This is a genomic window from Campylobacter sp. RM19072 (genome assembly GCF_024723485.1).
GTDB lineage: Bacteria > Campylobacterota > Campylobacteria > Campylobacterales > Campylobacteraceae > Campylobacter > Campylobacter porcelli.
In genome coordinates, this window is record NZ_JANQCU010000008.1 from 1 (window position 1) to 57,671 (window position 57,671).

Below are 57,671 nucleotides of genomic sequence, written 5' to 3' on the forward strand. Positions count from 1 at the left end.
AGTTTCCCCTATCCATTTTTAACTTCGCAGGTCAGCAAAGCCGACCTTTGCGACAAGGAGCTACACTCCCTTGACTCACCTAAAGCCCCCCACAAGTGGGGTACCCCATTTATGGGGACTTTAGTATTTGCTACTTTAGCACGGACTTTGTTCGTGCGTTAAAAGTAGGTAAAAATGGGTTCCCCTATCCCTTAAAAATCAGAGCCCCTTCCCAGTTTGGCTTTTTTATTTTATAAAAGCTGAGCGTTAGCTCAGATTTTAATAGGGTCACCCTACGGAGTAGGGACTTTAGGGGTTTCCAAAGGCTCCCCTTTGGTCGAAAAGACTAGCTTGGCTAGTCTGCGAAGTTAAAAATAGGGACTTTCTCAAAGAGAGTGCAAAGCACAAGAATGAAGGGTCAATGGTTGCATTTTAAATTTTCGCCAATGGATTAGTAAAAATTCCGTGTAAGAAGTGGAGCGAAATTTTATTATGAAATTATGATTATTCAATTTAACCGTAAGCCAAAAAATATGGTGAATTATAATAAAGCGAAGTGGCTAAAAAGAAAAATAGTAAAATTTAGCCTTGTTTAGCCAAATTTTATATACAAAGCTAGTATTTATATATATCTTATATATCTGTATAAAAAGCGTAAATAAATTTCTTATTATGATATTAAAACTCTATGCTTTCGGCTACTGGAATTTTATCTGCTGTGAGATTTTTCTTGCTGCGATGGTAATTTTTGATTATGGCTGGCTCTTTTATGCTTTCATAGCCTTGGATTAAAATAGCAAAATAATCAAATTTAGCTCCATTTAATCTCGCATAAACTAAATCCCCTACATTGCAAGGTTTCGTGCTAAATCCTTGTGCTGATGAGAGCTTACCATTGCTTGTATAAGTTGATGTGATGGTATAGACATAGCCACCATTTACCTTACTAATGGAGGTTATAGTGCCTTTTATATAGTTATTTTTAACTAATTCTTGTGTGCTTTTAGTAGCTACGCACCCAGCCACTAAAAGCGTAAAAATAATCAAAAATACACTACGCAGTAACATTGATAGCATTACCGCTAAGCTCCATAATAGCTTGATTTAATCTATCTAGCGTTTTTTCCATTGTTTGTTGCGATATATCTGGCAAGGATTGTCCCCATAGGGCTTCAGCTTGAGAAAAGCCATTTTTGACCCCTTCTAGACCGCTTCTTAGCTTCTCTACATCGCCACCAGCTCCATTTATGACAAAATCAGCTATGCGATTTGCGGTATTATTAATACCAAAGTATCCATTATCACTTATTAGATTACTTGCTTCTTGCGAGCTTAGATCGCCAATTGGTTTGCCATTGTAGCCAGTGATATTTATATTTTGGTTTAATAGATCTTTTAATCCTTGAGTGAAATCGCTTGCGCTACTATCCTGATTAGTAAAGCTAAGGCTAGTAAGACCTATTTGCATATTAAAATTGCCATTTGAATAATCAAGAGTTTGCTGCATAAACTGCATATAATAGCCTCTTGTTAGCTCGTTTGCATTTACTTTGCTTGCAGACTCTTTGATTTTGTCGATATTGGTTTGGGAATTTGGATTGATACTTAGAAAATCTAAGCTATTTGTGTTATTTACTTGCATTTTATCTCCTTTATCCATATATCGGATTTTTTAAAAAAATATTTTGACCTTATGAGTGTAAAATATGCTAAGCAAATTTGGCTATAAATAGCCAAATTCATATTATTATTTTTTCATACTTAAATAGCTATTTAACGCACTTACATATGCTTTTGCACTTGCCATCATAGTATCTATATCAAGCCCATGCCCGATAAATGGAGGCTCACCAGAGCCAAATGCCACTTTAACCGTAACTTTCGCAAGAGCGTCTTTGCCCTGTGATACTGCTGAGACCTTATAATCTTTTAACTCACCAGCAACCTTGCTAATTCTATCTATCACTTTAAATATCGCATCGGCTGTGCCATTGCCAAGAGCTGCATCACTGATAATATCATCATTAAATTTAATACTAATTGCCGCACTTGCGTGGCCTAAATTACAAGAGTTGGTGCTTAAGGCCTCAATAGTATAAATTTCAGGAATTTTAATAATCTCATCGCTTACAAGCGCTCTAATATCATCATCAAAAATCTCTTTTTTCTTATCGCAAAGTATTTTAAATTTACCAAAAGCTTCATTAATCTCATCATCATCAAGATCAAAACCCAAATTTATAAGCTTATCTTTAAAAGCGTGTCTGCCACTATGCTTACCTAAAACTAGAGTATTTCTCTTAGCACCTATATCTTCAGCTTTGATTATTTCATATGTTTGAGCACATTTTAACATACCATCTTGATGAATGCCACTTTCGTGAGCAAAGGCGTTTTTACCTACAATTGCCTTATTTGGCTGAGGCTCAATACCAGTGATACTAGCTACTAGGCGACTTGTAGGGTAGATCTCTTTTGTAACAATATCAGTATATAATCCACTAAATTCATCGCTTCTTGTTTTAATCGCCATAACGATCTCTTCTAAAGCAGCATTACCTGCTCTCTCTCCAAGTCCATTTATGGTGCATTCCACCTGTCTAGCTCCAGCTTTTATACTTGCTAAAGTATTTGCTACAGCTAGGCCAAGATCGTTGTGATTATGAACTGAGATAATAGCTCTATTGCCGATATATTCACTCATGATTCTAACCATATCAGCTATCTCATAAGGCAATCTAAAACCCACCGTATCAGGTAAATTTAAGGTTCTAGCTCCAGCATTTACCACCGCATCGCAAATCTCTTTTAAGAATGATATATCGCTTCTTCCAGCATCTTCACAGCTAAATTCAACATCATCTACAAAGCTTTTAGCGTATTTAACCGCTTCAACTGCTCTTTTGATAACTTCATCTGGCTTCATTTTAAGCTTGTGTTCCATATGGATTGGGCTAGTGGCTATAAATGTGTGAATTCTTTTATTTTTAGCCGGTGCAATGGCATCTGCAGCCGCCTTAATATCGCGCTCAAGAGCTCTTGAAAGGCTAGCTACCTTAATATTTTCTACCTGTTTAGCAATCTGATTAATCGCATCAAAATCCCCAGGACTAGCAGCGGCAAATCCAGCCTCCATAACATTAACCCCAAGACGCTCCAACTGAAGTGCTATTTGAATTTTCTCTTCAGTATTCATAGATGCACCAGGGCTTTGCTCACCATCTCTTAAAGTCGTATCAAAAATTATAATCTTATCCATTTTATTATCCTTAAATTTAAAATATTTTATAGCGTATTACGCATGAATTTGAATTAAAAAGAGCTACAGAGCAGATTTAACAAAGAGAGTTTATAAATAAATATATAAATTTTTTTACCATTTGCTATCATTTTTGCTCCTTTATCTTTATATTTTTGGCAAAAAACATTGCCCAAATAGCGCGAATTATACCATATATAGTATAAATAGAAATCAAAGCAGTGGCTGATTCTAATGGGTATAAATATAAAAAAGAGAATATAATTACTAATATAACAAGAGCTTTAATGTAATTTGAGCGGCTAAAATCCACTTTTTTAAAGCTTGGATACCTCACATTAGAAACCATCAATATAGAAAGCAGACACATTAAAATAAGAAATGCAAACTCATATCCTTGCATAATCTCATATTTATTATAAATTCCAATCCAAAATCCAGCCACTATAGCAGCAGTTGGAATAGGCAAACCGATAAATATATTTGGCTCATTTTCATTGGTTGTAATATTAAATCTAGCTAGTCTAATCGCACCAAATACCACAAACATCGCCGTAATAAGCGAGCCAAATCTACCAAATTCATCTGCAATACTAAAATAAAATAGCATAGCAGGAGCCACTCCAAAAGCCACTAAATCAGCCAAACTATCAAATTCTACCCCAAATTTAGAAGTAGTTTTTGTAAGTCTTGCCACTCTACCATCTAAACCATCAAGCACAAGTGAGACTACAATATAAAAAATAGCCTTACCAAACTCACCATTTGCACTTGCTAAAATACTAATAATACCAGTAAATGCACTACCGGCTGTAAATAAATTTGGAAGTATGTATATAAATTTATTATTATTCATCTATATAACCTATAACATTACAAGCTTTAATTTTATCCCCTTTGGAATAAGATATTCTCGTATTTAACGGCATTAAAACTGCGACTTTGCCATCTTTTAAAAAACCAATTCTACGACCAGATTTCATATGAGTGAAATTTTCTAAATATATTTTAGAGCTAAACGCTGAAGTGCTAATACGGATTATAATATCCTCTTTTTTTGACATTATAGTAACTCGGTTACTAAGTAAATTTAGATTTGAATCGCTACTATGTATATTAAGACCGCTTCGTTTTTTGATAATCAACTCATCAACATCGCAAACGGCACGCAAAACCCCAGAATCAAAAATTCTATTGCGAATCACAATTTGGCTATAGCTTTGTCCATTATAATTGCACTTTGTTATACTCTCTACAATCCCATCAATTGGTGATAAAATAGCCTTTGCTTCTTCACTTTGTGGTAGTCTCTCAGAGTTTCTATATACCCATAAAGTAGCAATAAATAAAGCAGCAAAAAGCCAAAACCAAATATCAAAAATCCAAGATAGTATAAAAATTAATCCCGATATTAAAACGCATTTATAGCCATATTTGCTTATAATTCCTAGATTATCCATCTATTTTAATTCTCTTTTGCCTTTTTAATATCTGAATTCTCATCTTCGATATCAACCAAACGAGTAGGCAATCCATTAGCCTCTTCAAACTCCCTAATAATCGCTCTTACCTTAGCTCCTTCTATGGTCTCTTCTTCATATAAAGACTCTACCATCTTCTCTATAGCACCACGATATAGCTCAAGTGTAGCTACAACTGCTTCAAATCTCTCATTTAAGAAATTTTTTACAAATTCATCTAATTTTTTTGCCATATCATCACTATAATCTTTTAAGGTTTGACCACCATTTAAGAATACATTTCTTTGCTTTTCAAGCACCATAAGCCCTGCTACATCAGTCATTCCATACATTGAAACCATAGCTTTAATAATATCAGTAGCACGCTCAAGGTCGTTACTAGCACCTGTGCTAATCTCTTTGATAAATACTTGCTCTGCTGCCCTACCACCTAAGAGAACATCAACTTTTGCTATAAGCTCATGCTTTTGCATTAAGAATTTATTCTCTTCTGGGGCATTTAGAGTATAGCCCAAAGCTGCTATCCCCCTTGGGATAACTGAAACCTTAGTAACCTTATCAGCACCTTTAGTAGTTTCAGCTATAAGGGCATGTCCGCACTCGTGATATGTAACTATCTTTTTCTCTTTTGGATTTATTCGGCGAGATTTTTTCTCAAGCCCTGCAATAGCTCTCTCAACCGCTTCAACTAAATCTTGTTGGTCAATCTTAGCCTTATTAGATCGACCAGCCAAAAGAGCGGCTTCATTTATAATATTAGCTAAATCCGCCCCAGCAAGCCCAGCAGTCAAACGACCAATCTCATCCATATTGACATCATTTGAGAGTTTAACCTCTTTACTATGCACCTTTAATATATCCACACGACCTTTAAAATCAGGTTTATCAACCAAAACTTGGCGATCAAATCTACCTGGTCTTAAAAGTGCCGCATCTAAAACCTCTGGGCGGTTAGTCGCTGCTAGGACAATTACCGGACTTTTATCACTATCAAAGCCATCCATTTCAGCCAAAAGCTGATTTAAAGTCTGCTCTCTCTCATCATTGCCGCCCATCATAGATCCAGCGGCTCTACTTTTACCAATGGCGTCAATCTCATCGATAAAGACAATAGCTGGGGCTTCTTTTTTAGCATTTTCAAAAAGATCTCTAACCCTACTTGCACCAACGCCAACAAACATCTCTATAAAGCTAGATCCTGAAACTGAAAAAAATGGCACTTCAGCTTCACCGGCCACAGCTTTAGCAAGTAAGGTTTTACCAGTTCCTGGAGGCCCTACTAATAATACCCCTTTTGGTATCTTAGCCCCAAGGCGGATATATCGCTCAGGATTTTTAAGAAAATCTACAATCTCCTTAACCTCATCTTTAGCCTCTTCAACTCCAGCAACATCATCAAATTTAACCTTTGGCTTTTCGCTATTAATTAGCTTTTTACTGCTTCCCATACCCAAAATTCCGCTACCCATATTTTTTTGCATTCTACTAGCAAGAAACATCCAAATAGCAAAAAATATAAACACAGGAATAACCCAAGAAAATAGCATATCGCTTAGCCAATTACTCTCGCTATATGCACCATAACTGATATTATTCTCTTCTAAAAGTGGAACTAAAGTCTGGTCGTTTGCAACCTTTTTAACCACATATGTTTGAGAATTTCCACTTGCTTTGATTGTGGTTTGACCAATCACAACTTCATTTATCTGCTTTGATTTAATGAGTGATTTTAACTCTGAGTAGCTGATATTTTTAGAATTTCCACTAGAAATCCCCATCTCATCAGGGCTTATACTGCGAAATATAAGCACCATCACCACAGCAAAAATCGCAAATACTAAAATAGGATTTTTGTTAAAAAAACTATTATTATTTCCATTTGATTGATTTTTATTTTCCATTATTTTCCTTGATTTTTAAATACAAAGCTCTCCCACTCATTTTGAGTTAAATTTTCCACTAACTCAAATTCACTAAAGGCGTTGATAACTCTGCTTTTATATTTTGTTAGAATTCCAGATAGTATGATAATACCACTATTTTTGACTTTAGATTTTAGGTCATTTGCAAGAAATAGTATAACATCAGCGATAATATTAGCCACCACTAAATCGTAGCATTGGTCGCTATTTATCACTGAGCCAGTCCAGACCTTGTGTATATTTATGCTATTTTTTTGAGCGTTATCAATCGTGCTTTTAACTGCCAATTCATCTGTATCACAGCTATCCACGCTCAAACCTAGCTTTGCCATAGCTATGCTTAAAATACCGCTACCACAGCCTACATCTAAGGCTTCATTATAATCTTTAGCATATTTTGAGATTAGCTTTAGGCATGAATTTGTGCTCTCATGATGCCCTGATCCAAAGGCAAGAGCTGGGTCAATGATAATGTCTATCAACCCATCTTTTGGCTGCTCCCAACTAGGTCTAATATAAAAATCACCAGCCACGATAGGGGCTACACCCTTTTTATACTCATCAATCCAATCTTTATTATCTTTAAGCTGCAAATCGCTCTTTATATCATACTCAAGGCGATTAGCAAACTCTTCAAGTCCCCATTTAATATCATTTAAATTATCTTCATCTCTAATGATAAAGCCATTATCGATCTCTTCTATACAGGTAAATCCAAATTCAAATACAAGATCTTTTAATAGCTCTATTTGCGAAGATAAGACTTTTAATTCGTAATATTTATCTTTCATTACCCAAGGACATCTTCAAGCTTCTCTTTAAGAACTTGAGGGGTGAATGGCTTGACTATATAGTTATTTACGCCAGCTTTTAACGCTGTGATAACCTCAGCTTTACCACCTTCTGTAGTTACCATTATAATAGGCATATTTTCATATTTTGACTCTGCTCTTACCTTTTTGACAAGCTCCAAACCATTCATTTCAGGCATATTCCAATCAGTAATCAAAACACCAATATCTGGATTTTGGCAAAGTAAATCCCAAGCTTCCACGCCGTGCTCTGCTTGTAATACATCTTTGTGACCAAGTCTTTCTAATGTATTTTTTATAATTCTTCTCATAGTAGAGCTATCATCAACAACTAATAACTTCAATAACTATCCTTTCACAACTTTGGCGGTATTTTATCTAAAATTACTTTTAAAATAACTTTAATAACTAAAAATTATTTCCAAAAATATCATTAAGCCCTATTTTGCCTTCATAATACGCCTTTCCGATTATAACTCCAGATACCCCTTTAGCCTTGCTTGCAGCCTCTAAATCAGATAAATTTGCTACTCCTCCACTTGCGATTGTGGCAATGCCACTAGCCTTTGCGATAGAAGTGGTAAAATCTAAATTTAACCCACAAAGCATACCATCATTATTAATATCAGTAGCTATTATCGCCTCTACTCCAGCATCTGCGTATAATTTAGCTAAATGAGTGGCCTCCATCTTGCTAACTTCAGCCCAGCCTTCAACCGCTACAAAGCCATCTTTAGCATCAATGCCTACAACTATTCTATACTTTTTTGCCATCTCTTTTACAAATTCAGGATTTTTAAGTGCCACTGAGCCTAAGATCAATCTAGTTACACCTGAGCTTAAATAGCTCTTTATACGCTCTTCATTACGAACTCCACCGCCAATTTGTATATTTAAATTCGTCGCACTCACTATCTTTTCTATGGTTTTTAAATTTAACGCATCTCCAGCAAAAGCCCCATCTAAATCTACAATATGTAGCCACTTTGCCCCAGCATCGCTAAATCTCTTAGCTAGCTCCCAAGGCTCATTAGAGTAAATTTTCGCACTATCCATAACCCCCTTTGATAGCCTTACTGCCTTGCCATCTTTTAAATCTATTGCCATATATTTTTCCATTATAGCTCCATAAAATTCTTAATAATTCTTAGCCCATTATCGTGAGATTTCTCAGGATGAGGCTGAAAGCCATAGACATTTTCATACTCTACAGCACTGACAAATTCATATCCATAATCTGTATAAGCTAGTGCAAATTTGCTATCACAAATAGCATGATATGAATGCACAAAATATAGATAAGCACTATCTTTAAGACCTTTTATAATCTTGCTTTGTTTTGTAAATTTAGCCATATTCCAACCCATATGCGGAACTTTTAATGGCTCTTTAAATTTAGTTTTGTCAAACTCTACAATGCTTCCTTTAATCACACCCAAACCGCTATGCTCGCCAAATTCATAGCTTTTATCAAACAAAAGTTGCATTCCAAGGCATATCCCAAGAAATGGCCTACCACTAGATATAAACTCTAAAATCGCACTATCTAAGCCACGAGATTTTAGCTCTTCCATCGCCTTGCCAAAAGCACCAACTCCAGGTAAAAGAAGTCTATCATACTCCTTTAAACGATCAGCATCGCTAACTAGCTCACTCTTAGCACCTACAAACTCAAGCGCATTTTGCACACTTCTAATATTCCCAGCACCATAATCAATAATCCCTATCAATACTACTCCTTCTTAAAACAAACAAATAGCAACTAAGCGCAATCATCAAAAATCCAACCCCGCCAATAAGATAGATAGCATAAAATATCTGGCTTGGATCGGTAATAGCAAATTTAAAAACAAGCATTAATGACTCAATAGCTAAGGCTATAATGATACTGCCTATAAATCTTACCATCGTTCTGCTTCCGCCATTTTGATGATGATTTGGTCTGCCTAAAACTTCAGATTCAAAAATAGCCTTAACAAGATCAAATATCGCAAGTGCTAAAGTCAGCACAATAGTGGATTCAAAAACCTCGCTAATATTAATCTCATTAAAGCTCTTTAGCACAAAGCCCTTTATCCCATAAATAAATAAAACAAGCGAAATCACAAAGAGTGCAAGGGAGAAAACCGAGTATATAAGCTTTGTAAATTTACCAAATATACCATCAACCGACCCAGGGCTAACAATAGCTAAAAGCTCACTTAAGCCAATATCCATACAAGCTACATAAACTAGCTCTTTATTCTCATTATAAATAGGCATAGATGCTGTAACGCAAAGACGATTAGTAAGGCTTGAAGGGTATGGATCTGTTAATACACAACGCCTCTCACGCACACTCCTATAATAATAAGCCTTATTACTTCTATTAGCACCTTTGCCAATTATATTTTTAGGATCTAAGCTTATGGTGTCTTCTAGCTGAATTCCATTTTTATCTAGTATATAAAAAGCATCAAATCCATCAACTTCATGAGCGATCTTATCAAAACCATCTTTGATATTTTGAGCACTAACTCCTGGTAGATTATTTGGGATATTTCTATTAAATAGATAACATAGATAGGCTCTAGCTTTATAGCGTATTTGGCTAAATTCTTCAATCTCTTTAAATGTCACATTAATTCCTATTTTTATTATGGTTAAATTCTGTAACTATAGCTTTTAGATTATCCTCTATATCTTGCTGGCTTTGACTATTTAATAAATTTGAAATTTGTAAATTTAATTTATCAATATCATATGGCTTACTCTTAGTTACAAATATACTCTCAAATTTAGTCGCTACATCGCTTGGGTCAATTAGTAGCTCCTCATATAGCTTCTCACCTGGTCGAAGACCTACAAATTTAATACCCAAATGCTCTTTGGAGCTTAATTTTAACATTCTTTGTGCCATATCAGCTATTTTGACTGGCTTGCCCATATTTAAAACAAAAAGCTCCCCGCCCTTAGCTATACTAGCTGCTTGAAGTACTAGCTGACAAGCCTCGCTAACTAGCATAAAATACCTTGTGATCTCAGGGTGAGTTACACTTAATGGCTCATTGGCTGCGATTTGGGCTTTGAATTTAGGGATTACGCTACCGCTACTACCAAGCACATTACCAAATCTTACTGCCACTATCTCAGTGGAGCTGGTATTTGAATTTAACGCATATAGCTCGCATACTCTTTTAGTAGCGCCCATAATGTTAGTTGGTCTAACGGCCTTATCTGTAGAGATCAATACTACTTTTTGGGTATTATATTTTTTAGCTAAATCTACCACATTTTTAGTCCCTAAGATATTATTTTGCACTGCAACTAAGGGGTTAAACTCGCATAGTGGCACATGCTTATACGCCGCGGCGTGAATGACAATATATGGCTTAAACTTAGCAAATACGCTCTCAAATTCGCTTTTATGCGTGATATTTAACATCACTAAGCGGTTACGATTATCAGCGTTTGTAGCTTCATTTATTTGGTAGAGATTATACTCGCTGTGATCTACCATTATTATCTCTTTCGCACCAAATTTCAAACACTGCTTACATATCTCACTACCTATAGTTCCACCAGCACCAGTAACCATAACGCTCTTACCACCGATAAAACTCTCAACCACGCTACTATCAAGGTCTTTTGGCTTTCTAGCTAGTAAGTCTTCAATGCTAATATCAGTAATTCCTTGATTATTTTGCCCAATTAGAGAAAATATCTTAATATCCTTAAAGCCTAAAGCATCTAGCTCATCATATAGCTCTTTAAGCTCATTTGGCATAAGTTTTAAAGCGATTATAGCACTCTTTACGCCATCATCTACATAGCTTTTTAACTCATCTTTATGACCTACTTTATACCCATCGCAATATGTCCCTACTAAATCCTTCCTACCATCTACGACCCCAACTGCATAGTAGTTAGCATAACCGCTTTTTAATCCTTTTAAAATTTGTAAAGTCTTAGAAGTAGAGCCAATAATCACGCACGGATTGCCATTTTTGCTCTTTTTAAAATCTAGTAAAACTCGCTTTGAAATCCTTAAGCTACCAACCATTATAGCTGATAGAAGTGCATCTATGATAATAACACTTCTTGGAAATGGAGCAAAAATCTCCTCATAAGATAAAAATATACAAAAAAATATCCCAGCACAAAGCAGACAAGCCAAAGTAATCTTCCTAGACTCATTTAAACCAAAAAATCTCCACGGAACGCGGTAAATTCGAAATGCCCACAATAATGCGATTTTTATAATAGCTAAAATAATCCCACTATATATCATTCCAGGGATAAAAATCTCTGGAATATCCCCGCTAAATCTAAGCAAAAAAGCAAAATATATGCTAAGGGTAAATATAAAAATATCGCATAAGAGAAAAAAGGCTACTCTACGCCTTTTAGTCGCCCTAATCACAACGCACTCCTAACGATACTAGCAATTTTTTCAACCAGCTCATCACTCATATCAGCCCCGCTAGGAAGGCAAATTCCCCTTGAAAAATACTCTTCACTCGTGCCATCAATAAAGCATTTAGCACCTTTAAACACAGGTTGAATATGCATAGGCTTCCATAATGGTCTGCTCTCTATATCATTTTTATTTAAGGCTTCTATAACTTTCAAGTGGCTATTTTTCTCTTTAAATAAAAGCGTAGTTAGCCAGCGATTTCCTTTTGAATTTGGAATTTCAGGCATAAATTCAGCCACATCACCAAGTAAATTTGAGTATATTTTAAATATCTGCCTTTTTCGCTCTACTCTACTTTGTAAGACCTCCATCTGCCCTACACCAATAGCACCTAAGACATTGCTTAATCTATAATTATACCCATAATCTAAATGCTCATAATGAAGTAGCGGCTCCCTTGCTTGAGTGCTATAATACCTTGCTTTTGCGATAAAATCAGCATCGCTACTTACTAGCATTCCCCCGCCACTTGTAGTTATTATTTTATTACCATTAAAGCTATAAACTCCAGCATCGCCAAATGTCCCAAGAGCCTTATCATTATAAAATCCACCAAGAGCTTCGGCCGCATCTTCTATAACTTTTATATTCTCATTTTTGCAAATTTCTAAAATTTCATCTATCTTAGCAGCTTGTCCATAAAGATGGGTTAAGATAAGGGCTTTTGGCTTTTTATCACTTTTATTAATAGCTTCTTTTAATAATCTTGGGCTTAAATTCCAGCTCTCATCGCTATCTATAAAGACTGGCTGGCATCTTTCATACATTATAGGATTTACGCTTGCTGCAAATGTAAAGGTAGAGGCTAGCACTATATCGCCATCTTTAATCCCAAATGTGCGAAGTGCTAGATGAAGTCCTGCTGTGGCTGAATTTAACGCTAGAGCATTTGAAACCTTACAATACTCTTTAATGCTATTTTCAAATCTATCTACAAACTCTCCAAGTGGAGCTATATAATTGCTCTTAAACACTTCTTTAACATACTTCTGCTCATTACCACCCATATATGGTGCGCTTAAAAAGACTCTAGCCATAATCTTTCCCTTGATAATTAGTAGCGATATTTTATCAAAGTTAGAATAAACTTAGTATTAATATCTCAAATAAAGTTAAATTTAATTTATAAGCCTACTACTTGTTTTGTGGCTTCTATCTTTTTTTGGCTCCATATCACAAGATCTTTTATAATTAGCTTTTGAATGGCTTTGATAAAATTCTCCATAAAATCAAAATCTATTTCGCCACTAGCGGTTATGGGTAGCTTCATTGTAAAATCTAAACTTTGAGAGCTTCTTAATTTTTTACCAAAATCAAATTTTCCATAAACAGATTTAGCCATAGAAGTAGTAAAAAATAGCATTACAAGCTTTGAATAATCTTTCATATCGTTCCAGTAAATACCTGTGTCATCACCAGCACCATAAACATAATTTCTATAAAAAGTATTACCAAAAATATCTATTGTTATTGAATTTTTAGGATAAATTTCAATAGGATTAGAAATATTTTTTACAAAACCTGTATTTGTTATGCCAGACATTATAAAAGGTATATCGCCATCTATTTGATCATCTTTTTTAACTCTTCTGCCTTGTTTGATATTGTTAAATATATCTTTAAATTTAAACTCTTGCCAAATTCTAGAATTCCAAGTATTTAAAGCGCTCTTTTCATCAGGGCTTAAAGTAGTATCACTTAGACCAGAGGCTTTTAGATAGGCTTCTAGCTCACGCACACGCTCAGCTTCTAGCTCCGCTATAAAGCTCTCCATAAAATCAAAATCTATTTCGCCACTAGCGGTTATGGGTAGTTTTATTTTATGATTTTTAATTTTTTCCCAAGAACACATATTTTCATATCCAAATAAAAAACGCAAAAAATTTAACGAACAAGATAAAAACATTCCTTGTTTATCTGTGATTTCAAATGATGGTTTTAGAGAAAAAACTCGCGCGTGAGTTACCATTTTATACTGAAATTGTCTATAAAAAGCACAACCAAACATATCAATAGTAATTGTTTTTGGCTCAAAAATTTTTGCTTTAATGTCAGTCTTTCCTAAAATTCCATTGTTGCTTAAACCAGCGGTAATTACATATTCGCCATTACCATTTATATGCTCTTTTTTAATATCAAAATTTCCATTTGAACTTTCAAACAAATCCCCAATCCTAAACTCTTGCCACTTTATTTTTTCTAGCTCTTTGCTAAAGTAACTCCTTTTGGTTTAAATTTTGTGTTGTTTCATTTTTTATGATTTGAGCTACTTCCCAGGCTAGATAGTCGCTTACGCATTTTTTAAAGTCGTTTAAAGTAGGCGTTGTATCAATAGGTGCACATTTGTTCCAGTCAGAGCCACTATTTGGGTCTATTGTCTCTTCGTGGTATTCTTTGTCTGTAAAAATATTTAGCTTAGATTTGCCAAAGCGCACGAGATTTACTAATTCATCATATCTAGCTTTTGCGTCGCCTGTATCACGAAGATTTAGACTAGCTTTTGCCTTTTTGCGATTTGCTCTAGTGTAGCCATCATTTGAAAAATCTATAAATTTAACCATCTCATCTTTATTATGCTTTTCACCTATGCGAAATACATAAATGTAGGTTTGGACGCTTGATTTGCCGATAAAAAGGTCTATAGGCATTTTTATACTTGCTATTAGTGTGTTTTGCTCTAAGATTTTTTTATTATATTCGCTTGCTTTGCCAGAGCCGGCTGAGCCTTGTATGATTATAGCGGCGTAGCCGTTTTTCATCATTTTTAGAGCTTTTTGGACAAAAACCATACCACAGCCAGCAGCTGAGTAAGGGGGATTTAGGATAAAGGCAGTGGCGGGGAATTCTACTCCATCATTTACGCCAAAGCCGTAATTTCCGCTAAAATCAGTTAAACTATCTTTATTTAAGATATTTGAGCTACCATCACCCATTAAAATCATATTTAAAATTGCTAACATATAAACGCTAGGCAAAATTTCAAGCCCTAGAAGTTGCTTTGCTTTGATATTAGCGATTTTTATTCTTAGCTCATCTGATGATTTTATCTCATTTTTGGCATCTTTTATCATCTCATTCATAGCAGCCACCAAAAGCCCAGCCGAACCAGTAGCGAAGTCCCAAACGAAGCTATCTTTATTTACTCTAGCGAGTTTAGCTAAAAGTGTAGCTACATAAGATGGCGTTAGCACGACATCATTTAGCTTATCTTGACTAAATCCTAGCCAAGAATACATCTCATTAAAGAGCTTGCCAGTAAAATCTGTGCTTAAATCAGTTTTATAATAAATCCCAAGGTCATCTACAATCTTGCTAAAAACTCTTTTTAGTTGGGTTTCGCCATTTATCACTCTATTTAAATTTTCGCTTAAAATGGTATTTTCTAGTGTGCGAGTGATGAGGGTTTTTTTGTCATCTGGGATAGCTTTTTTGTTTAAAAACGCCTTTACTTTTCGCATTAAGATATCGCCATCTCTATTACCATCTTCATCTAGGCTTTTTAGTTCGGCTTTTTCTAGTGGTTTTACAGCTTTTGGAATTCCAATTGTAGCGATGATAGAAGCCGTTACTAGATAGACTCTATCATTTTCTCCAAGTCCGCTTTCGTTTTTGTAAATATCATTATTTAGTTTTGTTAAGCTTGTGGCTATTTCTAGGTCTAATTTTTCTTTGATTTGTGCTTTTTCTTCATCGCTTAGGCTTAGCTCTTTTACTTTGTCTATAAAATCATTAAAATTTTCTTTTTTTAAAAATGAAAAATCACTAAATTTGCCTACTTCTTGACCTATGCCAAAATTACTTTTTGAGACTAGATAAACGGCGATTTCGTGCTGTAAAGTGCCAAAATCATCTTTATAGCCAGTCATACCGATTGAAATAATATCTTCGTAATTTGTATAGTGTAAAATCGCATTTGCGTAATGGACTGCGCCATTTAGCGCATAAGAGTTGATATTTTTAAAATCAGGTTCGTTTTTATCAGTTTTATTTGCTACTTGATTTTTATCATCTAATTTTATTAATTTATCTTTATAACCTTTATACTCTATAAGGATAGGATATACCCCCCACTTATCTTCTAATAAGAGTTTAGCATCAGGGCGATTGCCACCTTGTCCGCCATTTTTTGAGTAATATTCATTTAATGCGTTGTCAATTTGGCTATTGCCAGTTGATTCTTGTTCTAGTTTGTAGTCTAGTCCATATGATTTTAGCCAACCATTTGCTAAGTCTGCGATTTGTGGTTCTACTGATTGAAGTTTTGCCATTTATATTCCTTTAATGCTTTGAAAAATGGATTATAACTAAATTTAAAAAATAATTAATCTAATAATTGAAATTTAATTTTGATTTTAAGCTTCAATTTAGTCAAAATAAAAAGGTTTGTGGGTTTGGCAAGGCACCAAAATAGCTAAATTCTAAAATTTACGGCTAAAATATACCATCAAATCGCTCTTTTTATATATCTCAAATCCAAATTTTTGGTATAAATTAATAGCCTTTGGATTATTAGCATAAGCTTTAGCTAAAATCTCTTTAACCTTTAAACTATTAAAAGCATAATCAACTATACTACTCATCAAAATATCCCCCATTTTGCGTAAATTTGGGTTAGCATAAAGACCAAATTCACATTTTTGACTATCTATATTTATAAATGAGATAACCCCGATTGGCTCATTATCTTGATATACTAAAAAATATAGTTTATCGCTACTATTTTTTAATGAATTTATGAAATTTAGATGCTCGTCCCATTTTATGCTTTTATTTATCATATATTGTGCGATTTTAGGATCATTTCTCCACTTATATACTAGCTCTATTTGAGAGTTATTAAAATCTTTGAAATTTAATAAATCTACTTTATTAATCACGCTCTTTTCTAGCATCTATCTCCTCGCTTTTATCGATCCAGCCATACTCGCACCACTCAAATTTAATATCATCGATATTTTTAAATTTATTACACTCCCATTTTTCCATGCCCAGCATTCGCATTGTCTTGCCATATCTATAGCCCTCTTTTTGCTCTTTTGTCTTTGGTTTGTGAAAAATTATCGCATTTAATGCTACTGATATTAGGCATAATATCGCTATTTTTCTCATCTATTCGCCCCTTTTAACCCTTAGAAATATTGGAAATCTTGGTTTATTATTTTTAGTTAAATTTTGAAATTTATATGTGATTATGGTGCCTATCTTTGGCGGATTTGTTCTTATTTCATCGCTAAATCCAGAGCCGATTTTAAACGCAACCTTGCTAAATATATCCACGCATTCAAGAGATCCCATCTTGCCTTCTAATCTCCCTTTTCCACCATTTATAGCTACTATTTCGCACTCGCTATCACGCCATTTTTTTATCTTTAGAATTGATGAGCTACGACCGCTAGTATATTTAGTATTTGGATCACGCACCACTATACCCTCTCCACCATTTGCTACTACCATATCCAAAAAGGCAAAAGCGTGATTATTATCCTTAATTTCAATCTGCTTAATAGCGCTTATAAACTCACTTGGATTTGAGCTTAAAAAGCTATTTAAATAATCCATTTTTTGATACAAATTTCCATCAAATCTAGGCAGATCAAATACCATATATTTAATTCTCTCCCACGCCTTATCATCTGGGATTTCATCTAATACAGTTGAGGTGATAAACTCAAATTCACCCACCTCACTCCACAGCTCTCCATCAAGGGCAAAATCTGGTAGAGCTTTTATAAAATTTTCTGGAGCATTGATAGTGTTGCCATTACGGCTTTTTAGCTCTTTGCCATTCCAAATAGCACGCACACCATCATACTTTTGGCTCATTACCCAACCACTTAAATTCTCATCTTTATACTCTTTAAGTAGCATAACCTCCCCAAAAGAGATAGCACAAAATAGCCAAAATAGTATTAAAAATCTAATCAACTCTACCTCATTTTATTAAGTTCATTTTCTATATATTCACAAAATACAGGAGTATAGCTCATATCTAGTTTTTGCGTGTTTAGATAGTTGCTCATTATGCTTAAATAATCCATATAATCATCTATATTTAGCTTTCCTCGGAGTAATTCATATTTTAAAAACAGCCAATATGTATTTAGCGTATCAGACTCACAATACTCATCAATCTTATCTTGCTTCTTGCCATAATACAAGCTCATCACCTCATCGCCACAAACATCATATTTACCGGGCAAATTTAAACTAGCACAAAGCAGATCAAGCTTTAGCCCACTTACAGCCTTAAAATCACTAATGTGATCAAGTAAATCTAGGTGAAAAACCCCATCATAACGACTTCTATAATTACACCACTTATCCTTGCCACTAACTCTATCATTAGTGCTAAAATACTCGCTAGCATCGATATTATACCGCATAGCCCTAATCATCAGCATAGGTAGGTCAAATCCCCTGCCATTATAGCTAATCAATCTTGGATTATGCTCGTTGATAAATTTGATAAATTCAGATATTTTCTCTTTTTCGCTACTACCTGCAATTGTAGATACTCGCTTAAATCTACCAAATTCATCAGCAATTACCGCACTAATTGTAACAACTTTATGAAAGCAAACAGGTAAAAACTCATTCCCACTTTGCTCTTTTTGCGCTTTTAGTGCTATCTTTGCCACGCTCTCATCATCGCCTTCATAGCCATAAGCTGCCCTTAAAGAGTCGCTATCTGGCACAGTTTCACAATCAAAAACACAGATATATCCGCTCATAGATTACCAACTTTTAATCAAATTTGGATAGAATAATAGCAAAAAATCTTGGAAAATTAGTTGAAAATAGCAATTATTAGATTATCAGCCCTTGGGGATATAATTCATACTAGCATCGTGATACAATTCATTAAAAAGCATTTTAAAAACGCAGATATTACTTGGTTCGTCGATGATAAATTTAGCTCAATTTTAGAGCTTATTAGCGATATTAATGTCGTTGCCTTGCCTTTAAAGAGTAAAAAATTTTATAAAAGTTATAAAATTCTTAGGCAATTTAGCGGTAAATTTGATATTATCATTGACTTTCAGGGGCTTATAAAATCAGCAATTATAGCTAGAATTTTAGGCAAAAATATCGCTGGATTTGATAAAAATAGCATAAAAGAGCCACTAGCTTCAATATTTTATAAAAGCAAATTTAGTATTGATTATAATGAAAATATTATAAGAAGAAATCTAACTCTTGCTAGCAAGGCTTTAGGCTTTAATTTTAGCGATGATGAGATTACCCACAAATCTGCTTGTTTTAGCTCAACTAAAGAGCCAAAACCATCACAAACCATCTTAATAGCACCATTTGCAAGCGAACCAAGCAAGTGCTATAATAAATTTAAAGATCTTATAAATTTGCTAAAAGATTATGAGATAAATATAATTTCTGGCAACCAAAAAGAGCTACAACAAGCAAGATTAATCGCACAAAATACCCACGCTAAGATTTTAGAGCCTATGAGCTTAGAGATGGTGGTGAGTTTGCTTTGTGATACTGGATTAGTCATCGGCAATGATAGTGGTATAACTCACCTAGCTTGGGCGCAAAATAGAGCCTCTATCACTCTATTTGGCAACCGACCAAGTCATAGAAATAGCTATCAAACACGCATTAATCGCACCATCAATACAGGCAAGAAAATTGATGCTAAAAATATAGATAAGAGTGATTATTGTATCAATGATATACCGGCAATTAGCGTGGCGAATTTAGCAAGGGAGATTTTGAATTTGGAGAATTTGTATGATTGATTTTGTATATTTTTTGCTTTATAAAATATTTAAATTTATCGCAAACTACACGCCTATGAAGTTTCAAAATCTGCTTTTAGACGCACTTGCTAGGCTGTTTTATAAATTTGATAAGAAGCATACAAATATAATGAGAATTAACCTTAAAATGTGTAAATTTGATAATATAGAAAAGATTATTTTAGATACTTATCGCAATTTTGCCTACTTTGGTATGGAGTTTTTGCGTAATCAAAATAGCTCAAAAGAGCAGATTTTATCCAAAGTGGAATTTAAAAATGAAGAAATTTTGGATAAATTTAAAGATCGCCCCATCATCATCACAACCGCACATTATGGTAATTGGGAGCTTTTTAGCCTTGCGATGGCGGCGAAATTTGGCGCTGTTAGTATCGTAGGTAGAAATCTTGATAGCCCTTTAATGGATAAGATTTTAAGCCAAAAAAGAGCTAAATTCGATATAGAGGTAATACCTAAAAGCGGTGGCGCAAAGATGATTATCAAAGCACTACAAGAAAGACGTCTTCTTGGGATTTTAGTCGATCAAAATATCGATATTAGAGATGGGTTAGCGTGTGAGTTTTTCTCTAATAAAATAGCTCACACACATGCTGCTAGTATCTTTGCGTCTAAGCTAAATGCGGTGATAATCCCAGCTTTTATTCAAAGATATGGCGATAAAAATTTAATCATATTTTATGATCCAATCGATATTAATGCCCTAAATGGGGACAAAATTCAACTCGCCACGCAATACCAAAGCGACGCTACGCAGATGGTTATAAGCTCCAAACCAGATGAGTATTTTTGGATGCATAAGAAATTTAAGCACTTCTACCCAGAGATATATAAATGAAAATATTAATTATAAAATTTAGATTTATCGGCGATGTATTACTAACTACACCGCTAATCTCAAATCTTAAGGCTCACTATCCTAATGCCTCTATACATTATGCGGTAAATAGCGGCACACAAGCACCACTACAAAATAATCCGCAAATTGAGAAAATTCACATTTATGAGCGTGGGATAATCAAAAAAGCAAATATATTTAAAAAAATTTATCTAGAGCTAAGGTATGCCTTGGGATTAAAAAAAGAGAAATTTGATATTGTGATAAATACAGAAATGAGCGATAGGGGGCTATTTTTAGCCAAATTTATCGGAGCTAAAACCATAGTATCACCTAAAGGGAAAAATGGAATTTTAAATAAATTTATAACCCATATCTCAAAACCAAGCGGCCATATAGTAATGCAGAATTTATCTGCTATAAACGCCCTAAATAAGGAGATTAAAAGCACGAAAGTTAGCCTATATTTTAATGAGTATAATCTAAATTTGCCAAATAATTTTATCCATATTCACCCAATGGCTAGATTTAATTATAAATGTGTAAGCGATGAGATAATGGCTAAAATAATTGACTTTTGCGAGATTGAGCTTGATAAAAAAGTGGTTCTAACCTGTGATAAGAGTCAAAATGAGATTGATAAAATGAAAAATATCCTATCTCTTTGTAAATCTAAGCCAATGGTATTTATGGGGAATTTAACTCTAGACCAAGTGGCATTTTTAAGCTCAAAATCACAACTCTACATAGGCACAGACACAGCCATAATGCACATAGCAGCAGCAAATGATGTGCCTTGTATAGCGTTATTTGGCCCTAGCTATACTAGTGCTTGGGGGCCGTGGGATAACTCCAAATCCAAAAGCTACTATAAAGATACAAATGGAATTCAAAAAATGGGTAAGCACACAGTCATTCAAAGCACTCTAAAGTGCGTCCCATGCGGAAATGAAGGGTGTAATGGCTCACAAATTAGCGATTGCTTAAACACTCTTGATATAAACTGGATTAAAAATGAGATAAAAAATAGCTTTATAATACAAATTCAAACTAATTAAACCAATTTATAAGCCTAAATATGATAAAATGAAAATATGAAAAATATAACAATCCTAGAAATAAACTCTACAAATAAAAACCAAAGATTTTTAGAGAGGTTAAAATCAGCTTTAAGCTCAAAAGGCTTTAATCCCACAAGTAGAAATTATGATAATATAAAGGGTAAAAATCCCATCATAAAACTATTAAAAATAAACAAACTTGCCAAAAAGCAAAAGAGTGATGAGCTATATGTATGCTTAGATAGATTTGATAGTGCTGATATATATCTAGCTAGTGATGGAGTACAAAAGATATATAAAAGACTAGATAAATTTTGGTTTTTCAATCCATTAAGTCTTATTAGAAGTAAAATTGAGAAAAACTGCATAAACAACTCCGCAAAAATCATAACAAACTCAAACCTAACACGCTATCAATTAGAGACAATTTATGATATAAAACCAAATAAAATTAGCACAATCTACCCTGGAATTAACCTACCAACCCAGGTGCAAAAAGGCAGTGCTAAAATGCAACTATGCAAAGAGCTTAGCCTGGATATGGAGTTCTCAATTATCCTATTTATATCTAATAATTTAAAAAACGATGGAGTGGCTGAGTTTATCAAGCTATTAAGCCAAATTCAAAACAAGATAAATGCTATAATCATAAGTAGCGATAAATCCGCTCCAAAATATAGAAAAATGGCTAAAAAGCTTGGAGTTAGAGCGATCTTCAAGCAACCACCAAAAACGCTAAATCGATACTACGAAGCAGCTGATATATTTGTTTTACCATCGCTTTATAACCCATTTAGCACCCAAATTTTAGAAGCGTTAAGCTATGGCTCCATATGCTTTACTACTGCTAATAACGGAGCTAGTGAGATATTAGGCGATGAGTTTATCATAAAATCTACTGATGATACAGCAAAATATATTGATGAGCTTTTAAATAATCACGATTTAATGGTTGAAATATCAGCTAAAAATATTGAATTAGCCAAAGATTTTACAACAGATAAAAGCCTAAATCAAATAATAAAGGTCATTAGTGAAAATATTCATTGAGTTGCCTACTTGGCTTGGCGATGGAGTGATGAGTAGTGCAGCCATCGCAAATATAAAGGCAAATTTCAAAAATGCGGATTTAACTTTTTTTGGCTCATACGCCTCAACTGCTCTTTTTGAAAAAAGCGGAAATATCATAGTAGATAACTCTAAAAAATCCAAATTTCGCCTACTTTATCTATATAAATTAGCCAAATCACTACCCAAATTTGATATATTTATCAGCTTTAGAAGCCACCTTGCCTCTAAGGCTTTGGCGTTTTTCATAGGAGCGGCAAAAAGCGGAGTTTATAAACCAATTGATAAAAATAGCCATCTTGTTGTTGATTATCTAAATTTTAGCTCAAAACTACTAAATATCGATATTCTAACAGATCAACTAGAGTTAAATTTCACCCCCATTAAATACTCAAAGCCAACTCTAGGCATCAATCCTGGCGCTACATATGGAAGTGCTAAGAGATGGTATCCAAGCTACTTTGCTGATGTTGCAACTAAATTGAGCGATAAATTTGATATATTGATATTTGGCGGCGATAAAGAGAGCGATATATGTGATGAGATTAGCCAAATTCTAAACCAAAATAGCATAACCCACCAAAATCTCTGTGGTAAAACGACAATCAGCCAGCTAGCTAGCCATATAGCTGGGCTTAAGCTATTTATAACCAACGATAGTGGCCCAATGCATATAGCAGCAGCTTTCAAAACCCCTACCATAGCACTATTTGGACCAACGAATTTTACTCGTACAAGCCCATATAATAACCCAAATGCTAGATTGGCTCACTTAAATTTAGATTGTATGCCATGTATGAAAAGAGTATGTCCCATCGGCACTCATGAGTGTATGAAAGCACTCAAACCTAGTGCCGTTTTAAATTTAATTGATGAGCTTAGCTAAAAGCACAATCTACCACTTGACAAATCGTATGAATTATCAAAATATGCATCTCTTGAATTCTAGCCGTATCATCAGATGGAACTACGATATTTATATCACACATATCATTCATAGCTCCGCCACCCTTGCCGCTTAATCCAACGCTTTTTATCCCATTTTCTCTAGCTACTTGAGTAGCGTTTAATACATTTTTACTATTTCCGCTCGTGCTAATAGCAACTAGCAAATCCCCAGCCCTACCTACTCCGCTAAGTTGCCTTGAAAATACCATATCATACCCATAGTCATTACCAATCGCTGTAAGTGCAGAGGTATCAGTAGTTAGCGCTATAGCACCAAGTGAAGCTCTCTCGCTTTTGTATCTACCTGTAAGTTCAGCCGCAAAATGCTGAGCATCAGCTGCACTTCCGCCATTACCACAAATTATTATTTTATTGCCATTTTTAAGCGTATCTATAATGATATTTGCTACTTTCATCACATATTCATCAATAGACAAAATCGAATTTGCCACCTCTAAATGTGATTTTAACTCATCGCTAAATATACTCATAATTATCCTTTAATTTCTTATTTTTTCTATTATTTTTGTAGTGCTCTTGCCCTCTACAAACTCAATTAGCTCAACTCTTTTAGCAAACTGACTACCCACAACCACCTTGCCTTCATAATCAGCACCCTTTACAAGCACATCAGGGCTAATGGCCTTAATAAGCTCATAAGGCGTATCATCATCAAATATCACGACAAAATCCACAAATTCCATCGCACACAGCATAGCTGCCCTATCAAGCTCTATATTTACCGGCCTATCATCGCCCTTTAAAGCTCGAACTGAGCTATCTGAATTTAACCCAATAACCAAAATATCTCCAAGCATTTTCGCCTTTTGTAAGTAGCTGATATGACCAAAATGCAAAATATCAAAGCACCCATTTGTAAATACCAAGCTCTTACCACTTCTATCAATCTTTAAAAGCTCATCAAGCTTGACTATTTTTCTCTCAAAGCCTATTTTTTTACTCTTTAAGCTCTCTATCTCTTTCCAGCTTGCATCAGCACTGCCTACCTTGCCTACTACCACAGCTGCGGCTAAATTCGCATTAGCTATAGCCTCTTCGATACTCATCTTACTAGCTAAGCAATATCCCAAAGTAGCCAAAACGCTATCCCCAGCACCAGTTACATCAAAGACCTCTTTTGCTAATGCGGGGAATTTCTTCACCTCATCATCTAAAAGCCCTATTCCATCTTCGCTTAAAGTGATTAAAGAGTATTTTAGCTCATAATTCATCTTCATACTTTTTAAGGCCAACTCTAACTTCTCATCGCTATCAATCACAAAGCCCAAAGCCTCACTTGCTTCTTTTTTATTTGGCGTAAGAAGCGTTGCGCCTTTATATTTACTATAATCCTTGCCTTTTGGATCTACTAAGACCATTTTGGAGGTTTTTTTAGCAATTGTGATTATCTGCTTTGTTAGATAATCATTCAAAACGCCCTTACCATAATCACTAAGCAAGACAATATCATAATTTTCTAATATACTTTGAAATTTACCTATGATCTCATCAGCACAATCTATATCGCTAACGCTCTCAGTATCTAGTCTTAAAACTTGCTGATGAGATACCATTATACGGCTTTTTTGGCTAGATTTGCGTCCTTTTTGTGCGATCACTAGCTCGATTTTAGCACCACGATCTTTTAAAAGCTTTAAAATTTCACTACCTAATTCATCATCGCCAACCACGCTCACCACGCCAACATCAGCTCCAAGAGCGATTAAATTTGAAACCACATTGCCACAACCGCCTAATCTTTTGGTCTCATTTTTTATATTTACTACTTGGACTGGTGCTTCTGGGCTTATACGATCACAACTTCCCCATATATAGTGATCAATCATCAAATCCCCAACTACTAAAACTCTAGCCATCACTTAAACTCACTATTATAAATTCGTTTTATAGCTGGTAAATAATCCCTTATGCCATCTTCAAGGCTATATTTTGGCTCATATTTTAAGCTAGTTTTAGTAGGCGATATATCAGCTTGAGTGAAGTATTGATACTGCGATGCAAATGGATTTTTGATATACTCATTGCCTAAGCTTACACCAATTTCTTTCTGTAAAATATCAGCAATATCTTGAAAACTTCTAGCATTGCCAGTTCCGACATTATAGACCCCACTATCTCCATTTATGGCTAATTCATTGGCTAAGATTATATCTTTTATATATACAAAATCCCTTTTTATCTTATCACTTTCTTCAAAGAGTCTTGGGGCATTGCCGCTTAGAATTTGTAATCCAAATTGTAATACCATAGATGCGGTTTTGTTTTTAAAAAACTCCCCATCTCCATATACATTAAAATATCTAAGCCCAACTATATGAAGTCCCGTTTTAGCGTGATACTCTCGCCCCATCTCATCCATCATAAGCTTACTAAATCCATAGACATTACCAGGATTTTCGCCCACGCCTACGCTTTGTGGGCTTGGAGCATTTCCATATGTCGCACCGCTACTAGCGTATATCACTTTAGAGCCATTTTCATATGCTATATCAAGAATGCTTTTAAATGAGTTTAAATTCACTCTCATAATCTCATCTTGTTCAGCCACTGTAGTATCAGAGATAGCAGCCTGATGATATATCACATCTGGAGCAAAATCTCGCATTTTTTTAATTGTATCAATATCGCAAATATCACCGCAATAAATCTCGCCTTTAAAGCCAATTAAATTTTTATAATGTCCAAAGCTTTTTAAATTTCCATTACTAAAGGTCTCATTAGAGCGAAATTTATCCACTACCAAAACCTCATTCTCACTCATAAAATGCTTAGCCAAATTCGAGCCTATAAATCCCGCTCCGCCAGTTATCAATACTCTCATTCATATCCCTTTACACACTCTAAAATATCTAAAACACTACTAAATTTATCCCCATCAATCAAAAAGCTTCTACCCACACCAGCACTATTAGCAGCCTCTATATCGCTTTTTTTATCCCCTATCATAATTGAGCTTTTCATATCTATATCAAACTCACTCAAAGCTTGTAAAAACATACCAGATTTTGGCTTTCTACAACTACAATTATCATCTGGAGTGTGAGGGCAATAATATATCTTTTTGATACTTACGCCTCTTTTTTTAAACTCACTAATCATATAGTAACTAAGATTATCAAAATCAGCTTGGGTATAGTATTTACGACCTATTCCTGACTGATTTGTAACTACAAAAATTTCAAATCCAAGTGCCATAAAACCACTTAAAGCCTCAAAAATTCCAGGCATAAACTCAAAATCCTCTATGCGATAAACATATCCTGGGTCTTTATTTATCACCCCATCACGATCTAAAAATAGTGCTTTAATCTTTTCCATAGGCTGATTTTATCTATATTTTAGTTTAAATTCACTTAATAATCATAAATTTTTGGATAATTAATATCTCTAAATTAAAATTTAATTATAATATTTAATCTAAATTTCAGAATATTGGCACTATAATACTCATATTAAATCTTTCAAAAGGATAAAAAATGAAAAAAATAGTTCTATTGGTTGCATTAGCCTGTGTTGGTGCATTCGCTGCTGATGGTGCTGCAATATACAAAAAATGTGCAGTTTGTCATGGTGCTAAAGCTGAAAAAAAATATTTAAATAAAGTTCCAGCTCTAGTTGATACAGATCCAGTTCAAAGATTAGCTGATATGAAAGCTTACAAAGCTGGTACATTAAATGATGGTAAAGGTAAAATCAATATGGGTGCTATCATGAAAGGTCAAATGGCTGCTTTAAGCGATGCTGATATGGAAGCTGTAAACAACTACATTTCAACTCTTAAATAACTCTATCTAGCTAGGTTTATCCTAGCTAGTTCTTTTAAATATCTTTAATTCTTATCTTAATCTGGCGGTCTATAACCCTTATTTTTCATAAGCTCTTTTTTACGATTTTCTAAATTTACAGCATCATTTAACGCATCTTCACTATCAAATTTTGTCCCATCTAAAAATTTAGAATAGTCATCAAATTGCTTGGTTTTTACACCCCATAAAAGCCCAAAAAGCGCCAACGCACCAAGCAAAGTAGATATCCCAAGCATTATAGCTATCACAGCGCCCATTTTTATCCTTTTAATCTTATTTTAGTTGAGTTTAAAACCACAATTATAGAGCTTAAAGACATAGAAATTGCCGCAAATAGCGGTATTATATAACCCATCATAGCAAGAGGGATTGTAAGAGCATTATAAATCAAGGTAAAAATCAAATTCTCCTTAATAGTTCTAAAAGTTAGCTTAGATAGCTTCAAAGCCCTTAAAAGCGAATTTAAATTATCATCTAGCAAGACTACATCACTCTTTTCTATACTAATTTGCGCTCCACTTCCCATACATATCCCCACACTTGCCATACTTAACGCCACTGCGTCATTAATGCCATCGCCTACCATCACAACTGGGGTTTTTGAGTTTAGCCTCTGTATTATTTGTGATTTTTCAATAGGATTTTGACTAGCATAAAATTCGCTAATTCCAAGAGTGTTAGCGATTTTAGAGGCCGTGAGTTCATTATCGCCTGTTAGCATTACTACCTTATATCCATCTTTTTTTAAGCTATTTATAACGGCTTTTGACTCATCTCTTAGCTCATCTTCAAGCTCAAATTTCGCCACAACTTCTTTTCCTACAGCAAAATGATATTCTAGTCCACTCGCTTCAAATTCCCCAAATCCCATTTGAGCCATAAACTTCGCACTACCGCCATAAATATCCAAATCCCCATATTTCGCACTCATACCTAAGCCATTATGGTTAGTTATATCGCTTAAATTAAGCTCTTTAGCAAGGATAAAATCCCTTATAGCCACACTCACAGGATGAGTAGATGAAAGAGCCAAAGAGTATAATAAATCTTGATTATACTCTTTAAATTTTGTCGCTTTAATAACTTTAAGCTTGGATTTTGATAGTGTGCCAGTTTTGTCAAATACCACACAACTACACTTAGCCAAGCTCTCAATTATCCTAGCTTCTTTAAATATTATCCCACCACGCATCGCACTACCTAAGGCTATTAGCGTAGCCACCGGAGTAGCAAGACTTAAAGCGCACGGACAAGCGATTATAATCACGCTTACAGCTACTATCACTCCTTTACTAATCTCTCCGCTATTAAAAAGCCAAATCGCAAATGTCAAAATCCCTAGCAAAAGGATAGTTAGAGAGAATTTAGCTGAAATTTGATTAGCTAAAAGCTCAATTTTTGGCTTCTTAAAACTTGCTTTATTTAATAGATCAATTATTTTACTAAGAATAGAGCTTTTAAATAGCTCACTAGCCCTATACTCTACGCTCCCATCTACGCACACAGCTCCGCTTATAATCTTTTGGCCTTCGCTTATAACCACCGGCAAACTCTCGCCATTAATACTAGATAGATCAAAGCTCCCAGCCCCACTAGCCACGACCCCATCTATCATCACTCGCTCACCACTACGCACCTTGATAATCTCTCCTGGCTTAATATCATTTACATCTTTTAGCTCAAATTTATCTTTGGATTTTACATAAATTTGATTTACCAAAAGAGTTCCAAGAGAGTCAATAGTATCAATGGATTTTTTCTTGCTAATTACTTCAAGAAATTTACCTATAAATACAAATGTAATTATCATAGCCACAGAGTCAAAATATACTTCGCCATTTCTACTAAGCATAGCATAAACTGAGTAAAAATAGGCTATATTAGCCCCAGCACAAATGCTTAAATCCATATTAGCTTGGCGATTTTTAATGGCAAGATACGCCCCTTTGTAAAACTCACTTCCTGTATAAAACAGCACAGGAGAGGCCAAAACAAACTCAGCAAAATGTAAAATATCCTTGATATCATCGCTCATTCCGCTGAAATACCCACCATACAAAGCCACCGCCACCCACATAATATTCATAGTACAAAAGAGCCCAACAAGCATCTTAGAGTAAAATTCTCGCCGTTTTTGACTCGCTCTTAAATCTGCTTTTTTAGGATCGTATGGGATTGGTATGTAGCCTATGGAGTTAATTTTGCGTAGGATTTCATCTAATTTTATTACGCTATCATCCCACTTTATATAGGCCTTATGTGTAGCTGAATTTAAGCTAAAATCAACAACCCCATCGCTTGATATAAGCACCTTTTCATTTAGCCATACGCAAGCTGAGCAGTGAATTCCATCAATTATAAGATAAATTTCGCAAAATCCATCGCTATTTCTAACATAATTTTTATAAAATGCCTCGCTATCAATTTTGGCCAAATTTGGTGCTTTGAAGTGTTTTTGATTGCCTAATTTATCATAAAATTCGCCTAAATTATGGGAATTTAAAAAATTATATACGCTCTTACACCCATTACAGCAAAACTCATGTCCGCTCTCATCAGTGATTATCGCACTTTTGTCAAACTCGCCCTTGCAGTGCAAACAGATAAAATTTCCCATACCAACCCTAAATTTTTATAGGATTTTATAATAAATTTGCTTACATATGGCTCAGAAACTTAAATTTATTTTGCGATTAATATTTAAATTTTTAAGCAAATTTAGGATAGAATTAAATTTTTTAACTATTTTAAGGGATAAAAATGCGTGGATATAAGATTTTTTCTGGGACAGCAAATGTGGAATTTTCTAAAATGGTAGCAAAATATTTGGGAATTCCATTAAGTGAAGCAAGTATAAAGCGTTTTAGCGATGGTGAGATTAGTGTCCAAATCGGTGAGAGCGTGCGTGGTAAAGATGTCTTTATCATTCAGCCAACCTGTGCGCCAGCTAATATAAATTTGATGGAGCTTTTAATCTTAACAGACGCTCTAAAACGCTCAAGCGCTAGCTCTATAACTGCGGTTGTGCCATACTTTGGCTATGCTAGACAAGATAGAAAAGCCGCTCCAAGAGTGCCAATCACAGCCAAACTAGTAGCAAATATGATGCAAACTGCTGGGATCGATAGGGTTGTTACTATGGATCTTCACGCTGGGCAAATTCAAGGCTTTTTTGATATTCCAGTTGATAATCTATATGGAACGATCGTATTTTTAGACTATGTAAAAAGTAAAAATCTTAAAAATCCTATTGTCGCAAGCCCTGATGTAGGTGGCGTAGCTCGTGCTAGAAGTCTTGCTAAGAGCTTAAATTTAGATATGGTAATAGTAGATAAACGCCGAGAAAAGGCCAATGAAAGCGAAGTTATGAATATAATAGGCGATGTAAATGGCAAGGATGTGATTTTAATAGATGATATGATAGATACAGCTGGAACTATAGTAAAGGCTGCTGAGGTATTTAAGAAAAATGGCGCCACAAGCGTAATGGCATTTTGTACTCATCCTGTTTTAAGTGGCCCAGCATATGATAGGATAAATAGCGGGGCATTAGATGAGCTAGTAACGACTGATACCATCCCACTTAAAGAGCAAAGCCCGTATATCAAGGTTTTAAGCACTGCCCCACTATTTGGCGAAGTAATCCGTAGAGTATATCACGATGAGAGCGTAAATAGCTTGTTTTATTAATATATTAAAGTGTTGCTATAATTTAGTAACACTTTAAGCCCAACTCATCTATAATTAGCCACTGCTAGAGTGATCTAATCTTCATTAATATCATACGCCTTACTAAAGCCAAATAACGCCTTAGTAAATTCAAGCTTAAAATTACGCTATAAATCTCATTTTTAGCCTTAAAAGCTTTAAAAATATCTTGATAAATTTTAGGGATATGAACCGCATTTGCTCTAAATATAACTCTTTTTCTAGCTAATAAATTTTAACTATCTTACTCATCTTCTATAAACATAACTTCAATATTATTTGGATTTGTTTTAATGGGGATAGTGCTGGGCTACTTGGCTTATACAGATGAAATTATCTAGCTAATTTTGTAGTATTGAGAGTATGAGCAAACTGCCTCTTTTAAATCATTCATACTAGCTTATAACTACACTGCTAAATTTAGCCCTAAAATCAGCTATTTATTTGCTTATATCATTCACTAATCTTACTGATTATACTCATTTTTTATCTTTTTAATATCAAAATATAGCTTAAACAATCCTCTCTTATACCAAGTTTTTTTAAACTCATCAATGTTATTTTAAGTTTTCTTGTATTTTTTCTACTAAAATGTTTATATCATCACTAGCAAAGATGATTTTAGCAAATTCTAAGTTTTGCTGATTTGAATTTAGTATTCTTTTGATTAGCTCTTTTTGATATTCAGCACTTGATGAGCCTTTGCCAAGAGCTCTATGGCAAGTAGGGCAGAGTTTTACAAGATTTTCAAGCACATCAAGCTCTTTATCTTTACCCACAGAGATACAATGGTGAATTTCAGTATAATAGCGATTTTGCCGTGTCAGAAAACTTCTGTCTTTAATATTGTAAATATCATTACAGCCAGCGCAAATATCAGGTGCATAAATACGCATAAATTTCACTATATTTACATCACGCTTAAATTTATCATTTTTCTCTTCTTCAAACTCTAAATCTTTGCGAATTTTATCAATTTCATAATTGCTTAGATTTTTACCATAAATTGTATTTAAATAAAAACCCAGTCTTTCATTTATCATTGCTTTTGTAAAACTTGGTTCTTCACACTCAAAATAAAATATTTCATCAATATTTCTTTTATAGTTAATTCCATAAACTTCTTTGATTATTTTTGCCTTATATTCATTTATCAAACCTATATTTTTAATATACCAAAATAAATTTATGCGAAATTGTGTATTGCGCCTATTTTCTCCACTTACAAATTGTGATTGTAATTCTCTAAAATTTATATTAAAAGCTTCTTCTGGAATATTAAAATTATCTATTAAAAGTCTTAATCTTTTTAGCTCAAGCTCTGAGTTATAAAAATAATCTTGACTTAAATATGGTCTGCTTGTATCCACACTACCACGAATTTCAAAAAATCCTCTTATGAATTCCTTTTTATCATCATCTAAAATTTCGCCTATAAAAAATGGACTTAACATAATTTTGCGAAGTAATAGTTTGTAAAATCTATCATTATTTAAATCCAAATCATTTTCTAATACAATTTGAAATGAAGTTTTACTTTTATATTCCCAAATTCTATCACTACTTTGATAATTTAGCGCATCCAAATATAGAGGTAAACTACTCTTATAAATGCTATCATCTAGAAATTTTGTAGATTTATATTGAGATATAGTTTGTATAAATCCTTTTTCTATCACATATCTAGAAAAAAATGCTCCCAAAACAAAAGGGCTTTGAGTATTGTTTAAAAACTCGCTAACTTTCATTTTATGTTCCTATAAATTGAATTTTTGTATTATAACAAAAAAGATAAAGGACTTGCGTGTTTAAAATTCTAGATTTATTTTGTGGTGCCGGCGGTTTTTCGCTTGGTTTTGACAAAAATCCGCATTTTAAAACCCTGCTTGCGCTTGATTTTGAAAATTCAGCCATAGAAACTTTTAAACTCAACTTCAAATGTGCGCAAACTATTTGTGGAGATATCACAGACAAAAGTACAAAAAAACAAATCATAAATTTAGCACAAGAGCTTAAAGTCAATATGATAATAGGCGGCCCTCCTTGTCAGGGATTTAGTCTGAAAGGTAAAAAATTAGGATTAAATGACTCTAGAAATTTTTTATTTTTAGAGTATTTGGAGCTTGTAAAAGAATTACAACCAGAAGTTTTTGTAATAGAAAATGTAAAAAATCTTTTAGCTTGTTCAAATGGATATTTTAAAAATGAAATTTTATCAAAAATTCAAGAACTAGGCTATCAAGTAAATTGTGATATCCTAAATGCAAAAGACTATGGAGTGCCACAAAATAGACAAAGAGCATTTTTTTTAGCTGCAAAGAATAAAAAACTAAAATTTCCTAAAAAACAAGAAATTTACGTAAATGTAAAAGACGCAATTAGCGATCTTTCTTATTTAGAAAGTGGAGAGGGGCAAATAACAAGCCAGTATCAAAATCAAGCCCAAAGCCAATATCAAAAAATGCTTAGAGGCGAATTTTTACAATATCATAAAGCCAGCAATCACTCTAAAACAGCACTTGAAAAACTAAAAATGATACCTTGCGAGAGCGGTAAAGAGCATTTGCCAAAAGAACTTCATGGAAAACAAAAATTTAACACTACTTGGGGGAGATTAAAATGGGATGAGCCAAGCCCCACTATTGATACTAGATTTGACACACCAAGCAACGGCACAAACTCACATCCTTTTTTAAATAGAGCTATTACACCAAGGGAGGCTGCTAGAATTCAAAGCTTTGATGATAATTTTATATTTTGTGGCTCAAAAACACAAGTTTGTAAGCAAATTGGCAATGCTGTCCCACCGCTACTAGCAAAAGCTCTAGCAGATGAAATAGCAAAAGAGTTTTATTATGAATAGATATGAAATATTTAACACTGATGCGTTTTGTTGGATAGAAAATGCATTAGAAAAAGAGATTAAAGTAAATCACATAATCACAGACCCACCCTATAATATCTCAAAAAAAAACAATTTTTCAACTATGAAAAATCCTCGTCAAGGTGTGGATTTTGGATTATGGGATAATAATTTTGCCTTGCTTGAATGGATAGAAAAATTTTCTAAAATTTTAGATCAAAATGGTTCTTTTATTGTATTTTGCTCTTATAAATTTATTAGTGATATTTGCAAAGTTTGCAAAAGCTCAAACCTTGAAATAAAAGATATTTTAGTCTGGCAAAAAAATAATCCTATGCCAAGAAATACTAATCGTCGCTATGTTCAAGACATGGAATTTGCTCTTTGGGCTGTTAAAAAAGGTGCCAAATGGACTTTTAATAAAACAGATAATCTGCCGTATTTACGCTCATTATACAAATTTCCAGTAGTAGCTGGCAAGGAGCGAACATCTCATCCTACTCAAAAATCACTAGCTCTAATGAGCGAGATCATTAAAATTCATACAAATTCCAATGATATAATTTTAGATCCTTTTATGGGCTCAGGCTCTACTGGTGTAGCTGCCGTAATGGCAAATAGATATTTTATAGGGATCGAAAAAGATAAAAATTATTTTGAAATAGCAAAAAATAGACTAGAAAAAGCTTCAATCCAAATTTCATTAGATTTATAAACATAATAAATTTCGATTTTATAAAACCTTGCTTTTCTATCTTTATGTTATTTTATCTCCCTTTTTAATCTTTTTAATATCAAAATATAATTTTACAAATCCACCTTTATGCCAGGTTTTACTAGCATTTATCAAGGCTAAGCCAAGTTTATATGGTATGCTTTGCCTTTCTTTTAAGGCGGATTTATAATCCTCATAATGCTCTATCGGTGGGACTTTGAGGTGTGGTTTGTTTTGGATTATCTTAAAATACTCTTTTTGTTCGCATCTATGCCTTAAATAAATAGCTAATAAAATAAAAGGTAGTTTAAATTTTCCAAATATACTATAGTAATTTTGTACCATTGCATACCCAAGCTTGTAAGCTAGATGATATCTTATTCGCTCTATAGCGTAATTTGCCTTGCAAATAAAGCCACCTTTATACTCGCTACCGCCATATTTTAACCATTTTTGATAATAGCTATTCCAAATTTCTCCCCAAAATTGATAAACTAGCTCATTATTCCAAAATCTCCCATCTCTTCCCCAAGCGTGAATAATACTATATCCGATACTTTTACGCCAATATGTGCTACCTGTATATTCATAGCCTAGCTCTTTGACTTTAAAATTACTATTTAATATTAATAGACTAAGCACCCCTTGGTCATTTACTCCATATTTGGTGCTGTAATTATAAATTTGCTTATAACACTCTTTTGGATTTGGTATTGTATCATAGTAGGCTACAATACCGCTTCTATAGACCCTATAGCTTCTAAATTTACCATTATAATCTTTAAGCGTTGGGTTTAATAAGCTTTTGCCTCGGTGCGCTCCAAAATGGTAATTTTTAAATTTAAAAAGCTTGCCAATCCCCTTAAGCAGCATAATATCAAAATCAAGATATATTATACACTCACACTCATCAAGTAGCAAAAGCGGCTCAAACATTCCATAAGCCATATGCGTCCAACGAGAGAGAAATGGGGAATTTAAATTAGCGCTATTTTTATCGCCAAAAGCTTGAATTTTAGTGACGAAATCATCCTTAGTAAAGCTAATAAATTTGATTTTTATACCATCGCAAAGCCTACAAAATGCTTCCATCTCACTTTGAGCAAATCCATCATGAACAATATAAAATACATCCACCTCGCCACTCATCACCTCAGTGATATTAGCTACCATTGCCCCAATGGCAAAGGCGGAATTATTAGTTGCTGCTAATAAAATACCGCTTTTATATGGTTTTTTCATAGATTAATATCTATGCTCATCGATAATAGCACGAATAAGCCTAACAATACCAAATATCAATGTCAAAATTATAAAAATTGTGATAATATTATACATTTTATCTGGATATTTGGCACTTTGTGGCTCATATGGACTTTGGATTACCACTAGTTGCTTAGCCTTTCTGCCTATCTCAATTCTAGTTGTCTCAACTGCCTTAATAGCCGTTTTATAGACATCTTCAGCAAAGTTTAAATTTAGATATAAAGCTTCAAATTGTGCCACAACATCATTTAACCTATCTTGCGATGCATTTGATGCTACCTTGCGTTTTTCTTTTTCTAACTGCTCTTTATGCGCTCTTAATTCAGCTTTCAACGCTAAAATTTCAGGCGCATTCTCATTTAGATAGCTTCTCATTGTATTTAGCTCGGTCTCTTTTTTAGAGATTTGCAACTCTATATCTGTGATAAATCCAGCCTTGGTTTGTACCAAACTTTGCGGATCGAAGATACCATATTGATTTTGAAAAGCTAAAAGCTCATTTTTAGCATCTTTATACTTTTGCTTAGCATTTTCTAACTCACCTTGAGCAAATCGTAACTGCTCTCTAGCAATATTGTGTGAAATTTCATTTATAAATCTCTCACACTCTTCTAAAATAGCAGCTGAAATAGTGCGAGCATCTTCAGGGCTAAAGCCTTCTACAGCGACATTTAAAAGCCCTGTTGTATCATCAAATAATATATGAATTCTATCTCTATAATATTTTAGATAGCTCTCTTTGCTAGTTGATGAGTAGATACGGAAAAATAGATCTATTTTTTGCTTTTCATAAAGCGATCTTAAATTTATTTTTTCATCAAGTTTTTGGAGCATATCAAAGGATTTTATATACTCTTGTAAAAGCTTGATATCTTCAGTTGAACTAGATGCCACTCCCACTAAACTCTCTATCCCGCTTAAAGATACTGGCGAGCTACCATCTGTGGATTTGACACTTAGAGAGACATTACTAACATATCTATCAGCAGCGATAAAGGTATAGTAAAATATCACCACAATCATTATACAAATCACAGTTTTAAAACTATCAAGTCTATTTAGACGCTCTTTATGCTGTTTTATATCCTTAATTGATCTTAAAATCATAGCTCTTTTATTCAACTGCATATCCTTTTATACATCTCAATCCCCTCTTTGACATCATCATAAACCGTAGTCATACCGCAATTTACTAAGATCACCTTATCGCACCACTGCTCTATCTCGCTCATATTGTGAGAGACCATTATTACCTTAGAATTGCTTAATTTTTCTTTATAAATTGCATCGCTTTTTTGTTTAAATTTAGCATCTCCCACAGCACCAGCTTCATCTATGAGATAATAATCAAAATCAAAAGCCATACTAAGCCCAAAACCAATTCGTGATCTCATACCTGAAGAGTATGTATTCATCGGCTCATCAAAGTATTTGCCAATCTCTGCAAACTCCTCTATATATCGCACTTTTTCTTCTAAAGCCTCACCTTTGTATCCATAAACTCTAGCTACAAATTTGACATTATCCCTAGCTGAAAGTGCGTGCTGAAATCCTCCAGCTAGACCAACAGGCCATGAGATTTTCTTATCAGTGATGACTCTACCAGCATTTGGAATATCAGCCCCACTTAGTAGTCGCATAAGAGTGGATTTACCAGCTCCATTTCTACCAATTAAGCCTATACTACAATCATCTGGAAAAGTAAAGGTAAATTCACGAAATACAAAGTGCTTATCGCCATTGCTTAGTGGGTAAAATTTAGTTAAATTATCTAATTTTATCATGGTCTGCTCGCTACAAGTTCTCTTCGTTTATAGTAGTAAAACCAAAATCCTATAAATAGCATTATGATATTACAAACAAAAGGATAGAATAAATTTATCCCATCAACTAGCGGATAACCATCAAAATAGTAGTGCTTTATACTCTCACAAATATGTAGCATAGGATTATAAAGCATATATTTTAATATATCAGATGGGATAATCCAAATAGGAAAAACAACGCAAGATAGTATATATAAAGCAACTGTAAAATATGTAAAAATAGTCTTAAGCGGCTCAATAAAATGCGTAATAATCGCAAAAATCACACCAAGGCTAAATCCAGATAGCACCATCAATAGAACGCTAATAAACATAGCTAAAAAATCCCTAGGCACTACATTATAACCTATAAACCACCCAGCCAAAATCATCACGCATAAAAATATCAAAGAGTGCATATAAAACTCAAGCAAAGCTCTAGCTAAAAATACATGAATTGGTCTAACGGGCTTATAAAAAAATAAAGATAAATTTCCAGCTATCCCACCCATAAGCTGCGTAACAATATTTCTAAACATAAAAAATGGGATAATCCCGCAAGCTAAAAACATAAAAACAGGAGTTCCACCAGGGACAACTAAATGAGTGATATTCTCGCGAATTAAGGTTATTACAGTGGTAATTACTAATATCTGCATTAAAGGCTCTCCAACTACCCAAAAGTAACCTAGATGCCTATTTTTGCCAAATCTAGTCTTTAACTCTCTAAAAAATAGCGCTCTTATAACATTTAGCACTATATCCTCCACAAAGCTGTTTTAAAAAATTATATCAAAATAAGGTTACAAATCAACTCAAAATCTATTTAAATTCTACTCCATCTTTTAAATAGTAGCTTCCAGTTATCTGAGTATTATCTATTAAGTAGGCTCTAAATTTAGCATAAAGCTCCTTATCTACTGGGGATTGAATGCTCCAAAATTTATCCAAATTTAAATCCTTAGTAGTAAGCCCCTTAATATCATACATAGATTTGCCAAGGCAAATTACGGGCTTAGAGTAGCTTAGAGCATTTAATCCAACAGTGCTATTTATGAGTATTACGGCTTTTGAATTTTTAATAATTGTAGGCAGATGAGCATCAAACACAGCCATTATGCGGCCATCAACCCTATAAATTTTGGCTAAATATCTAATGTATGAGTTATAATTTTTCTTGCCTCTATCCATAGGATGGTGCTTAAAAATCAAGATTGTATCCTTAGGAGCGTATCTAGAAAATGATGAGATAATATACTCAATAAAACTCTCCATAGTTCTAAATCTAGAGTGCGTTCTAACTTGGAAATCATCGTGAGTTTGAAGTGCTACAAAATAGTATTTTTCGCTTAACTCCCCTTCGAAACGCCCATTTAAATCTCTTTCAGTAAATTTATATTTAATCTTTCTAATTAAATTTCTTATTCCATAAAAACCCTCTTTAATAGGTGAAAAATCACGATGATGGATATAATGTGGGTATAGAAAATAGAAAATATTTGATACCAAATAATACTGCGTCGCCCACCACGCCATCAAGCCATAAGTAGAGGTTGATTTGGCTGAAAATGGCTTGGTCTTTGGGTTATAATTATCATAAAACTCCCTATCTCTAGGCATTCTAGAGTGGTTATTTACCCCATAATACTCCATTGTGATAAATCCAGGACGCAAATACCCCTCTTCAAATACATAAACATCAATTCCCAACCCCTTTGCTATCTTAATAGCAATCTTGTGATAAAATCTACAATCCCCAAATAAAAAAACAATATCAATATTATTATCTTGATAGAATTTATTAATAAATTTAGCCCACTGCTTTGGTCTGCCTTTATAGGCAAAATAACTCTTGGTTTTAGAAAAATACGCATCGCCAGCATTAAAGCCAATTCTTGTAACAAAAGCACCCTTTTGCGTACAAATATTATCAAGCTTATTGAAAAAATCCCCCATAGGACCTTGTAAAAGCAAGATATTTTTGCCTTTAATATCAGTAATTCTATCTTCTAATCTCATTTTTTTACCATAAATAAAACTATATATAAAATTTTTTGCCCCACTCTAGCATATAGCGAATTTATCTTATGAAAAAACGCATTTATAGGTTTTTGTAACTCTTTTTTTTGCTTTTGTAGCGCCAAAACCAAATCACTAGCATTGCAAGGCTCTAAATTTACAGGATGAATATATCTTGGATAGATTATATACGCCCCAGCTATTAACTCATCTATACTTAAATTTCTATAACGCCTAGGAAGTGATTTTTTATCATCACTTAGTCCCCAGCCAGCCCAAAATGGCCTACCATAGCAAATGACTTTTTTACCACGCAAAATAGCTTCCAATCCGCTAGTAGATGTCATCGTATGTATCTCATCAGCTAAATCAAGTAGCACAGGCATACTCACTCCAGCTACTATCTCATCGCAATATTTTAACGCCTCTTTTTCATCTACTTTGCCTATTCTATTGCCACTTAGCACATCTGGGTGAGACTTGTAGATGATATGAGCCTTAGGCGAGTTTAACCTTGCTTGTTTGATTAGCTCTATATTTTTCATTCCATCAGCACCGATTTTTACACTAGCGTCATCTTCGACTTGACCGATAACTAGAGCAATTTTTTTGCCATTTTGAGACGCAATTATACCATCTTTATCATCATTATACTTCGAAATTTTACTATTTATTAAAATTTCCCTTAACTTTTTCGCAAATTCAAGCTCATACTGACTAAATTTATGGTAGTTTAGTATCTGCTCTAGCCTACTTTCAAACCTAGTATCAAAGTATATCCCCAAATCATCAAAGACCAAAGAGTATGGTCTTGTAAGATCACTCCCAAGCCCAACTGAGCGGATAAAGCCATCTTCTACTCTAGTTATCAAAACTCCGTTTTCATCGCACCATTTTTGTAGTTTTGGATACTCTTTTTTACCCCAGATATAAACTAGAGAATTATTATCTAACCCATTTTTTAAGGCTATTTTAAGCGGATCTTTACTAAATGTGCTTATGAATTTCAAATTTTTACCCAAAAATGGAAGTATAAATTTACGCTTCCAAATAGAAAATCCAAATGAAAATTTTACTTTACCACTTTGATTTAACCTAGCATTTTTTATGGTATTAATCTGCGGCAATAGCCTTTTTAGCGTGGTATTTTGCCCTGTGTATGGGTCTATATATTTAGCATAAATCATATACGCCCCAGCAAATAACTGCTCTATGGCTAGCTTTTTATTGCGTCTATTTGGTGCTTTTACCCTATCATCACTTAGCCCCCAGCCAGCATAAAATGGCACCCCAAAACAGACGCACTCACACCCACACATCAAAGCCTCAAAGCCCATGCCAGAGCTTTTGGTATAGACTTTATCTATGTGTTTTAAAAGCGAGATTGGATTTATATCTTGAGTGATGATTTTGATTTGCGGGGGTAAATTTGATATATCTATATCGGATTTTTTCTTACCACTTAGGGCATCTGGATGGATTTTTAAAAGCACATTTGCGCCAGGATTTTCATCTATAGCTAAACTTACAATCTCATTGGTGCTAAATTTATCACTAAAACTATAAACTAACGACGCATCGCCACTAGTTTGAGCAATTATAAGGATATTTTTGCCTCTATTTAGCTCATATTTTTCTATCAATTCTTGAGTGATATTTGGGGCGTTATTGTATTTTGAAATATTATGCGTGATGATGTAATCCATGCACCACCTAGCATCTTGTAATAGCTCATCGCTAAATTCATAATTTGATAAAATCATCTCTAATCTGCTTGGTCTAGTGGCATCATAGTATATCCCTATATCGTCTTCAACTACACTAAGCAATCTAGCACCATCAACCCCTAGCCCAACCGAGCGGATAAAACCATCTTCTAAAAGGCGAAATTCACCACTTAATTTATCTGCTAAATAATTTGCGAATTTTCCAGTTCTCTTTCTGCCCCAACCATAAAATTTTCTTTTGCCAAACACGCTTAAAACATTTCTAATATAAAAAATATAGCCATTCATTTAATTAATCTACCTATATATTTCATATCTTTAAAAAATTCTTGAGGTTTTAAAAATAATTTTCTTATTTTATTACCTATAGGGCGCTTAATAGGCTTAACCCCATTAGCATAAGAGAAAAATCCTATATATTTTTTAGGATCATAACCATTCTTATTTAAAAGATTTATAATAAAACTTTTTATATCTATTAACGGCTTTGATGAATTCCAAATAGAATCCTTAAATCTTAAATCAAATTCAATCATCTTTTTTTGTAATAAATTTTCATTCTTTGGCTTTTGAGAATAAAAATTATTACTTAAAGGTCGAGGATGCCACCTATGTATTAATATTAGATCTTTAAAAAAATTTGGCAATGAATAATAAGCCATATAAAGCCTAAATCCTTTGGAATTTACAATAAATGGTGTCTTAAAATCTTGATAATAATCTGCATTTTTAATTGAATGTGGATTATAAGCACAAAGACGATGTATAAGATAAAAATCCTCTCCGCCATGACCAGCAAATTCATCATCAAATTTACCCATTTTAATAAAATAATCCTTGCTCATAACCATAGCCGAACTATTAAGCGAAATACTTTCAACTAAATCATTTTGCCCCAATAAAAAATTATCTTTTAAAATTTTTAAATTCTTACTTGACTCAAAAATATAAGTCCCCTTTTTAGTAAGATATAAAAACGGAATAGCTATAAAATTAACCTGATTAGTTTTTAATTTATCTTCAATTTCTTTAAATAATAAAAATTCAAAATTATTAGAATAATCCATATCTACATCATAAAAAAATAAATACTCTTTAGTAGCTACTTCAACAGCCTTATTTCGAGCCTTAGAAGGAGAAAATACTCTATCTGCGCTATAAGTATAAATAATTTTAACATTGTCAGAATTAGCAATTAAGCTAGGCTTCTTACTAGAATCAGCAATTATTACTTCAATTTTGGGATGATTGCTAAATTTATCTATTAACTCCACAGCACGCTGATAAATAAACGAATAGCTATCCTTATAAAACACAGGGACAATAAAACTAATCAATTAAAATCCTAATTAATAAAGATTAAATAAAATCCGAAGATTATACCCAATAAAGGATAAAATAAATATAAATAAATTTAATACAAAATATATCCAATTATCTAGATTTGCTAACCAAATTAAGCAATATTTTATAAAAGCATCACTATAATTCTTTAAATCAAAAATAAATAGGATAAATATGTTTAAATTAAAATCTACAGTTCTCATACTATCTTTAAGCGCCACATTTGCTCTAGCTGATGGGTATTTTATCGGATTTAGTGGTGGATTTAATCATAGCTCAGTAGATGAGGATAACTATGACTTAATATCAGATAATAATCTCTTATTATCACCTAAATTTGGCTATCAAGTAGATGATACGCATAGATACTCTCTATCATATGAATATGGTGGCAAATCAATCGGCAGCAGAAGCTACAATATCGAAATAGGCGGCGTAGTTATAGCAAATGAGTGGGAAAAATATAAATTTACCTCTCATAGATTTTTATTAGGATATGACTACACTCCATTAATACAACCAAATTTAAGGGCTGATATAGGCGTATTTGTAGGATACTCTTTGGGCGAATTTGATGTAGAAAATAGCTTAATACAAGATATAGCCCCAGCTATTCCTAACTTTCTTGATGGATTTAGCTATGGAGCTAAATTAGGTGCCTTGTATGAAGTAGATGATAAATGGAATATAGAATTTGGTGCGAGAATTATGCACACAATGTATAAAAGTAAAGATTTAAATTTGAGCTTTGATTATGGTGGCGCAACCTACGAGATAGAAAATAAGCCATTTAGGCTAAAACAGCTTGATACATCAGCATATCTGGGCGTAAGTTATAAATTTTAAAAATAGAATATAAAATATACACTATTTTTATTTAAAAAATTTAATTACTTTATTAGAATTGAGCCGTATTTTAATTTGTGTATTATTTTAAGAAATTTTTTGTATAATTGCCTTTCATTTTCTTAGGAAGGAGTTTTTATGCAAGGGTATTCTTTAGCATCATCAACATGGGATGATAAAGAGCTAAATGCTATCAATGAAGTCATCAAAAGCGATATTTTTACGATGGGTAAGAAAGTTGCTGAGTTTGAGAGAGACTTTGCAAAATTTGTCGGCTCAAAATATGCTGTTATGACAAGTTCAGGCTCAACAGCAAATCTAATCGCTACCGCTGCTCTATTTTACACTAAAAATGCCAAGCTCAAACGAGGAGATGAAGTAATAGTTCCAGCAGTATCTTGGAGTACTACATACTATCCACTTCATCAATACGGTCTTAGGCTTAAGTTTGTTGATGTGGATTTACAAACACTAAATTACGACTTAGAAGCACTAAAAAATGCCATTACCGATAAGACAAAGATGATAATGTGTGTGAATTTACTTGGCAATCCAAATGATTTTGATACTATCAATGCGATAATAGCTAACAAAGATATAATCTTATTAGAAGATAACTGCGAATCAATGGGGGCTGAATATAATGGCAAACAAGCTGGAACATTTGGGATTATGGGGACATTTTCTACTTTTTACTCTCATCATATGGCTACGATGGAGGGCGGCTTTGTAGTTACTGATAATGAGGAGCTTTACCATATTTTACTTTGTTTAAGGGCACACGGCTGGACTAGAAATCTACCAAAAGATAATCTCGTCGCACCAAAAAGCGATGATTGGTTTAGCGAGTCATTTAGATTCGTACTTCCTGGATATAATGTCCGCCCAGTTGAGATGAGTGGAGCCATAGGTATAGAACAGCTCAAAAAGCTTCCAAATTTCTTAAAACACAGAAGAGAAAATGCCAAGCTTTTCCAAAAATACTTCGCAAATCATCCAGATTTCATTATACAAAAAGAGATCGGCTCTAGTTCATGGTTTGGATTTTCTCTAATTATAAAGCCTAATTCAAATTTAAAAAGAGCTGATATAATCAAGCTTTTAGAAGCAAATAATATCGAGTATCGCCCTATTGCTACAGGTGATTTTACTCAAAATGAAGTTATTAAATATTTTAATTATGAAATTTATGGTGAGCTAAAAAACGCAAAATATCTACAAACAAATGGCTTTTTTGTAGGAAATCATCAAATAGATATAAGTGCTCAAATCGAGCTTTTAAATAGCGTCATAGGGGGGGGCAGACCTCTAAATAGCAAATTCCAAACCTCTATCGCTCATACTGTATCCTTAAAGGTTGCGTGATGGCGATAGAGTTTGATATACAAGAGTCTAAAAAATTAAAGGGTGTCTATATCATCACGCCTAATAAATTTAGAGATTTAAGGGGCGAGATTTGGTCGGCATTTACAAGCCAAGCTATTGATAAACTTCTACCAGATAATCTTAAATTTATACACGATAAGTTTATTCATTCTAAAAATAATGTTATTCGCGGTATTCACGGCGATAAAAATACATATAAATTTGCTACTTGCGTATATGGAGAGATCCATCAAGTGGTGGTAGATTGTAACGAAGATTCACAGACATATTTACAATATGAAGAGTTTATAATCAATGCTGATAATCAAAAAATGATCTTAGTGCCAGCTGGTTTTGGAAATGCTCATTATGTAAGCTCTAAAAGTGCGGTATATTATTACAAATGTGCTTATAAAGGAGAATACACCGATGCTAATGAGCAATTTACCTACGCATGGAATGATCCAAGAATAGGCATCAAATGGCCTACAACTAATCCAATATTATCAGAGCGAGACATAATGGCAATGCAAAAATAAAAATATTTTTCAAATTTAAGTAAGAATTTGGTAAATAAATGCCATAATCAAAGGCAAAATTATCTTTTATCAAGGGAAGCAATGGATAAAAACTCCAAAATTTATATAGCTGGTAGTAGCGGTCTAGTTGGTAGTGCTATTGTCAAAAAATTACAAGATGAGGGCTATGTAAATTTAATATATAAAACACATAATGAACTTGACCTTACCGATCAACAAGCAGTTGAAAAATTTTTCGCAAGAGAAAAGCCAGAGTTTGTCATTCTATGTGCTGCTAAGGCTGGAGGTATAGCTGCTAATAACAAATATAGAGCGGATTTCATCTATCAAAATTTAATGATAGAGTGCAATGTAATCCATCATTCATATTTAAATGGCGTTAAAAAACTACTTTTTATAGCCTCAACTACGGTTTATCCGCAAAATGCAGCCTTGCCAACAGATGAGTCTTGGGTGCTAAAAGGCGATGTTAATTACGCTAATAAGCCATATGCCATATCTAAAATAGCCGGATTATTATTATGTGAATCATATAATTTACAATACAATACAAATTTCATAGCCATCACTCCAACAAATCTATATGGAAATAATGATAAATTTGATTTAGAAATGGCTCATGTGCTTCCTGGAATCTTAAGAAAAATGCACCTAGCTAAACTTTTAAGCCAAAAGAGATATAGCGAGCTTCTAACTGATCTAAATATGTCAAGCTTAAGCGAAGCTACTGCTTATTTGGATAAATTTGGCATAAGCGAAAACTGCGTTGAAATTTGGGGAGATGGTACTCCTACAAGAGAGTTTTTACATAGTGATGATTTGGCTAATGCAGTGCTATTTATAATGCAAAATATAGATTTTAAAGATTTGCATAAAAATGAAGAAAAAGTGCAAAACACCCATCTAAACATAGGTCCAAACAAAAACATAACTATCAAAGAATTAGCTATGGTGGTTAAAAATATAGTTGGATTTAATGGCGATTTGACATTTAATTCTAACTATCCTAATGGAAACTTAAATAAGCTAACTGACTGCTCTAAAATCCACGCTCTTGGCTGGAAGCATAAAATAAATTTAGAAGAAGGAATAAAAATGTTATACGAATGGTATAAAAATACCCATAGGGGGGGGTAGAGCTTAAATTTTCTCCTTTATATTTAAATAATTTTACCACCTTGCCTTTTGGTTTGGCTCAAAAGGCTGCATGATGGCGATAGAATTTGATATACAAGAATCTAAAAAGCTAAAGGGCGTTTATATCATCACACCTAGCAAATTTCAGGATTTAAGAGGAGAAATTTGGTCAGCATACTCTAGTGAAGCTTTACTTAAACTCTTGCCAAAAGGCTTAAGCTTTGTGTTAGATAAATTCACACTTTCTAAGCCAAATGTTTTACGAGGAATCCATGGCGATCATAAATCTTGGAAGCTTGTCACTTGCGTAACTGGCGAAATCCATCAGGTGGTGGTAGATTGTAGAAAGGACTCTCCAACCTACTTACAATATGAAAAATTCATAATCAACTCCGATAATCAAAAATTAATTTTAATTCCGCCTTATTTTGGCAATGCTCAATATGTTAGCTCAAAATGCGACTCTATGTATTACTACAAATGGGCTTATGAAGGCGAATATGTCGATGCAAGTGATCAATTTACCTTTGCTTGGAATGATCCTAGAATCGCAATCGACTGGCCAACAAATACTCCAATTTTATCAAATAGAGATATTGAAGCAATGACTCAAGATCATACAAAAGGATTATAAAATGGATAAAAACTCTAAAATTTATGTAGCAGGACATAATGGAACGGCTGGGACGGCACTTGTAGATAATTTAAGGGCCAGAGGCTATAATAATTTAATACTTAAAACTCATAAAGAGCTTGATTTAACTAATCAAGAAGCCGTTGCAAATTTATTTAAAAATGAAAAACCTGAATATGTATTTTTATGTGCTGTTTTGCCTTGTGGGGCAGCAAATGTCGCACAAAGAGCTGATTTCATATATGAAAATTTAATGATACAAAATAATATCATCCATCAATCATATCTAAATGGTGTTAAAAAGCTCATCTGTTATGGCTCAGGCTATATGTATCCATATCATGCCAAAAATCCATTAAAAGAAGAGCATATGATGCAAAGCGTTTTAGAGTATAACGCATATACTATGGGTATAGCTAAGATAGCGGGAGCTGCAATGTGCGAGGCATATAATATACAATATGGCACAAATTTCTTATGCTTGGCATTAAATAATCTATATGGCACAAGAGCGAATTTTGATTTTGGCAAAAGTAGAGTTTTGCCTGCTTTACTTCGTAAATTTCATTTAGCTAAAATGCTTGAAGATGATAATTTAAATGCTGTTTTAGAAGATTTAGGTATGAATGAAAGTGATGCTAAAAATATATTAGATAATTTTGGTATATCTAAAGATAGTGTTGAAATTTGGGGTACTGGCAAAGTAAGAAGAGAGTTTATCCATAGCGATGATTTAGCAGATGGATCTATTTTTGTTATGCAAAATATTGATTTTAAAGATTTAGCAACTGACAAAAATCCACAAAATACTCATATTAATATCGGCTCTGGCGTGGATTATAGCATAGCAGAAGTTGCCCAAATAGCAAAAGATATAGTGGGATTTAAAGGAGAATTAAAATTCAACTCTTCTAGACCGGATTCTACTATGGATAGGCTAATGGATGTATCAAAAATCCACTCCTTAGGCTGGAAACACAAAATAAATTTAGAAGAAGGAATCAAAATGATGTATAAATGGTATCTAAATAACCATAGGGGGGGGTAGAGCGTAAATTTAAATATTCAATACATTATCGCTTTATCTCTTCAAATAATCCAAACTACATTACAGATCAAAAAAGGATCTGTAATGGATAAAAACTCTAAAATTTATGTAGCTGGACACAAAGGTTTAGTTGGCGATGCTATAGTAAAAGAGCTAACAAAGCAAGGCTATACAAACATAATATGTAAAACTCATAGTGAGCTTGATCTAATAGACCAACAATCAGTAGATGAATTCTTTGAGTTGCAAAAACCAGAATATGTATTTTTCAGTGCTGCTTTTGTGGGTGGATTTATCAAGCAAAAGAAATATCCAGCTGAGTTTTTATACAATAACATTATGATGCAAAATAATGTTATTTGGGCTGCGGCCAAATACGGCGTCAAAAAATTAATATATTTAGCCTCAGCATGTGTCTATCCAAAAGATGCCCCATTGCCACTTCGTGAAAGATATATGCTTGAAGGAGCTTTCCAACCAAATAACGAAAGTTATGCTATTAGCAAGGTTGCTGGGATTAAGCTTTGTGAATATCTAAATTTAGAAAAAGGCAAAAACTTTTTATGCGTCGCCCCAACTAGCATTTATGGAGAAAATGATAATTTTGATTTAGAAGATTCCCATGTGCAAGCGGGGATTTTCCGTAAAATCTATCTAGCAAAATGCTTAAACGAAGGAAATTTTGAGCTTTTATGTAAAGATTTGAGTTTAGATAAAAAAACAGCCTTAGAGATTTGTAATAAACATGGAATATATGATACTCATATCAAAATGATAGGCACAGGAGCTGCAGCTAGAGAATTTGCTAATGCTAAAGATTTAGCTAGTTTTTGTATTTATCTAGCTCAAAATGCTGATTTTAAAGACCTTTGTGAGTATGATGAAAACGGAAATTTGATAAGCTCTTTTGTAAATTTTACAAATGGCGATCCAATTAGTATTAAAGAGCTTGCCTATTTAATAGCTAAGATTATGGAATATAAAGGAGAGCTTATCTTTGAAAAAGAGCTTAGTAAAAGCGATGGAACGCTTAAAAAATCAATGAGTAGGGATAAATTTGATAAGCTTGGATTTAAAAATCAAATTTCTATTGAAAAAGGACTTAAAATGATGATAGAAGCATATAACGCTAATAATATGGGGGAGGGTAGAGCTTAATTATTTAATTTACTTTACATTTTATACTCTTTATAGACTTCATAATATTTCTCTTTATTATACAAATTTCAATACAGCTAATAAGGAGAAATAATGCTACTATATCAATTTTTAAATCAATACTATTCGCAAATTTCAGTTTTAAACTTAGAAGAGCTTAGAGATAAAACTATCTTCGTAACAGGTTCAAATGGATTAATTGGCTCAAATCTCATAAGCTATTTTTATTATTTAAATAAAAAATTTTAATTTTAATATCAAAATTATCGCTCATAGCTTTTCAAAGCCTATTTGGTTTTTGTCTCAAGATGATCATATAAAATATTTAAATTCAGATCTCAACAATCTTAAAATTGATTTTAAATTTAACTATTTAATACACACTGCTACATATGGTCAGCCTAAAAAAGTGCTAGAAAATAGACTTGAAACCGTGCTACTCAATACCCAAACATTAATAAATTTACTAGAAAAATGTAAAGAGTATAAGGCTAAGGTTTTATTTTTAAGCTCTAGCTCTGTTTATGGAGAAATAGATAAAAAACATTTACCAACTAGTGAAAATCACTCTGGATATTTAAACTCATTTGATTTGGGCTCTTTATATGCCCAATCAAAACGAATGGCAGAATTAATTTGCAAAATTTACATAGAGAGCGAAGTAGAAATCTCAATTGCTAGGATAGCCATTGCTTATGGCCCTGGATTTAAAATAGGCGATAAAAGATTTTTAAATGAGCTTATAAATCAAGCAATGAACTCTAGGCGTATTATTTTACAAGATAAAGGTCAAGCTAAAAGACAACTTAATTTTATCACAGACTGCATAGAGATGCTTTTAAATATCTTTATAAATACAAATGGCGAAGTTTATAATATAGCAGGTGTATTTGATGAAAACCAAAATAGAATTTTAGATTTTGCTAATACCATAGGACATTTAATGAATGCTAGCGTGGAACTACCTAAAATCAGCGATGATAGTCTAAACGCCCAAAGCATTGTAAATCTAGATATATCAAAATATTTAAGCAAATTTAAAAAAAGAAGTTTTGTATCTTTAGAAGAAGGCTTGAAATTAAACATAAAATGGATGAAAATATTAAAGGAGAGAGAAAATGAACTTACAAAATAAATCAGATGAGATTAGAATTAAAACTCTAGAAATACACAAAAGAGCTAAAGAGACAAGAGTAGCATCTAGCCTATCACCAATTGAGATATTTGTATCTTTATTCTATGGAAATATAATCAAATTTAACCCAAAAGATCCACAAGATAAAAATAGAGATAGGCTCATTATATCCAAAGGTCATGGCTCAATTTGTATGTATCCTATTTTAGCTGATTTGGGTTATTTTGATGAAAAGGAGCTATTAAATGTAGGCAAAGAAGGTAGTTTTTTAGGCAGTATACCAGATCCTTTAATCCCTGGTTATGAGACGATTAATGGCTCACTTGGCCACGGCATTGGAATGGGTGCCGGTATGGCGTATAGTCTAAAAATATCAAATTTAAATCAAAAGGTATTTATCGTAGTGGGCAATGGTGAGCTTCAAGAAGGCTCAAACTGGGAGGCTATTATGTTTGCTAAACAATATAATCTTAGCAATCTTATTGTTATTATAGATTCAAATAAAAAGCAAATGCTTGATTTTAGTAAAAATATCTTAGATATGGAGCCTTTAAGTGATAAGTTTATAGCTTTTGGTTGGGAGTGCTTAGAGATAGATAATGGTCATAACCCATATGATTTGCTAGATGGTCTAAATAAAATACTTACAAATACCAAAAACACACCAAAAGTAATAATAGCAAATACTATCAAAGGTAAAGGAGTAGATAAACTAGAAAAAAGCCCACTGGCACATATTTTATCACTTAGTGACGATGAGATTGAATTTGCTATTAAAAAGATTAAGGATAAAAAGGATTAAAAATGAATAAAAATAACCTAACTATGCGAGATGCATTTTTTATAAATTTATATGAAGAGATGGGTAAAAATGAGAATATATATTTAATCACAGCAGATTTTGGCGCCCCTATGCTTGATAAGATTAGACATAATTTTAGCACTAGAGCCATAAATGTAGGCATAGCAGAGCAAAATGCGATCAATATAGCCTCTGGCCTAGCATTAGAAGGTAAAATTGTCTATATCTATGGCATAGCTCCTTTTATTAGTATGCGTCCATTTGAGCAATTGCGTATAAATTTAAGCGCATTAAGTAGCTTAAGGAAACTCAATATAAATATCATAGCAGTGGGAGCTGGTGCTAGCTACTCTGTAAGCGGTCCTACTCATCACTGCTTAGAAGATATAAGCTTAATTAGAACTTTGCCAAATTTTGAAATATTTTCACCAAGTAATTCGGAGTTAGTAAATAGATATTTTAAACATACAATTGATATAAAAACACCAAAATATTTACGCTTTGATGCTGGGGTGCTTCCAAATTTAGATTATGATGCCGATGATATTAATGATGGCTTTAGAGTCAAAAAAGCTAAAAAATCAAATATAGCAATCATATCTACTGGCTATATGTCACAAAAAGCATATGAAATCTCAAAAGAGTATATCGTAGATATAATAGATATATATTCTATTTTTTGTAATAAAAATGAGAAATTATTTGAGTATTTAGATAAATATGAAAATATAATTACTATAGAAGAAGGATTTGTAAATTGTGGTGGGCTAGATAGCTATATTAATTTTCATATTAAAAATAAAAATATATTAAATTTGGGCTTTGAGAAAAAATATACCTTTGAAATAGGCAATAGAGAATTTATCCACTCTTTACACAAAATAGGTCTTAATAATATAAAAGATATTTTAGACAAGCTAAAAGTAAGTAAAAAATAATTTATATTATTTTTAGTAAGCTAGTGATATACTAATTTACTAAATTTAAACTAAAGGTATTAATATGAAGGCTCTAATTACAGGTTTTACAGGGCAAGTAGGCTCTCAAATGGCTGATTTTTTACTAGAAAATACAGATTATGAAGTTATAGGTATGATGCGTTGGCAAGAACCTATGGATAATATCTATCATTTAAGCGATAGAATCAATAAAAATGATAGAATAAGTGTATATTACGCTGATTTAAATGACTATTCAAGTATTCAAAAGCTTTTTGAAATTCATCGTCCGGATGTTATTTTTCACCTAGCTGCGCAATCTTTTCCTAAAACTTCTTTTGATATTCCTATTGAAACACTACAAACAAACATCATAGGCACAGCAAATATATTAGAAAATATAAGAGCCTTAAAACAAAAAAATGGTTATGACCCAGTTGTCCATGTATGCTCATCAAGCGAGGTTTATGGTAGAGCAAAAGTTGGAATAAAATTAAATGAAGATACCCCATTTCACGGCGCTAGTCCATATAGCATTAGTAAAATCGGAACTGACTATTTAGGTAGATTTTATGGCGAGGCTTATGGTATTAAAACCTATGTAACTAGAATGGGAACACATAGTGGCCCAAGGCGTAGCGATGTCTTTTTTGAAAGCACTGTCGCAAAGCAAATTGCCCTAATAGAAGCAGGCCTTCAAGAGCCAATTATAAAAGTTGGAAATCTATCAAGTGTTAGAACTTTCCAAGATTGCCGTGATGCTATTAGAGCGTATTATCTTTTATCGCTAGAGAGCCAAAAAGGCAAAGTGCCTTGCGGAGAGGCTTTTAATATAGCAGGAGAAGAGGCATTTAAGCTACCTGAAGTTATAGATATATTGCTTGGATTCTCAAAAAGAGATGATATCAAAATTCAAGAAGATGCCAATAGACTTCGCCCAATTGATGCTGATTATCAAATGTTTGACAATACCAAAATCAAAAGCTTTATCAATTGGAAACCAGAGATTCCAGCTAGAAAGATGTTTGAAGACCTGTTAAATCATTGGCGAGATGAGATCAAAAAAGGTAGAATCCCTCTAAATAGATAAATTTATATACTTAAAGATAAATAGCAATATTGCTATTTATCTAAATTTATTACTCATAATAACGCATAATTTTAAAACCATTATTTTGTAAAAATTGATCTTTTCTCATCAAATTTAGATCGCTTTGCATCATATCATCTACCAAATCAGGTAAAGAAAATTCTCTTTTCCAACCCAATTCATTTTGAGCTTGACTTGGATCTCCTAGCAATAGATCAACCTCTGTAGGCCTAAAATATCTAGGATCTATTTTCACCACTACTTGACCTATTTTAAAGTGAGATAGATCAATATTTAAATTCAAAGCCTTTTGATAATCTATGCTTGATATCACGCCTATTTCATCAACGCCCTGACCATTAAATTCAAGCTCAATCCCACAATACAAAAAAGCCAATTTCACAAAATCCCTAACCATTGTCGTTTGTCCAGTAGCAATCACCCAATCTTTTGGCTCTTTATATTGAAGTATAAGCCACATCATCTTTACATAATCTTTAGCATGTCCCCAATCTCTTTTTGCGTTTAGGTTTCCTAGATATACACAATCTTGTAAATTTAAGGCTATTTTAGAAACAGCTCTAGTAATTTTTCTAGTTACAAATGTCTCGCCACGAATAGGGCTTTCGTGATTAAACAAAATTCCATTACAAGCAAAAATATTATAAGCCTCCCTATAATTTACAGTAATCCAATAAGCATACATTTTAGCCACAGCATAAGGACTGCGTGGATAAAATGGGGTCTTTTCATTTTGCGGTATCTCTTGGACTTTTCCATATAATTCAGATGTAGATGCTTGATATATTCTTGTTTTTGATTCTAAGCCTAAAAATTTAACCGCTTCTAAAATTCTCAAAGTTCCTAAGGCATCGGCATTTGCTGTGTATTCTGGCGTTTCGAAACTCACATGTACATGGCTTTGAGCTGCTAAATTATATATCTCATCAGGTCTTATATCAGATATAAGCCTTGTTAAATTCATAGAATCAGTCATATCGCCAAAATGTAGATGAAAATTATGCCGACTTTTATCATGATGTCCATCAAAAAGATGATCTACTCTATCAGTATTAAAAAGCGAAGATCTTCTTTTTATCCCATGAACTTCATAACCTTTATTTAATAAAAACTCACTCAAATACGCTCCATCTTGACCGGTAACGCCTGTTATTAAAGCCTTTTTTGCCATTATATTATATCCTTTCTTCCAAAATCATCATCAAATCTGACAATATCATCCTCATTTGTATATTCGCCTACTTGAGCCTCTATCAAAACTATAGGTATTTTGCCATCATTAATCAATCTATGCTTTTGTCCCATTTTTATATAAATTGACTCGTTAGGACAAACTGTAAATGTATTATTATCTATCTCTACAGTGGCAGTTCCGCTTAAAACTACCCAATGCTCATTTCTATGAAAATGCTTTTGTAAAGAGAGCTTTTTACCTGGTTTTACCTCAATTTTTTTAATCTTATAGCCAAATTCATTTTCTAAAATAGTATAAGTCCCCCAAGGCCTATGGACATTTAAATGCGTCTTGCTAAGCTCATCAATATCTTTAATATATTCATATATATCTTTGACTCTTTGAGACTCGCTCTTTTTTGTGATCAATAAAGCATCTTTTGTATCTACTACAACCAAATCATCCACGCCTATAGCGGCTATAAATTTATTTTTATCTTGACTATAAAAGAAATTATTTTTAGATTCAATAACTCTATTTTTGACATTTATATAATTATCATCTTTTTTAAGCTCTTTTGATAAAGACTCAAAGCTCCCTACATCACTCCATGCAACATCGGCTTTTATGATTTTGATATTGCTTGATTTCTCTATTAGAGCATAATCAATGCTTGTTGATGGGATATCTATCATATCTTGAGTTTGAATTTTTATAATATTATCAAATTTTATCGAGTTGTTATAAGCATTTAAGCATAGAGTATAAATTTCATTAGCTAACTCTTTCATCTGTTTTAAAAAATACGAAACCTTAAAAACAAACATACCCGAATTCCACAAATATTCTTTTGAATTTACAAACTCAGTGGCCTTTTTTAAATTTGGCTTTTCTATAAATTCCAATACATCATTGTTATGAAATTTAATGTATCCATATCCCGTTTCTGGATATGTCGGCTCAACGCCAAATATAACTATATAATCATCATTTGCTAATTTTATAGCTTGTTGTATGATATTACTATATTTTATCTCATCTTTTACGATATGATCACTAGGAGTTACTAAAACTATCTCATCTTTTGGTAAAGATAAAGCGGCTAATGTTATTGCTGTTGCTGTATTTTTAGATAATGATTCTAAAATATATTTTGCTTTTTTATCGCCCAATTGATCTAAGGCCAAAAAATATTGCTCTTCATTTACTACAATAACCATATTATCACAAAATTTAACATTTCTATCATATGTAAGTTCAAACAAAGACTTATCGTTAAATAGTGATAAAAATTGCTTTGGCATAAGCTTCCTACTAAGTGGCCAAAGCCTAGTTCCACTACCCCCACATAATATCACATTAGTCATATAGGCTCCAAAATTAAATTTTAAAAAATGGGACGATTAATTAAAATAAAATATCAAAGGATAAATATGACAATAGCATATATAAGAGTTAGCACTAATAAACAAGATTTAGATGCACAAAAATTACAAATATTTGAATATTGCAAAAGTCAAAATATTATAATTGATGAAGTTATAAGTCTTGAAATTAGCTCTACAAAATCACAAGAAAAAAGAAAAATCCAAGAGTTAAAATCCAAATTAAAAACTGGCGATATGCTTTTAATTACAGAAATATCTAGATTAGGTAGAAATATGCTAGAGATAATAAATATAGTATTAGAATTTACAAAAAACGGAGTCAAACTATGCTTTTTAAGACAAATGGAATTAAATAATTTTAATAATCCAACTTTTAAATTGATACTTTCTATTTATGCTTATTTGGCTGAAATAGAAAGAGATTTTATATCTCAAAGAACAAAAGCTGGACTTTATAACGCAAAAGCCAAAGGAAAAATCTTAGGTAGGCCTAAAAATTCATTTAATAGCTTCTATGATAAAGATATTGATAAGATTAAAAAATTATTAGAATCAAATTACTCAGTAAAAGAAATTTGGATTATTTTAAATTACAATAAAACCAAAAGTTATGCTGGTTTTTACTGCTTTTGTAAAAATAGAAAATTGATATAGCTTTTTATGCTTTTTTAATATTTCTTAGGTTAGAATTAATCGTCCCATTTTTTAAAATATTAGGAAATTTTATGAAAATCATTCGCTCCCAAACTCCACTTCGTTTAGGTCTTGCTGGTGGTGGTACAGATATCAATTTATATTGCGACAAATATACTGGCTATGTTTTAAACGCTACAATTTCTCTTTATATTCATTGCACTTTAATACCAAGAGATGATAATAAAATTATATTTGACTCTCCTGATACCAACTCTTATGCTTCATATGATAGCAAACTTCGTTTAGAAAATGATGGAAATTTGGATATTTATAAAGTAGTTTATAATAGAATTGTAAAAGATTTTACCCATAAGCCATTGAGCTTTTCACTACATACTTACTCAGATGTCCCTAGTGGAAGTGGTCTGGGAGGAAGCTCAACCTTAGTTGTAGGGGTTATTGTAGCATTTAAAGAGTGGTTAAATCTACCCCTTGGTGAGTATGATATAGCAAAACTTGCTTATGAAGTCGAACGAGAAGATTTAGGAATAGTAGGTGGCGCACAAGATCAGTATGCTGCTACATTTGGCGGATTTAATTTTATGGAATTTTATGATAATAAAAGGGTTATTGTAAATCCACTAAGGATTAAAAACTGGATAGCAAGTGAGCTTGAATCTAGAGTGGTTTTATATTTTACTAACATTACTAGAGAAGCTAAAGATATAGAAGAGCATAAAAAAGGTAAACTTGGCGATAATAAATCCTTAGAAGCTATGCATGCTATAAAGCAAGATGCGGTGTCTATGAAAGAGGCTCTATTTAGAGCGGAATTTGATACCTTAGCCCATATTTTAGGCAAATCATGGAAGTCTAAAAAGATTATA

General features: G+C 33.2%; 58 protein-coding genes (1 of these 58 running past the window's edge). 23 read left to right on the top strand and 35 right to left on the bottom strand.

Annotated elements, in window-relative coordinates; translation table 11 throughout:
- Positions 1 to 657: 657 nt before the first annotated feature.
- The 19 genes from CSUIS19072_RS05080 to CSUIS19072_RS05170 all read right to left on the bottom strand — a co-directional run bounded on the left by CSUIS19072_RS05080 (position 658) and on the right by CSUIS19072_RS05170 (position 18,640).
- On the bottom strand, positions 658 to 1,056 hold the full coding sequence (locus CSUIS19072_RS05080; RefSeq protein WP_337212065.1) for a hypothetical protein: 399 nt from the start codon (positions 1,054 to 1,056) through the stop codon (positions 658 to 660).
- Entirely contained in the window at positions 1,034 to 1,621 is a 588-nt protein-coding gene (locus CSUIS19072_RS05085) for a hypothetical protein (protein ID WP_086293024.1), read from the bottom strand. Before CSUIS19072_RS05085 ends, CSUIS19072_RS05080 begins: the two co-directional genes overlap by 23 nt.
- 105 nt (positions 1,622 to 1,726) lie before the next feature.
- Positions 1,727 to 3,238, bottom strand: a complete 1,512-nt coding sequence (locus CSUIS19072_RS05090; protein WP_086293022.1) for a 2-isopropylmalate synthase — start codon at positions 3,236 to 3,238, stop codon at positions 1,727 to 1,729.
- Positions 3,239 to 3,365: 127 nt separating this feature from the next.
- Positions 3,366 to 4,094 carry a CDP-diacylglycerol--serine O-phosphatidyltransferase gene (gene pssA, locus CSUIS19072_RS05095; RefSeq protein WP_086242278.1) on the bottom strand — a complete coding sequence of 243 codons (729 nt, stop codon included), beginning with the start codon at positions 4,092 to 4,094 and terminating at the stop codon, positions 3,366 to 3,368.
- Entirely contained in the window at positions 4,087 to 4,698 is a 612-nt protein-coding gene (locus CSUIS19072_RS05100) for a phosphatidylserine decarboxylase (protein WP_086293020.1), read from the bottom strand. Before CSUIS19072_RS05100 ends, pssA begins: the two co-directional genes overlap by 8 nt.
- A gap of 5 nt (positions 4,699 to 4,703) precedes the next feature.
- Entirely contained in the window at positions 4,704 to 6,620 is a 1,917-nt protein-coding gene (gene ftsH, locus CSUIS19072_RS05105) for an ATP-dependent zinc metalloprotease FtsH (RefSeq protein WP_086242280.1), read from the bottom strand.
- On the bottom strand, positions 6,620 to 7,432 hold the full coding sequence (locus CSUIS19072_RS05110; RefSeq protein ID WP_086237957.1) for a 50S ribosomal protein L11 methyltransferase: 813 nt from the start codon (positions 7,430 to 7,432) through the stop codon (positions 6,620 to 6,622). Before CSUIS19072_RS05110 ends, ftsH begins: the two co-directional genes overlap by 1 nt.
- The gene (locus CSUIS19072_RS05115; protein WP_086237958.1) at positions 7,432 to 7,797 is read right to left on the bottom strand and encodes a chemotaxis response regulator CheY; all 366 of its coding nucleotides are present in this window, start codon (positions 7,795 to 7,797) and stop codon (positions 7,432 to 7,434) included. The genes CSUIS19072_RS05110 and CSUIS19072_RS05115 overlap by 1 nt, the downstream gene beginning before the upstream one ends.
- 64 nt (positions 7,798 to 7,861) lie before the next feature.
- Positions 7,862 to 8,572: a 1-(5-phosphoribosyl)-5-[(5-phosphoribosylamino)methylideneamino]imidazole-4-carboxamide isomerase gene (hisA, locus tag CSUIS19072_RS05120; protein ID WP_086237959.1), complete on the bottom strand. Its 711-nt coding sequence runs from the start codon at positions 8,570 to 8,572 to the stop codon at positions 7,862 to 7,864.
- Positions 8,572 to 9,183, bottom strand: a complete 612-nt coding sequence (gene hisH / locus CSUIS19072_RS05125; RefSeq protein WP_086293018.1) for an imidazole glycerol phosphate synthase subunit HisH — start codon at positions 9,181 to 9,183, stop codon at positions 8,572 to 8,574. The genes hisA and hisH overlap by 1 nt, the downstream gene beginning before the upstream one ends.
- On the bottom strand, positions 9,167 to 10,072 hold the full coding sequence (locus CSUIS19072_RS05130; protein WP_086293016.1) for a PDC sensor domain-containing protein: 906 nt from the start codon (positions 10,070 to 10,072) through the stop codon (positions 9,167 to 9,169). The genes hisH and CSUIS19072_RS05130 overlap by 17 nt, the downstream gene beginning before the upstream one ends.
- A 1-nt stretch (position 10,073) precedes the next feature.
- Positions 10,074 to 11,855, bottom strand: coding sequence for a UDP-N-acetylglucosamine 4,6-dehydratase (configuration-retaining) (pglF, locus tag CSUIS19072_RS05135; protein WP_086237962.1), 1,782 nt, complete (start codon positions 11,853 to 11,855; stop codon positions 10,074 to 10,076).
- Positions 11,852 to 12,946, bottom strand: coding sequence for a UDP-N-acetylbacillosamine transaminase (gene pglE / locus CSUIS19072_RS05140; protein WP_086237963.1), 1,095 nt, complete (start codon positions 12,944 to 12,946; stop codon positions 11,852 to 11,854). The genes pglF and pglE overlap by 4 nt, the downstream gene beginning before the upstream one ends.
- A gap of 86 nt (positions 12,947 to 13,032) precedes the next feature.
- Entirely contained in the window at positions 13,033 to 14,073 is a 1,041-nt protein-coding gene (locus CSUIS19072_RS05145; protein WP_236847908.1) for a restriction endonuclease subunit S, read from the bottom strand.
- Positions 14,074 to 14,119: 46 nt separating this feature from the next.
- Positions 14,120 to 16,177, bottom strand: a complete 2,058-nt coding sequence (locus CSUIS19072_RS05150; protein WP_086293012.1) for an HsdM family class I SAM-dependent methyltransferase — start codon at positions 16,175 to 16,177, stop codon at positions 14,120 to 14,122.
- A 150-nt stretch (positions 16,178 to 16,327) separates the two neighbouring features.
- The gene (gene pseH / locus CSUIS19072_RS05155; protein ID WP_086293010.1) at positions 16,328 to 16,801 is read right to left on the bottom strand and encodes a UDP-4-amino-4,6-dideoxy-N-acetyl-beta-L-altrosamine N-acetyltransferase; all 474 of its coding nucleotides are present in this window, start codon (positions 16,799 to 16,801) and stop codon (positions 16,328 to 16,330) included.
- Positions 16,779 to 17,018 (bottom strand): hypothetical protein, encoded by a 240-nt coding sequence (locus CSUIS19072_RS05160; RefSeq protein ID WP_086237967.1) that lies wholly within the window; start codon positions 17,016 to 17,018, stop codon positions 16,779 to 16,781. Before CSUIS19072_RS05160 ends, pseH begins: the two co-directional genes overlap by 23 nt.
- On the bottom strand, positions 17,019 to 17,834 hold the full coding sequence (locus tag CSUIS19072_RS05165) for a DNA ligase (protein ID WP_236847907.1): 816 nt from the start codon (positions 17,832 to 17,834) through the stop codon (positions 17,019 to 17,021).
- 2 nt (positions 17,835 to 17,836) lie between these two features.
- A complete protein-coding gene (locus CSUIS19072_RS05170; RefSeq protein ID WP_086293008.1) occupies positions 17,837 to 18,640 on the bottom strand; it encodes a 3'-5' exonuclease in 804 nt (267 codons plus the stop codon).
- 60 nt (positions 18,641 to 18,700) lie between these two features.
- Between CSUIS19072_RS05170 and waaC the strand changes: the two genes are divergently transcribed.
- The 5 genes from waaC to waaF are packed head-to-tail and all read left to right on the top strand — an operon-like array spanning position 18,701 to position 23,537.
- Positions 18,701 to 19,666 (top strand): lipopolysaccharide heptosyltransferase I, encoded by a 966-nt coding sequence (gene waaC / locus CSUIS19072_RS05175; protein ID WP_086242282.1) that lies wholly within the window; start codon positions 18,701 to 18,703, stop codon positions 19,664 to 19,666.
- Positions 19,659 to 20,522 (top strand): lipid A biosynthesis lauroyl acyltransferase, encoded by an 864-nt coding sequence (locus tag CSUIS19072_RS05180; RefSeq protein ID WP_086293006.1) that lies wholly within the window; start codon positions 19,659 to 19,661, stop codon positions 20,520 to 20,522. Before waaC ends, CSUIS19072_RS05180 begins: the two co-directional genes overlap by 8 nt.
- Complete coding sequence (locus CSUIS19072_RS05185; protein WP_086293004.1) at positions 20,519 to 21,580, top strand: glycosyltransferase family 9 protein; 1,062 nt, start codon at positions 20,519 to 20,521, stop codon at positions 21,578 to 21,580. The genes CSUIS19072_RS05180 and CSUIS19072_RS05185 overlap by 4 nt, the downstream gene beginning before the upstream one ends.
- Positions 21,581 to 21,616: 36 nt before the next feature.
- Positions 21,617 to 22,633 carry a glycosyltransferase family 4 protein gene (locus CSUIS19072_RS05190; RefSeq protein WP_086293002.1) on the top strand — a complete coding sequence of 339 codons (1,017 nt, stop codon included), beginning with the start codon at positions 21,617 to 21,619 and terminating at the stop codon, positions 22,631 to 22,633.
- Positions 22,617 to 23,537, top strand: coding sequence for a lipopolysaccharide heptosyltransferase II (gene waaF / locus CSUIS19072_RS05195; protein WP_086293000.1), 921 nt, complete (start codon positions 22,617 to 22,619; stop codon positions 23,535 to 23,537). The genes CSUIS19072_RS05190 and waaF overlap by 17 nt, the downstream gene beginning before the upstream one ends.
- Here waaF and gmhA read toward each other — a convergent pair.
- From gmhA to gmhB, 4 genes are read right to left on the bottom strand one after another with little or no spacing between them, the layout of a single operon-like run.
- Positions 23,530 to 24,090, bottom strand: a complete 561-nt coding sequence (gmhA, locus tag CSUIS19072_RS05200; RefSeq protein ID WP_086292997.1) for a D-sedoheptulose 7-phosphate isomerase — start codon at positions 24,088 to 24,090, stop codon at positions 23,530 to 23,532. The two genes, waaF and gmhA, sit on opposite strands and share 8 nt — an antisense overlap.
- A 9-nt stretch (positions 24,091 to 24,099) precedes the next feature.
- Positions 24,100 to 25,476: a D-glycero-beta-D-manno-heptose-7-phosphate kinase gene (rfaE1, locus tag CSUIS19072_RS05205; RefSeq protein WP_086242307.1), complete on the bottom strand. Its 1,377-nt coding sequence runs from the start codon at positions 25,474 to 25,476 to the stop codon at positions 24,100 to 24,102.
- Positions 25,476 to 26,441 carry an ADP-glyceromanno-heptose 6-epimerase gene (gene rfaD / locus CSUIS19072_RS05210; RefSeq protein ID WP_086292995.1) on the bottom strand — a complete coding sequence of 322 codons (966 nt, stop codon included), beginning with the start codon at positions 26,439 to 26,441 and terminating at the stop codon, positions 25,476 to 25,478. Before rfaD ends, rfaE1 begins: the two co-directional genes overlap by 1 nt.
- Complete coding sequence (gene gmhB, locus CSUIS19072_RS05215) at positions 26,438 to 26,938, bottom strand: D-glycero-beta-D-manno-heptose 1,7-bisphosphate 7-phosphatase (protein ID WP_086237978.1); 501 nt, start codon at positions 26,936 to 26,938, stop codon at positions 26,438 to 26,440. Before gmhB ends, rfaD begins: the two co-directional genes overlap by 4 nt.
- Positions 26,939 to 27,096: 158 nt before the next feature.
- Here gmhB and CSUIS19072_RS05220 point away from each other — a divergent pair, with 158 nt between their 5' ends.
- The gene (locus CSUIS19072_RS05220; protein ID WP_086237979.1) at positions 27,097 to 27,405 is read left to right on the top strand and encodes a c-type cytochrome; all 309 of its coding nucleotides are present in this window, start codon (positions 27,097 to 27,099) and stop codon (positions 27,403 to 27,405) included.
- Between the two features lie 56 nt (positions 27,406 to 27,461).
- On the opposite strand, the gene ccoS is transcribed toward CSUIS19072_RS05220, so the two are convergent.
- Together ccoS and CSUIS19072_RS05230 are read right to left on the bottom strand one after the other, a co-directional pair.
- A complete protein-coding gene (gene ccoS, locus CSUIS19072_RS05225) occupies positions 27,462 to 27,683 on the bottom strand; it encodes a cbb3-type cytochrome oxidase assembly protein CcoS (protein ID WP_086242288.1) in 222 nt (73 codons plus the stop codon).
- Positions 27,684 to 27,685: 2 nt separating this feature from the next.
- Positions 27,686 to 30,043: a heavy metal translocating P-type ATPase gene (locus CSUIS19072_RS05230; RefSeq protein ID WP_086292993.1), complete on the bottom strand. Its 2,358-nt coding sequence runs from the start codon at positions 30,041 to 30,043 to the stop codon at positions 27,686 to 27,688.
- Positions 30,044 to 30,186: 143 nt separating this feature from the next.
- Here CSUIS19072_RS05230 and CSUIS19072_RS05235 point away from each other — a divergent pair, with 143 nt between their 5' ends.
- Positions 30,187 to 31,116, top strand: a complete 930-nt coding sequence (locus CSUIS19072_RS05235; protein ID WP_086237982.1) for a ribose-phosphate pyrophosphokinase — start codon at positions 30,187 to 30,189, stop codon at positions 31,114 to 31,116.
- Between the two features lie 575 nt (positions 31,117 to 31,691).
- Here the strand turns inward: CSUIS19072_RS05235 and CSUIS19072_RS05240 are convergent.
- The gene (locus CSUIS19072_RS05240) at positions 31,692 to 32,882 is read right to left on the bottom strand and encodes an HNH endonuclease signature motif containing protein (protein WP_086242290.1); all 1,191 of its coding nucleotides are present in this window, start codon (positions 32,880 to 32,882) and stop codon (positions 31,692 to 31,694) included.
- A gap of 56 nt (positions 32,883 to 32,938) precedes the next feature.
- On the opposite strand from CSUIS19072_RS05240, the gene CSUIS19072_RS05245 reads away from it, so the two are divergent.
- Positions 32,939 to 33,997 carry a DNA cytosine methyltransferase gene (locus CSUIS19072_RS05245; protein WP_086237984.1) on the top strand — a complete coding sequence of 353 codons (1,059 nt, stop codon included), beginning with the start codon at positions 32,939 to 32,941 and terminating at the stop codon, positions 33,995 to 33,997.
- The gene (locus tag CSUIS19072_RS05250) at positions 33,990 to 34,712 is read left to right on the top strand and encodes a DNA-methyltransferase (protein ID WP_086237985.1); all 723 of its coding nucleotides are present in this window, start codon (positions 33,990 to 33,992) and stop codon (positions 34,710 to 34,712) included. Before CSUIS19072_RS05245 ends, CSUIS19072_RS05250 begins: the two co-directional genes overlap by 8 nt.
- A gap of 42 nt (positions 34,713 to 34,754) precedes the next feature.
- On the opposite strand, the gene CSUIS19072_RS05255 is transcribed toward CSUIS19072_RS05250, so the two are convergent.
- The 7 genes from CSUIS19072_RS05255 to CSUIS19072_RS05285 all read right to left on the bottom strand — a co-directional run bounded on the left by CSUIS19072_RS05255 (position 34,755) and on the right by CSUIS19072_RS05285 (position 42,866).
- A complete protein-coding gene (locus CSUIS19072_RS05255; RefSeq protein ID WP_086292991.1) occupies positions 34,755 to 35,954 on the bottom strand; it encodes a glycosyltransferase in 1,200 nt (399 codons plus the stop codon).
- A 3-nt stretch (positions 35,955 to 35,957) separates the two neighbouring features.
- Positions 35,958 to 37,100, bottom strand: a complete 1,143-nt coding sequence (locus tag CSUIS19072_RS05260) for a capsule biosynthesis protein (RefSeq protein ID WP_439099126.1) — start codon at positions 37,098 to 37,100, stop codon at positions 35,958 to 35,960.
- Positions 37,097 to 37,762, bottom strand: coding sequence for an ABC transporter ATP-binding protein (locus CSUIS19072_RS05265; RefSeq protein WP_086237987.1), 666 nt, complete (start codon positions 37,760 to 37,762; stop codon positions 37,097 to 37,099). The genes CSUIS19072_RS05260 and CSUIS19072_RS05265 overlap by 4 nt, the downstream gene beginning before the upstream one ends.
- On the bottom strand, positions 37,759 to 38,541 hold the full coding sequence (gene kpsM, locus CSUIS19072_RS05270) for a capsule polysaccharide transporter KpsM (protein ID WP_086292988.1): 783 nt from the start codon (positions 38,539 to 38,541) through the stop codon (positions 37,759 to 37,761). The genes CSUIS19072_RS05265 and kpsM overlap by 4 nt, the downstream gene beginning before the upstream one ends.
- Before the next feature lie 64 nt (positions 38,542 to 38,605).
- Positions 38,606 to 39,802, bottom strand: a complete 1,197-nt coding sequence (locus CSUIS19072_RS05275; RefSeq protein ID WP_086292986.1) for a capsule biosynthesis protein — start codon at positions 39,800 to 39,802, stop codon at positions 38,606 to 38,608.
- Positions 39,799 to 41,817 carry a capsular polysaccharide biosynthesis protein gene (locus CSUIS19072_RS05280; RefSeq protein WP_086292984.1) on the bottom strand — a complete coding sequence of 673 codons (2,019 nt, stop codon included), beginning with the start codon at positions 41,815 to 41,817 and terminating at the stop codon, positions 39,799 to 39,801. Before CSUIS19072_RS05280 ends, CSUIS19072_RS05275 begins: the two co-directional genes overlap by 4 nt.
- Positions 41,814 to 42,866: a glycosyltransferase gene (locus tag CSUIS19072_RS05285; RefSeq protein WP_086237991.1), complete on the bottom strand. Its 1,053-nt coding sequence runs from the start codon at positions 42,864 to 42,866 to the stop codon at positions 41,814 to 41,816. The genes CSUIS19072_RS05280 and CSUIS19072_RS05285 overlap by 4 nt, the downstream gene beginning before the upstream one ends.
- A gap of 181 nt (positions 42,867 to 43,047) precedes the next feature.
- On the opposite strand from CSUIS19072_RS05285, the gene CSUIS19072_RS05290 reads away from it, so the two are divergent.
- The 12 genes from CSUIS19072_RS05290 to CSUIS19072_RS05345 all read left to right on the top strand — a co-directional run bounded on the left by CSUIS19072_RS05290 (position 43,048) and on the right by CSUIS19072_RS05345 (position 53,565).
- Positions 43,048 to 43,719, top strand: coding sequence for an outer membrane beta-barrel protein (locus CSUIS19072_RS05290; RefSeq protein ID WP_086242293.1), 672 nt, complete (start codon positions 43,048 to 43,050; stop codon positions 43,717 to 43,719).
- A 138-nt stretch (positions 43,720 to 43,857) separates the two neighbouring features.
- A complete protein-coding gene (locus CSUIS19072_RS05295; RefSeq protein WP_086237994.1) occupies positions 43,858 to 45,084 on the top strand; it encodes a DegT/DnrJ/EryC1/StrS family aminotransferase in 1,227 nt (408 codons plus the stop codon).
- On the top strand, positions 45,084 to 45,623 hold the full coding sequence (locus CSUIS19072_RS05300) for a dTDP-4-dehydrorhamnose 3,5-epimerase family protein (protein ID WP_086292982.1): 540 nt from the start codon (positions 45,084 to 45,086) through the stop codon (positions 45,621 to 45,623). Before CSUIS19072_RS05295 ends, CSUIS19072_RS05300 begins: the two co-directional genes overlap by 1 nt.
- 81 nt (positions 45,624 to 45,704) lie before the next feature.
- Positions 45,705 to 46,760 (top strand): GDP-L-fucose synthase family protein, encoded by a 1,056-nt coding sequence (locus tag CSUIS19072_RS05305; protein WP_330518775.1) that lies wholly within the window; start codon positions 45,705 to 45,707, stop codon positions 46,758 to 46,760.
- A gap of 73 nt (positions 46,761 to 46,833) precedes the next feature.
- A complete protein-coding gene (locus tag CSUIS19072_RS05310; RefSeq protein ID WP_086292980.1) occupies positions 46,834 to 47,394 on the top strand; it encodes a dTDP-4-dehydrorhamnose 3,5-epimerase family protein in 561 nt (186 codons plus the stop codon).
- Between the two features lies 1 nt (position 47,395).
- Positions 47,396 to 48,442, top strand: coding sequence for a GDP-L-fucose synthase family protein (locus CSUIS19072_RS05315; protein WP_086292978.1), 1,047 nt, complete (start codon positions 47,396 to 47,398; stop codon positions 48,440 to 48,442).
- 84 nt (positions 48,443 to 48,526) lie between these two features.
- Positions 48,527 to 49,600, top strand: a complete 1,074-nt coding sequence (locus tag CSUIS19072_RS05320; RefSeq protein ID WP_086237999.1) for an NAD-dependent epimerase/dehydratase family protein — start codon at positions 48,527 to 48,529, stop codon at positions 49,598 to 49,600.
- Positions 49,601 to 49,693: 93 nt separating this feature from the next.
- Complete coding sequence (locus CSUIS19072_RS05325) at positions 49,694 to 49,849, top strand: hypothetical protein (protein ID WP_180380071.1); 156 nt, start codon at positions 49,694 to 49,696, stop codon at positions 49,847 to 49,849.
- Between the two features lie 49 nt (positions 49,850 to 49,898).
- Positions 49,899 to 50,735, top strand: coding sequence for an NAD-dependent epimerase/dehydratase family protein (locus CSUIS19072_RS05330; RefSeq protein WP_180381000.1), 837 nt, complete (start codon positions 49,899 to 49,901; stop codon positions 50,733 to 50,735).
- A complete protein-coding gene (locus tag CSUIS19072_RS05335) occupies positions 50,719 to 51,537 on the top strand; it encodes a transketolase (RefSeq protein ID WP_086238001.1) in 819 nt (272 codons plus the stop codon). Before CSUIS19072_RS05330 ends, CSUIS19072_RS05335 begins: the two co-directional genes overlap by 17 nt.
- Before the next feature lie 2 nt (positions 51,538 to 51,539).
- The gene (locus CSUIS19072_RS05340) at positions 51,540 to 52,475 is read left to right on the top strand and encodes a transketolase family protein (RefSeq protein WP_236845378.1); all 936 of its coding nucleotides are present in this window, start codon (positions 51,540 to 51,542) and stop codon (positions 52,473 to 52,475) included.
- 64 nt (positions 52,476 to 52,539) lie between these two features.
- On the top strand, positions 52,540 to 53,565 hold the full coding sequence (locus tag CSUIS19072_RS05345) for a GDP-mannose 4,6-dehydratase (protein WP_086238002.1): 1,026 nt from the start codon (positions 52,540 to 52,542) through the stop codon (positions 53,563 to 53,565).
- A 49-nt stretch (positions 53,566 to 53,614) separates the two neighbouring features.
- Here CSUIS19072_RS05345 and gmd read toward each other — a convergent pair whose 3' ends face one another.
- Both gmd and CSUIS19072_RS05355 read right to left on the bottom strand, forming a co-directional pair.
- The gene (gene gmd, locus CSUIS19072_RS05350) at positions 53,615 to 54,757 is read right to left on the bottom strand and encodes a GDP-mannose 4,6-dehydratase (RefSeq protein ID WP_086292974.1); all 1,143 of its coding nucleotides are present in this window, start codon (positions 54,755 to 54,757) and stop codon (positions 53,615 to 53,617) included.
- Positions 54,757 to 56,127, bottom strand: coding sequence for a mannose-1-phosphate guanylyltransferase/mannose-6-phosphate isomerase (locus tag CSUIS19072_RS05355; RefSeq protein WP_086238004.1), 1,371 nt, complete (start codon positions 56,125 to 56,127; stop codon positions 54,757 to 54,759). The genes gmd and CSUIS19072_RS05355 overlap by 1 nt, the downstream gene beginning before the upstream one ends.
- A 66-nt stretch (positions 56,128 to 56,193) precedes the next feature.
- Between CSUIS19072_RS05355 and CSUIS19072_RS05360 the strand changes: the two genes are divergently transcribed.
- Positions 56,194 to 56,802, top strand: coding sequence for a recombinase family protein (locus CSUIS19072_RS05360; protein ID WP_086238005.1), 609 nt, complete (start codon positions 56,194 to 56,196; stop codon positions 56,800 to 56,802).
- Positions 56,803 to 56,873: 71 nt separating this feature from the next.
- Positions 56,874 to 57,671: the 5' portion of a D-glycero-D-manno-heptose 7-phosphate kinase gene (hddA, locus tag CSUIS19072_RS05365; protein WP_086238006.1), read on the top strand. It continues 222 nt past the right edge of the window; only the first 798 of its 1,020 coding nucleotides appear in the window; its start codon is at positions 56,874 to 56,876; the stop codon falls past the right edge of the window.

Bases quoted from the DNA above. Each gene is read 5' to 3' on its own strand.
- CSUIS19072_RS05255 (WP_086292991.1), bottom strand. From the start codon at position 35,954: ATGAAAAAACCATATAAAAGCGGTATTTTATTAGCAGCAACTAATAAT.
- gmhA (WP_086292997.1), bottom strand. From the start codon at position 24,090: ATGAGTATATTTAGCGATGAGTTAAAATCACATTTAGAGGTGGCAAAT.
- CSUIS19072_RS05230 (WP_086292993.1), bottom strand. From the start codon at position 30,043: ATGGGAAATTTTATCTGTTTGCACTGCAAGGGCGAGTTTGACAAAAGT.
- CSUIS19072_RS05290 (WP_086242293.1), top strand. From the start codon at position 43,048: ATGTTTAAATTAAAATCTACAGTTCTCATACTATCTTTAAGCGCCACA.
- CSUIS19072_RS05170 (WP_086293008.1), bottom strand. From the start codon at position 18,640: ATGAGCGGATATATCTGTGTTTTTGATTGTGAAACTGTGCCAGATAGC.
- CSUIS19072_RS05300 (WP_086292982.1), top strand. From the start codon at position 45,084: ATGGCGATAGAGTTTGATATACAAGAGTCTAAAAAATTAAAGGGTGTC.
- CSUIS19072_RS05240 (WP_086242290.1), bottom strand. From the start codon at position 32,882: ATGAAAGTTAGCGAGTTTTTAAACAATACTCAAAGCCCTTTTGTTTTG.
- CSUIS19072_RS05320 (WP_086237999.1), top strand. From the start codon at position 48,527: ATGGATAAAAACTCTAAAATTTATGTAGCTGGACACAAAGGTTTAGTT.
- ftsH (WP_086242280.1), bottom strand. From the start codon at position 6,620: ATGGAAAATAAAAATCAATCAAATGGAAATAATAATAGTTTTTTTAAC.
- rfaD (WP_086292995.1), bottom strand. From the start codon at position 26,441: ATGAGAGTATTGATAACTGGCGGAGCGGGATTTATAGGCTCGAATTTG.
- pseH (WP_086293010.1), bottom strand. From the start codon at position 16,801: ATGCTAGAAAAGAGCGTGATTAATAAAGTAGATTTATTAAATTTCAAA.
- CSUIS19072_RS05160 (WP_086237967.1), bottom strand. From the start codon at position 17,018: ATGAGAAAAATAGCGATATTATGCCTAATATCAGTAGCATTAAATGCG.
- CSUIS19072_RS05355 (WP_086238004.1), bottom strand. From the start codon at position 56,127: ATGACTAATGTGATATTATGTGGGGGTAGTGGAACTAGGCTTTGGCCA.
- CSUIS19072_RS05295 (WP_086237994.1), top strand. From the start codon at position 43,858: ATGCAAGGGTATTCTTTAGCATCATCAACATGGGATGATAAAGAGCTA.
- CSUIS19072_RS05360 (WP_086238005.1), top strand. From the start codon at position 56,194: ATGACAATAGCATATATAAGAGTTAGCACTAATAAACAAGATTTAGAT.
- CSUIS19072_RS05275 (WP_086292986.1), bottom strand. From the start codon at position 39,802: ATGAGATTAGAAGATAGAATTACTGATATTAAAGGCAAAAATATCTTG.
- CSUIS19072_RS05220 (WP_086237979.1), top strand. From the start codon at position 27,097: ATGAAAAAAATAGTTCTATTGGTTGCATTAGCCTGTGTTGGTGCATTC.
- gmhB (WP_086237978.1), bottom strand. From the start codon at position 26,938: ATGGAAAAGATTAAAGCACTATTTTTAGATCGTGATGGGGTGATAAAT.
- CSUIS19072_RS05345 (WP_086238002.1), top strand. From the start codon at position 52,540: ATGAAGGCTCTAATTACAGGTTTTACAGGGCAAGTAGGCTCTCAAATG.
- CSUIS19072_RS05325 (WP_180380071.1), top strand. From the start codon at position 49,694: ATGCTACTATATCAATTTTTAAATCAATACTATTCGCAAATTTCAGTT.
- CSUIS19072_RS05250 (WP_086237985.1), top strand. From the start codon at position 33,990: ATGAATAGATATGAAATATTTAACACTGATGCGTTTTGTTGGATAGAA.
- gmd (WP_086292974.1), bottom strand. From the start codon at position 54,757: ATGGCAAAAAAGGCTTTAATAACAGGCGTTACCGGTCAAGATGGAGCG.
- CSUIS19072_RS05280 (WP_086292984.1), bottom strand. From the start codon at position 41,817: ATGAATGGCTATATTTTTTATATTAGAAATGTTTTAAGCGTGTTTGGC.
- CSUIS19072_RS05080 (WP_337212065.1), bottom strand. From the start codon at position 1,056: ATGCTATCAATGTTACTGCGTAGTGTATTTTTGATTATTTTTACGCTT.
- CSUIS19072_RS05180 (WP_086293006.1), top strand. From the start codon at position 19,659: ATGATTGATTTTGTATATTTTTTGCTTTATAAAATATTTAAATTTATC.
- pglE (WP_086237963.1), bottom strand. From the start codon at position 12,946: ATGGCTAGAGTCTTTTTAAGCGCACCATATATGGGTGGTAATGAGCAG.
- ccoS (WP_086242288.1), bottom strand. From the start codon at position 27,683: ATGGGCGCTGTGATAGCTATAATGCTTGGGATATCTACTTTGCTTGGT.
- CSUIS19072_RS05190 (WP_086293002.1), top strand. From the start codon at position 21,617: ATGAAAAATATAACAATCCTAGAAATAAACTCTACAAATAAAAACCAA.
- CSUIS19072_RS05315 (WP_086292978.1), top strand. From the start codon at position 47,396: ATGGATAAAAACTCTAAAATTTATGTAGCAGGACATAATGGAACGGCT.
- CSUIS19072_RS05100 (WP_086293020.1), bottom strand. From the start codon at position 4,698: ATGGATAATCTAGGAATTATAAGCAAATATGGCTATAAATGCGTTTTA.
- CSUIS19072_RS05310 (WP_086292980.1), top strand. From the start codon at position 46,834: ATGGCGATAGAATTTGATATACAAGAATCTAAAAAGCTAAAGGGCGTT.
- CSUIS19072_RS05085 (WP_086293024.1), bottom strand. From the start codon at position 1,621: ATGCAAGTAAATAACACAAATAGCTTAGATTTTCTAAGTATCAATCCA.
- CSUIS19072_RS05185 (WP_086293004.1), top strand. From the start codon at position 20,519: ATGAAAATATTAATTATAAAATTTAGATTTATCGGCGATGTATTACTA.
- CSUIS19072_RS05335 (WP_086238001.1), top strand. From the start codon at position 50,719: ATGAACTTACAAAATAAATCAGATGAGATTAGAATTAAAACTCTAGAA.
- CSUIS19072_RS05235 (WP_086237982.1), top strand. From the start codon at position 30,187: ATGCGTGGATATAAGATTTTTTCTGGGACAGCAAATGTGGAATTTTCT.
- pssA (WP_086242278.1), bottom strand. From the start codon at position 4,094: ATGAATAATAATAAATTTATATACATACTTCCAAATTTATTTACAGCC.
- CSUIS19072_RS05150 (WP_086293012.1), bottom strand. From the start codon at position 16,177: ATGGCAAAACTTCAATCAGTAGAACCACAAATCGCAGACTTAGCAAAT.
- rfaE1 (WP_086242307.1), bottom strand. From the start codon at position 25,476: ATGGCTAGAGTTTTAGTAGTTGGGGATTTGATGATTGATCACTATATA.
- CSUIS19072_RS05305 (WP_330518775.1), top strand. From the start codon at position 45,705: ATGGATAAAAACTCCAAAATTTATATAGCTGGTAGTAGCGGTCTAGTT.
- hisA (WP_086237959.1), bottom strand. From the start codon at position 8,572: ATGGAAAAATATATGGCAATAGATTTAAAAGATGGCAAGGCAGTAAGG.
- CSUIS19072_RS05265 (WP_086237987.1), bottom strand. From the start codon at position 37,762: ATGATAAAATTAGATAATTTAACTAAATTTTACCCACTAAGCAATGGC.
- CSUIS19072_RS05090 (WP_086293022.1), bottom strand. From the start codon at position 3,238: ATGGATAAGATTATAATTTTTGATACGACTTTAAGAGATGGTGAGCAA.
- CSUIS19072_RS05340 (WP_236845378.1), top strand. From the start codon at position 51,540: ATGAATAAAAATAACCTAACTATGCGAGATGCATTTTTTATAAATTTA.
- CSUIS19072_RS05110 (WP_086237957.1), bottom strand. From the start codon at position 7,432: ATGAAAGATAAATATTACGAATTAAAAGTCTTATCTTCGCAAATAGAG.